Origin of the sequence: Desulfoluna butyratoxydans (assembly GCF_900699765.1) — a bacterium.
GTDB lineage: Bacteria > Desulfobacterota > Desulfobacteria > Desulfobacterales > Desulfolunaceae > Desulfoluna > Desulfoluna butyratoxydans.
On record NZ_CAADHO010000003.1, the window covers coordinates 230687 to 286585 of the forward strand.

Annotated in this window: 57 protein-coding genes and 2 tRNA genes (2 of these 59 only partly in view); 16 read left to right on the plus strand and 43 right to left on the minus strand. The window is 56.3% G+C overall.

The window, feature by feature from the left end; translation table 11 throughout:
* The 3 genes from MSL71_RS09920 to MSL71_RS09930 form a co-directional block, all read left to right on the plus strand.
* On the plus strand, window positions 1-941 hold the 3' portion of the coding sequence (locus tag MSL71_RS09920; RefSeq protein ID WP_180139665.1) for a lipopolysaccharide biosynthesis protein. 493 nt of this gene lie to the left of the window's left edge; only the last 941 of its 1434 coding nucleotides appear in the window; the start codon falls outside the window, past its left edge; its stop codon occupies window positions 939-941.
* 254 nt (window positions 942-1195) lie between these two features.
* Entirely contained in the window at window positions 1196-2779 is a 1584-nt protein-coding gene (locus MSL71_RS09925; RefSeq protein WP_180139668.1) for an asparagine synthase-related protein, read from the plus strand.
* Between the two features lie 31 nt (window positions 2780-2810).
* A complete protein-coding gene (locus MSL71_RS09930) occupies window positions 2811-3266 on the plus strand; it encodes a hypothetical protein (RefSeq protein WP_180139671.1) in 456 nt (151 codons plus the stop codon).
* 205 nt (window positions 3267-3471) lie between these two features.
* On the opposite strand, the gene MSL71_RS09935 is transcribed toward MSL71_RS09930, so the two are convergent.
* The gene (locus MSL71_RS09935; RefSeq protein ID WP_180139674.1) at window positions 3472-3627 is read right to left on the minus strand and encodes a hypothetical protein; all 156 of its coding nucleotides are present in this window, start codon (window positions 3625-3627) and stop codon (window positions 3472-3474) included.
* Window positions 3628-3714: 87 nt separating this feature from the next.
* Here MSL71_RS09935 and MSL71_RS09940 point away from each other — a divergent pair, with 87 nt between their 5' ends.
* Window positions 3715-6261: an exo-rhamnogalacturonan lyase family protein gene (locus MSL71_RS09940; protein WP_343052647.1), complete on the plus strand. Its 2547-nt coding sequence runs from the start codon at window positions 3715-3717 to the stop codon at window positions 6259-6261.
* Between the two features lie 51 nt (window positions 6262-6312).
* Here the strand turns inward: MSL71_RS09940 and MSL71_RS09945 are convergent, their stop codons facing one another.
* Together MSL71_RS09945 and MSL71_RS09950 are read right to left on the minus strand one after the other, a co-directional pair.
* On the minus strand, window positions 6313-7026 hold the full coding sequence (locus MSL71_RS09945) for a CPBP family glutamic-type intramembrane protease (RefSeq protein WP_180139679.1): 714 nt from the start codon (window positions 7024-7026) through the stop codon (window positions 6313-6315).
* A 193-nt stretch (window positions 7027-7219) separates the two neighbouring features.
* Complete coding sequence (locus MSL71_RS09950; RefSeq protein WP_180139682.1) at window positions 7220-7939, minus strand: PEP-CTERM sorting domain-containing protein; 720 nt, start codon at window positions 7937-7939, stop codon at window positions 7220-7222.
* 688 nt (window positions 7940-8627) lie between these two features.
* Between MSL71_RS09950 and MSL71_RS09955 the strand changes: the two genes are divergently transcribed.
* On the plus strand, window positions 8628-10907 hold the full coding sequence (locus MSL71_RS09955; protein WP_180139685.1) for a tetratricopeptide repeat protein: 2280 nt from the start codon (window positions 8628-8630) through the stop codon (window positions 10905-10907).
* A 143-nt stretch (window positions 10908-11050) separates the two neighbouring features.
* Window positions 11051-12205 carry a hypothetical protein gene (locus MSL71_RS09960; RefSeq protein WP_180139688.1) on the plus strand — a complete coding sequence of 385 codons (1155 nt, stop codon included), beginning with the start codon at window positions 11051-11053 and terminating at the stop codon, window positions 12203-12205.
* Between the two features lie 289 nt (window positions 12206-12494).
* Here MSL71_RS09960 and MSL71_RS09965 read toward each other — a convergent pair whose 3' ends face one another.
* Window positions 12495-14900: a PKD domain-containing protein gene (locus MSL71_RS09965; protein WP_180139692.1), complete on the minus strand. Its 2406-nt coding sequence runs from the start codon at window positions 14898-14900 to the stop codon at window positions 12495-12497.
* 151 nt (window positions 14901-15051) lie between these two features.
* Window positions 15052-15828 (minus strand): hypothetical protein, encoded by a 777-nt coding sequence (locus MSL71_RS09970; RefSeq protein WP_180139695.1) that lies wholly within the window; start codon window positions 15826-15828, stop codon window positions 15052-15054.
* Between the two features lie 930 nt (window positions 15829-16758).
* On the opposite strand from MSL71_RS09970, the gene hemW reads away from it, so the two are divergent.
* The gene (hemW, locus tag MSL71_RS09975) at window positions 16759-17922 is read left to right on the plus strand and encodes a radical SAM family heme chaperone HemW (RefSeq protein ID WP_180139698.1); all 1164 of its coding nucleotides are present in this window, start codon (window positions 16759-16761) and stop codon (window positions 17920-17922) included.
* A 143-nt stretch (window positions 17923-18065) separates the two neighbouring features.
* Here the strand turns inward: hemW and MSL71_RS09980 are convergent, their stop codons facing one another.
* The 3 genes from MSL71_RS09980 to MSL71_RS09990 form a co-directional block, all read right to left on the minus strand.
* Window positions 18066-19268 (minus strand): DUF2333 family protein, encoded by a 1203-nt coding sequence (locus MSL71_RS09980; protein ID WP_180139701.1) that lies wholly within the window; start codon window positions 19266-19268, stop codon window positions 18066-18068.
* Between the two features lie 247 nt (window positions 19269-19515).
* Window positions 19516-21432, minus strand: a complete 1917-nt coding sequence (selB, locus tag MSL71_RS09985; protein WP_180139704.1) for a selenocysteine-specific translation elongation factor — start codon at window positions 21430-21432, stop codon at window positions 19516-19518.
* A gap of 29 nt (window positions 21433-21461) precedes the next feature.
* Entirely contained in the window at window positions 21462-21635 is a 174-nt protein-coding gene (locus MSL71_RS09990) for a hypothetical protein (RefSeq protein WP_180139707.1), read from the minus strand.
* Between the two features lie 400 nt (window positions 21636-22035).
* On the opposite strand from MSL71_RS09990, the gene MSL71_RS09995 reads away from it, so the two are divergent.
* The 3 genes from MSL71_RS09995 (at window position 22036) to MSL71_RS10005 (ending at window position 23630) form a co-directional block, all read left to right on the plus strand.
* A tRNA-His gene (locus MSL71_RS09995) sits at window positions 22036-22111 on the plus strand.
* An 8-nt stretch (window positions 22112-22119) separates the two neighbouring features.
* A tRNA-Arg gene (locus MSL71_RS10000) sits at window positions 22120-22196 on the plus strand.
* Between the two features lie 240 nt (window positions 22197-22436).
* Window positions 22437-23630 carry a tyrosine-type recombinase/integrase gene (locus MSL71_RS10005; protein ID WP_180139710.1) on the plus strand — a complete coding sequence of 398 codons (1194 nt, stop codon included), beginning with the start codon at window positions 22437-22439 and terminating at the stop codon, window positions 23628-23630.
* A gap of 14 nt (window positions 23631-23644) precedes the next feature.
* Here MSL71_RS10005 and MSL71_RS10010 read toward each other — a convergent pair whose 3' ends face one another.
* A complete protein-coding gene (locus MSL71_RS10010) occupies window positions 23645-23926 on the minus strand; it encodes a hypothetical protein (RefSeq protein WP_180139712.1) in 282 nt (93 codons plus the stop codon).
* Between the two features lie 3 nt (window positions 23927-23929).
* On the minus strand, window positions 23930-24403 hold the full coding sequence (locus MSL71_RS10015) for a phage regulatory CII family protein (RefSeq protein ID WP_180139715.1): 474 nt from the start codon (window positions 24401-24403) through the stop codon (window positions 23930-23932).
* A 245-nt stretch (window positions 24404-24648) separates the two neighbouring features.
* Here MSL71_RS10015 and MSL71_RS10020 point away from each other — a divergent pair, with 245 nt between their 5' ends.
* The 4 genes from MSL71_RS10020 to MSL71_RS10035 all read left to right on the plus strand — a co-directional run bounded on the left by MSL71_RS10020 (window position 24649) and on the right by MSL71_RS10035 (window position 28451).
* Window positions 24649-25509, plus strand: coding sequence for a LexA family protein (locus MSL71_RS10020; protein ID WP_180139717.1), 861 nt, complete (start codon window positions 24649-24651; stop codon window positions 25507-25509).
* Window positions 25510-25652: 143 nt separating this feature from the next.
* Window positions 25653-26102 (plus strand): DUF4875 domain-containing protein, encoded by a 450-nt coding sequence (locus tag MSL71_RS10025; RefSeq protein WP_180139720.1) that lies wholly within the window; start codon window positions 25653-25655, stop codon window positions 26100-26102.
* A gap of 79 nt (window positions 26103-26181) precedes the next feature.
* Window positions 26182-27438 carry an AAA family ATPase gene (locus MSL71_RS10030; RefSeq protein WP_180139723.1) on the plus strand — a complete coding sequence of 419 codons (1257 nt, stop codon included), beginning with the start codon at window positions 26182-26184 and terminating at the stop codon, window positions 27436-27438.
* A 158-nt stretch (window positions 27439-27596) separates the two neighbouring features.
* Window positions 27597-28451: a hypothetical protein gene (locus tag MSL71_RS10035; protein ID WP_180139726.1), complete on the plus strand. Its 855-nt coding sequence runs from the start codon at window positions 27597-27599 to the stop codon at window positions 28449-28451.
* Window positions 28452-28510: 59 nt separating this feature from the next.
* Here MSL71_RS10035 and MSL71_RS10040 read toward each other — a convergent pair whose 3' ends face one another.
* The 27 genes from MSL71_RS10040 to MSL71_RS10170 are packed head-to-tail and all read right to left on the minus strand — an operon-like array spanning window position 28511 to window position 48293.
* Window positions 28511-29491 carry a contractile injection system protein, VgrG/Pvc8 family gene (locus tag MSL71_RS10040; RefSeq protein WP_180139729.1) on the minus strand — a complete coding sequence of 327 codons (981 nt, stop codon included), beginning with the start codon at window positions 29489-29491 and terminating at the stop codon, window positions 28511-28513.
* Between the two features lie 2 nt (window positions 29492-29493).
* Window positions 29494-29703, minus strand: coding sequence for a tail protein X (locus MSL71_RS10045; RefSeq protein ID WP_180139733.1), 210 nt, complete (start codon window positions 29701-29703; stop codon window positions 29494-29496).
* Window positions 29704-30102, minus strand: coding sequence for a phage tail protein (locus MSL71_RS10050; protein ID WP_218950995.1), 399 nt, complete (start codon window positions 30100-30102; stop codon window positions 29704-29706).
* Window positions 30089-32605, minus strand: coding sequence for a phage tail tape measure protein (locus tag MSL71_RS10055; RefSeq protein WP_180139736.1), 2517 nt, complete (start codon window positions 32603-32605; stop codon window positions 30089-30091). The genes MSL71_RS10050 and MSL71_RS10055 overlap by 14 nt, the downstream gene beginning before the upstream one ends.
* Before the next feature lie 9 nt (window positions 32606-32614).
* Window positions 32615-32746, minus strand: a complete 132-nt coding sequence (locus tag MSL71_RS10060; RefSeq protein ID WP_180139740.1) for a GpE family phage tail protein — start codon at window positions 32744-32746, stop codon at window positions 32615-32617.
* Entirely contained in the window at window positions 32743-33024 is a 282-nt protein-coding gene (locus tag MSL71_RS10065) for a phage tail assembly protein (RefSeq protein ID WP_180139743.1), read from the minus strand. Before MSL71_RS10065 ends, MSL71_RS10060 begins: the two co-directional genes overlap by 4 nt.
* The gene (locus MSL71_RS10070; RefSeq protein WP_180139746.1) at window positions 33008-33202 is read right to left on the minus strand and encodes a hypothetical protein; all 195 of its coding nucleotides are present in this window, start codon (window positions 33200-33202) and stop codon (window positions 33008-33010) included. The genes MSL71_RS10065 and MSL71_RS10070 overlap by 17 nt, the downstream gene beginning before the upstream one ends.
* 3 nt (window positions 33203-33205) lie before the next feature.
* Window positions 33206-33706, minus strand: a complete 501-nt coding sequence (locus tag MSL71_RS10075; RefSeq protein ID WP_218950996.1) for a phage major tail tube protein — start codon at window positions 33704-33706, stop codon at window positions 33206-33208.
* 60 nt (window positions 33707-33766) lie between these two features.
* A complete protein-coding gene (locus MSL71_RS10080; protein WP_180139752.1) occupies window positions 33767-34939 on the minus strand; it encodes a phage tail sheath subtilisin-like domain-containing protein in 1173 nt (390 codons plus the stop codon).
* A 57-nt stretch (window positions 34940-34996) separates the two neighbouring features.
* On the minus strand, window positions 34997-35551 hold the full coding sequence (locus MSL71_RS26670) for a transglutaminase-like cysteine peptidase (RefSeq protein ID WP_281374469.1): 555 nt from the start codon (window positions 35549-35551) through the stop codon (window positions 34997-34999).
* A 3-nt stretch (window positions 35552-35554) separates the two neighbouring features.
* The gene (locus tag MSL71_RS10090; RefSeq protein WP_180139758.1) at window positions 35555-38068 is read right to left on the minus strand and encodes a phage tail protein; all 2514 of its coding nucleotides are present in this window, start codon (window positions 38066-38068) and stop codon (window positions 35555-35557) included.
* Window positions 38061-38693, minus strand: a complete 633-nt coding sequence (locus tag MSL71_RS10095) for a phage tail protein I (protein WP_180139761.1) — start codon at window positions 38691-38693, stop codon at window positions 38061-38063. Before MSL71_RS10095 ends, MSL71_RS10090 begins: the two co-directional genes overlap by 8 nt.
* Window positions 38686-39687, minus strand: coding sequence for a baseplate assembly protein (locus MSL71_RS10100; protein ID WP_180139764.1), 1002 nt, complete (start codon window positions 39685-39687; stop codon window positions 38686-38688). The genes MSL71_RS10095 and MSL71_RS10100 overlap by 8 nt, the downstream gene beginning before the upstream one ends.
* Window positions 39684-40019 carry a GPW/gp25 family protein gene (locus MSL71_RS10105; RefSeq protein WP_180139767.1) on the minus strand — a complete coding sequence of 112 codons (336 nt, stop codon included), beginning with the start codon at window positions 40017-40019 and terminating at the stop codon, window positions 39684-39686. The genes MSL71_RS10100 and MSL71_RS10105 overlap by 4 nt, the downstream gene beginning before the upstream one ends.
* Entirely contained in the window at window positions 40016-40231 is a 216-nt protein-coding gene (locus MSL71_RS10110) for a hypothetical protein (RefSeq protein WP_180139770.1), read from the minus strand. The genes MSL71_RS10105 and MSL71_RS10110 overlap by 4 nt, the downstream gene beginning before the upstream one ends.
* A gap of 14 nt (window positions 40232-40245) precedes the next feature.
* Window positions 40246-40818: a phage baseplate assembly protein V gene (locus MSL71_RS10115; protein WP_180139773.1), complete on the minus strand. Its 573-nt coding sequence runs from the start codon at window positions 40816-40818 to the stop codon at window positions 40246-40248.
* Window positions 40815-41330: a hypothetical protein gene (locus MSL71_RS10120; protein ID WP_180139776.1), complete on the minus strand. Its 516-nt coding sequence runs from the start codon at window positions 41328-41330 to the stop codon at window positions 40815-40817. The genes MSL71_RS10115 and MSL71_RS10120 overlap by 4 nt, the downstream gene beginning before the upstream one ends.
* The gene (locus MSL71_RS10125) at window positions 41323-41952 is read right to left on the minus strand and encodes a phage tail protein (RefSeq protein WP_180139779.1); all 630 of its coding nucleotides are present in this window, start codon (window positions 41950-41952) and stop codon (window positions 41323-41325) included. Before MSL71_RS10125 ends, MSL71_RS10120 begins: the two co-directional genes overlap by 8 nt.
* Window positions 41952-42275 carry a hypothetical protein gene (locus tag MSL71_RS10130; protein ID WP_180139782.1) on the minus strand — a complete coding sequence of 108 codons (324 nt, stop codon included), beginning with the start codon at window positions 42273-42275 and terminating at the stop codon, window positions 41952-41954. Before MSL71_RS10130 ends, MSL71_RS10125 begins: the two co-directional genes overlap by 1 nt.
* Window positions 42272-42847 carry a hypothetical protein gene (locus MSL71_RS10135; RefSeq protein ID WP_180139785.1) on the minus strand — a complete coding sequence of 192 codons (576 nt, stop codon included), beginning with the start codon at window positions 42845-42847 and terminating at the stop codon, window positions 42272-42274. Before MSL71_RS10135 ends, MSL71_RS10130 begins: the two co-directional genes overlap by 4 nt.
* Window positions 42848-42849: 2 nt before the next feature.
* Window positions 42850-43260 (minus strand): structural protein, encoded by a 411-nt coding sequence (locus MSL71_RS10140; protein WP_180139788.1) that lies wholly within the window; start codon window positions 43258-43260, stop codon window positions 42850-42852.
* Window positions 43257-43466 carry a TraR/DksA C4-type zinc finger protein gene (locus MSL71_RS10145; RefSeq protein WP_180139791.1) on the minus strand — a complete coding sequence of 70 codons (210 nt, stop codon included), beginning with the start codon at window positions 43464-43466 and terminating at the stop codon, window positions 43257-43259. Before MSL71_RS10145 ends, MSL71_RS10140 begins: the two co-directional genes overlap by 4 nt.
* Window positions 43466-43816 carry a hypothetical protein gene (locus MSL71_RS10150; RefSeq protein ID WP_180139794.1) on the minus strand — a complete coding sequence of 117 codons (351 nt, stop codon included), beginning with the start codon at window positions 43814-43816 and terminating at the stop codon, window positions 43466-43468. Before MSL71_RS10150 ends, MSL71_RS10145 begins: the two co-directional genes overlap by 1 nt.
* 59 nt (window positions 43817-43875) lie before the next feature.
* Window positions 43876-44232, minus strand: coding sequence for a DUF2190 family protein (locus MSL71_RS10155; protein WP_180139797.1), 357 nt, complete (start codon window positions 44230-44232; stop codon window positions 43876-43878).
* 56 nt (window positions 44233-44288) lie between these two features.
* Window positions 44289-46577: a phage major capsid protein gene (locus MSL71_RS10160; RefSeq protein WP_180139800.1), complete on the minus strand. Its 2289-nt coding sequence runs from the start codon at window positions 46575-46577 to the stop codon at window positions 44289-44291.
* Complete coding sequence (locus tag MSL71_RS10165) at window positions 46555-48030, minus strand: phage portal protein (RefSeq protein WP_180139803.1); 1476 nt, start codon at window positions 48028-48030, stop codon at window positions 46555-46557. Before MSL71_RS10165 ends, MSL71_RS10160 begins: the two co-directional genes overlap by 23 nt.
* 50 nt (window positions 48031-48080) lie before the next feature.
* Window positions 48081-48293 carry a hypothetical protein gene (locus tag MSL71_RS10170; protein WP_180139806.1) on the minus strand — a complete coding sequence of 71 codons (213 nt, stop codon included), beginning with the start codon at window positions 48291-48293 and terminating at the stop codon, window positions 48081-48083.
* A 514-nt stretch (window positions 48294-48807) separates the two neighbouring features.
* Here MSL71_RS10170 and MSL71_RS10175 point away from each other — a divergent pair.
* Together MSL71_RS10175 and MSL71_RS10180 are read left to right on the plus strand one after the other, a co-directional pair.
* The gene (locus MSL71_RS10175) at window positions 48808-49014 is read left to right on the plus strand and encodes a CopG family transcriptional regulator (protein WP_180139809.1); all 207 of its coding nucleotides are present in this window, start codon (window positions 48808-48810) and stop codon (window positions 49012-49014) included.
* A 31-nt stretch (window positions 49015-49045) separates the two neighbouring features.
* Entirely contained in the window at window positions 49046-49411 is a 366-nt protein-coding gene (locus tag MSL71_RS10180) for a hypothetical protein (protein ID WP_218950997.1), read from the plus strand.
* A 470-nt stretch (window positions 49412-49881) separates the two neighbouring features.
* Here MSL71_RS10180 and MSL71_RS10185 read toward each other — a convergent pair whose 3' ends face one another.
* From MSL71_RS10185 to MSL71_RS10210, 6 genes are all read right to left on the minus strand, one after another.
* Window positions 49882-51858 (minus strand): DNA cytosine methyltransferase, encoded by a 1977-nt coding sequence (locus MSL71_RS10185; RefSeq protein WP_180139812.1) that lies wholly within the window; start codon window positions 51856-51858, stop codon window positions 49882-49884.
* Window positions 51859-52037: 179 nt separating this feature from the next.
* Entirely contained in the window at window positions 52038-52427 is a 390-nt protein-coding gene (locus MSL71_RS10190; protein ID WP_180139815.1) for a hypothetical protein, read from the minus strand.
* Window positions 52424-52666 (minus strand): ogr/Delta-like zinc finger family protein, encoded by a 243-nt coding sequence (locus MSL71_RS10195; protein WP_180139818.1) that lies wholly within the window; start codon window positions 52664-52666, stop codon window positions 52424-52426. The genes MSL71_RS10190 and MSL71_RS10195 overlap by 4 nt, the downstream gene beginning before the upstream one ends.
* Window positions 52663-54483, minus strand: coding sequence for a terminase gpA endonuclease subunit (locus tag MSL71_RS10200; protein ID WP_180139822.1), 1821 nt, complete (start codon window positions 54481-54483; stop codon window positions 52663-52665). Before MSL71_RS10200 ends, MSL71_RS10195 begins: the two co-directional genes overlap by 4 nt.
* Window positions 54476-55153, minus strand: a complete 678-nt coding sequence (locus MSL71_RS10205; protein WP_180139825.1) for a hypothetical protein — start codon at window positions 55151-55153, stop codon at window positions 54476-54478. Before MSL71_RS10205 ends, MSL71_RS10200 begins: the two co-directional genes overlap by 8 nt.
* Window positions 55150-55899, minus strand: the 3' portion of a protein-coding gene (locus MSL71_RS10210; protein ID WP_180139828.1) for a CHC2 zinc finger domain-containing protein. It continues 429 nt past the right edge of the window; 750 of the gene's 1179 nt are visible here — the last part of the coding sequence; the start codon falls outside the window, past its right edge; its stop codon occupies window positions 55150-55152. The genes MSL71_RS10205 and MSL71_RS10210 overlap by 4 nt, the downstream gene beginning before the upstream one ends.

Consider the following 55899-nt stretch of genomic DNA (forward strand, 5'->3'; position numbering starts at 1 on the left):
TTGGCCATGGGGTCTGGGCTTTGGTTTCGGGAAGTTACGTACTTATCTGTGTTCAGATGGTAGGCTATCTTTTTGTGTCCCCCATCCGGAAACGGCCGGTGTTCAGGTTTCGTGCCATCGGGGCCTATGCCTCGTTCAGCGGGTATGTCACCTTTGAAAAAATCGTGTGGTATACCTACACCCAGTTCGACGTGATCTTGATCGGAAAGCTCCTGGGGCAGGAGGTCCTCGGGTATTACTCCGTTGCCATGCACCTCTCTTCCATTCTCCTCAACAAGATATCCCCGATCCTCTCCCAAGTCGCCTTTCCCGCCTATGCAAAGATCCAGAACGAATTCGAGAAGGTGTCCTTCTATTTTTTAAGAACGGTCAAGTTTTCAAGCCTGGTTGTGTTTCCTGTTTTCTGGGGCTTGTCGAGCATCGCCCCGGAGGTAATCTCCATTTGTGTGGGGCCCAGGTGGGACTCGGTTGTGGAGCCCTTTAAGCTGCTGTGTCTTGTCATGCCCTTCAGGATGCTCTCGGTGCTTCTTCCACCCCTGCTGAAGGGCATCGGTAATCCCGGGTACTCCCTGAGAAATATCATGATCACCTTTGCGGTGATGATGGTGTCCCTTTATGTGGGGGCCACCCGGGGAGGCGTCCTGGGCGTCTGTTACGCCTGGGTCGTGATGTATCCCATGTGCTGGATGGTGGTCCTCATGCTGTCCCTTCCCTTGATCCAGATCCGGGTGGCGGCGTATCTTCGCGCAATCAGCGTGCCGTTGAGCGGCAGTGTCCTGATGTACGGGGCCGTTGCCTTTTCCGGTTTTGCCCGGGGCGTGCATCCGTATCTGTCGGTTGCGCTACTCATCGGGATTGGTGCTTTAGTTTACGGGGTGTGGCTGTACCTGTTTGAGCGGACCTGGTTTTCAGACGTTTTTGCCATGCTAAAGGCCACGTGATTATATCCCTTCCATAGACGCTCATTTTATTGAGCCCTCGCATGCTTTTTCATTAATCATTCTTTCCATCGAGACAACCGACGGCAGACACGACCGCACCGGTTGCTCATCACAGGATCCCTATGTCTTTATTGTTCGGTATGTATCGTTTTGGCCACGGTGACGTTTCTTTTGAGCCGTTCAAAAAAACCGTGTTGTCGGTGCTGTCTGCGAAAAATCGGAACACCACCACGTACGAAATTAAGCGGTTTTGTTTGCTGAAAGTCGATTACGGGCTGTTTTCAGACAGCGGGTACCATGCAGATGTCTCCGGTGACGTGTGTGCAGTGGCAGGCGAGCCCTTTTTCAACCACGGGACATCTTCGGACCGATACGCCCAATTGCGCGCACTGCACCATCGGTTGCAACAGGGGAGCATCGATGTCCTCAACGGGTGCACGGGGACCTATTCATTGTGCGCTTATAACCGGGAGAACCACTCACTGACCCTGGCCACGGACAAAGTTGGTGTGAGGCCTATCTATTATGCCGCTCACAATGGCACGCTCTACTTTTCAAGCTCCCTTAAGGTGATGGAGGCATTGGAAGAGATCCCCAAGGTCCTGAAATTCAGGCAGTGCATTGAAAAGTGTTCGCTGGGGTACACCCTTGGGGCCAACACCATTTATGAAGACATTCGCGTGTTGAGAGACGGTGAGCACCTCAAAGCCGAGGGCAATACATGGTCCACAAATTACTACTTTAAGTGGGGGGACCTTTCCATCACCCAAAAGGACGCCGGCCTGCTTCGAAAGGAGGTGTACGATGCTTTTTTTGAGGCAGTGAAAAAGAGGGCGGTCCACAGGGACGAGGCCCTTGCCTTCTTGAGCGGTGGCCTGGACTCCAGGTGCATTGTCGCTGTGCTGAGTGAGCTGAATAAAAAGGTCTATGCCATCAACAGCTATGCCGCATGTGATCAGGACAACGTGTTTGCCGAGATGTACGGAACCGCTGCCCGGGTGCATCGGTATGTCTCCACAAAACGGGAAGGACGGGTCGACAGCACGGAAAAGCTCCTGGCCTCCACCATTGGCGAGGCAGAAGCAAGGGAACGCTGGGTTCAGAGAATGCCGGCCATTTTTTCCGGTGACGGCGGAAGCGTGGGGCTGGGGCATGTGTATATCGACTCCGCTTTAAATACGCTGATGGCACGGGATGAGTCCGCAGGGATCGAGGCATATCTCCAAGGCAAGCAATTCCCCCTGGGCATATTGCGTAAAAAGCATAAAAAAACCTTTGAGAACTCCTTGTATGAAAGTGTCTCCAGGGAGTTTGGCGACCTCAAACAGGTGGATCCGTCCAGACGCCTCTATGTTTTTCTCATGAGAAATGACCAGCGGTGTCATCTGCACGGCTACTTCGATAATATCGACGTGTACCAGAAAGAGATGTTGCTTCCCTTTTTTGACAGCGACTTTTTGGCCCTCATTGCCCGGGCACCAGTGGATGGTTTTCTCTACCACACGTTCTACCATGAATGGCTCCAGCTGTTTCCGGCCCACGTTACCGCCGTCCCGTGGCAGACATACCCAGGGCATGTGCCCTGCGATATCCGGTTCGAAAAAGAGCTTTCGGACCAGTGGGAGCAGAAAGCACGGGGCCGTGCCCTGGGGCACTCCCTGTCACTGCTCTCCCCCCGCAAGGCTTCCTCCAGGCTGGATGCCTTTGTACCGAAATACAAGCGATTCAGTGTGCCTCTCCTGCAGATTATTGGATCCCGTCGGTACAGGTACTTATCAGATATATTTCGGGATCTGTCGCTCATGTGTGCCAGGGCCACGGAAATCGATTTGTCGTAATATTTATCTTAATAAACTAAGAAAGGAACCCATGATGAGTTACGATTTTGTTGTTCGGAATTGTGTTGGAACCGACAAGTATGAAAGCTGTATCGAAATTTCTGGGCCTCAAGGTGTGGAGAGGTTTTGTTTCGGGTATATTGTAGATAAGTTCTCATGGCCAATGTTTTTCAATAACGACGGCGTGCTTTTTGGTGCAGCGGAGGCAACGTCGGATCCGTTTTTCTTCGCTCTCGTTTATGGCCTGGGAGGGTGGCAGGGGCCGTTTACTGGTGGCAATGGTACGCACTGGGTCAGCAGCAACAAGGCCATGATGAGTTTGGGGTGGACAGAGTATCCGTTTCCTGAGGAGTCAAACGGGTTCGGGCAGTGTAAGCTGACTGCATTGGACCTCGACTCGTCGGGTGTTGCAAGTGCCCTCATTGAATACGAATGGGAGGGGGGCACCAGTCATTCCGTCCATAAGAAGTGGGCCACCAGGGTGTAACGAGATCATGATGATACATGAATTTTGATTTTTGAGTGGGACGGCCGGGTGGCCAAGTTTTTCCGACCGTCCCATAAGTGGGAACTTTTTCCCCTTGTACTTGAGTCTTTTTGGGAGCATCGTTTTGATGTCAATTCAGCGACTATTTTGGATTGTACCTCTTTTTTTGGCTGTATGCTTCATGCCCCTTACGGGGTATGGCTTATTAGAAAAGCCGATTCCCGTCATGGTCCATGAACTGCTTCCGGAAGGCGTGACTGGACTTGACCGGGCAAACGACGTTGTCTCCTTTGGCATACCGCTCATGGATTCGGACGCGATCAAAGACATCGGGGCCCTTGGCCTGACCGGGGCCTCCCATTATCAGTTTCGCCCCCTGCACAGATACGGAAGCGGGAACATCCAGTGGGTGCTAGTGGATACCCTTGCCAGCGTATCGGGGGGAGAGATGACCCAACTGCACCTCACAAACGGGACGGGCAACAGCAAGGGGCCGAACCTGGCTCGGGATACAGGGGCAACGATCACGGTGGATACGGGAGCCGCTGTCTTTACGGTAAAAAAGGCCCATTTCAATGTCTTTGACTCGGTGCGAAACGGGGACTTTGATTATGTAAAGGGGACTGGGGCCATCACAGCCCGGAGCGGAACCAGGACCTATGCCTCCAATCGCGACCCCATGTCCACGGCCGTAATCGAAGAGAACGGTCCCGTGAAAGCCGTTGTAAGGTGTGACGGTCACCTGAAACATGAAAGCGGCGACTGGCTGTTTGGGTATACGATGCGGATCTTTTTTTTTAAGGGCACCGGCCGGACGCGACTTGATCTGATCCTCAAAAATGCCTCCTATGCATCGTACTCCATGAAAGTTTTTGAGTCGGTTCAGGTAGAGATTCCCACGACGCTCACCTCACCGGATTTTATTTTTTCAACAGGCGCCGATGAAGAGACGGGTGGTTCCGTAGACGGTTCCGCCACCTTGTATCAGGGGTTCAGTAATTACAAGTACGTTGAGTATATGGGCGGTGTGGATAAGCTCAAAGAGCGGCTGGTTCCTGATAACGGCTTGTCGGTCGTCAATGGGGCTCAGGTCATCAAGACCCTTGGTAATGAAGCGGACCATACCGAAGGTTGGGGAGCGGTATCCAAGGGCAACAGACGCATCAATTTCGGTATCCGCAACCTCTACGGGATGTGGCCTGCCGGGTTTACCCTATCTGCTGATGGGATCCTTTCTCTCGATGTCTACAGCCCTTATAACTCTAAAAAAGATATTAAATTCGCTTTTTTTGCACACGACAAACGACAAATGGTTCTGGATTTTACCACTCCGGGAACCGCTCCAAGGCATTCGTTTTATTCTCTGCAATACCCCCTGTTCGGCAGAGCTGATTTTTCTCAATACGTGAGGACAAAAGCGATTTACGGTGAGGATCGCATGGCCACCGACAAGGAAGTCCGTGATTTTTTTACCCTGGTCGGTCATGGGGACTTTGAAATCTCAAATGTCGATACCCTTCGGCGTTATTACACCTGGGGGATGGGGGGCGGACCGAACCAGTATGACCACCAGCTCTGCAAGTACATCCACTATTTGAGGTCAGGGAAGGGGGGGGCGTTTCTGGCTGCCTTAAACGATGACCATCACAAAATGTTCGGCTCCACCCTCCACTCCGATGATTTTAATTTTTACATTGACGGCCCCACTTACTGGACCAACAACAACGCAACTTATCCTGAAAATCAGGGGAAAGAGGCCTTCAACTCCAAGTTCTTCGACGATGAGCATAGCCACGACATCTCTGTACCCATCGGGTATTTCCTGACGGGTGACGAATCCATGATGACGGCCTGGGCAGACCATGCCGAATACACAGCCTACAGACAGGGCACCAGTATTCCAAACTGGAGCTATTATGAAGGGGTGTTTACGCGGCCCACGACCAGGGTTATGTGCCGTGCCCTCAGGCGGCTCGGTGCCTTGTCTCAATACCTGAAAGATCCGTCCTATTACAGGCCCAGGGCCAGGTTGATGGTCCGGCAGATTCACAGGCTACGATCCGACAGGCAGGATGATATGAAAGATGGGTGGGATTTGGACAGGGGATTTTTCTATCTGTCCAAGGATGGAAGTCGGCCAAAGCTTGAAAGATGGAACAAGCTGTTTATGACCAACGACATTTTTCCTAACAGCCTGTGGTGTTATCAGCCGGAGGTCTTTGATGACCCTTTGTACTACGAGGATTACGAAGATTTTATGCTGGGCATGGCATGGCATTCCCTGGATGAGGTGTTGGACCTGGTACACCAGCCGTATCTCTTTGCCCTTGATAAGGCCAATTTCTATGATGAAGAGGTTACGGCCGAATACCCCCTTACCTTTCTGATGTCCCTGGGGTATGAAAAGACAGGGGATGAGACCTTTTTGACTGCGTATCAGCCCCATATCGGGCGTCTTATTACCTATCAGTCCAGGGAGAGGGGATACACCCCGTATATGTCTCGCTTTATCGATTTCTATTACCATCGGGACGTGGTGGTCGGCTATGTTGAACCGGCAGGAAATGGGCGTGTGGACATGGGGAATTCAAACTCGCCCCACATTACGCGACAGGGCTCCAGCTATACCTTGAACTGGATCACCCCAAAAGACGGTATCGCTTCGTACCAGGTGAAATGTGCCCCGGTTCCCATGGTGGAACGTCTCCACTTTGATCAGATGGCCAGAACATTTGAGTATGACCCGGCAGAGTACGACAATTTCTGGGCCTCACTCAATGTGGCGGGGGAACCGTCGCCGTCGTCCAGGGCCGGTTCGCACGAGACCTTTACAGTGGATGTGGCGGAGGTCATGGCGCAATACAATCAGCGCTACGAACTGGCAGAAGGGGACGCGTGTTATCAATCCTATGATCCGGGCACGGATTACTATTTTGCCGTCAAGTACGTGCTCAATCGGAATTACCTGCAGGAATTGCCGTGCCCGGCTCCGTAGGAATTGTCCACGGCATCACCCGGTGGGAACTCAACGAGGCCGGGAATTTGATCACCAGAGGGTCCAGTGGCCCCAATGGCGGACATACAGGGCCAGGGATACGTTGGTGACGGCGTGGGCCGATACCAGGGAGATCATGTCTTTTCTCCTGATCCACACAACAGACAGGAGAACCCCGTAAACCAGTGCTGCCGACCACTCAAAGGGGCGGTGGCCCAGGGCAAAGAGAAGGGACGATAAAAAAATCGCCGAAAGGCTCCAGTCTCCCGGGGCAATCTCGGCCACGTTACAATCATCAAGGGCTTCACTCAAGGGCGAGTGAGAGCCCTTTTTTTTTGCTCGTTGCCACTGCAGGGCCAGGCGAAAGAAGTAGCCCCGTAAAAGGTACTCTTCAAAGACGGGAACCAGAAGGGTGGCGGCTGCAAGTCGGAGAAAAAAAGCCCGGGGCGTCCAGGGTGCATGGATATCCTGGGGGGCAAAGGGGATGGAGAGGCCCACCCAGAGGGCACATCCAAAAAGGCCTGCCATGGCTCCCCAGAGCATCGAGATACCGATGGACTTGGGGCCTGTTAAGGGAATGTATCGTCTCCAGCATACCGCCAGGGCCACAGGGACAAGGGACAGCCTCAAGGCATAGATGGCCTCTTGGGATTCTGTCGTAAAGGGGATGAGGACATACAGGGCGTAAGGTGCAAGGTAGTACAGGAGGAGGGTTCGGTTGCTTGTGTGTGGTGCGCAGGGATGGACCGTTGTCTCTTTTTCCATGGGTTCCTCTGTGTGCTGAATCGATAACGCGTGGACCTGTCCTTGTTTGAGGCAATGGGGTTGCGTCGATAACGGATGGCGCTGTGGGTGAATTCTACCATGGCAGTCCGATAAAAGAACAGCAAAGAGAAAAGGAGAATGGGGGACCCATTCTCCTTATTCTCTTGCTATTTCTCAGGCCGAACGCCCCAGCCTATTTTTTTGTGTACTTGCGCCGTCCAAGCCCGGCAAGGCCGATGAGACCCAGGCCGAGGAGAGCCAGGGATGCAGGCTCAGGTACGGGGTGAATGTCGATGGCCATGATGGCCATGTCGTCCCAGCCTCCGCCGGGACCTGCCCCGATCTGGTCGTCCAGATAGATGCGGGCCAGGTTGGGGTCTTTGAACTCAATGGCGATGTGATCTACGCCTTTTTCACTGTCGGGGGAGTTGAGTTCCGACTTGGTGTAAAAATCGTAGTCCGCATCGGGGCTGGATTCATCGGTGTAGACGCTGAAATAGAACCCGAAGGTCTTGTCGAATTTAACGGCACCACCGGGCTCGCCGAGGGCGTCGAAATCGTTTTCCGTGTTGATGTACCAGTCCATGCCCACTTTTTTGAAGAAGGCCTGGGCTTCAGAACCCACGGCGTCGGATTTGCTGAAGAGCTGGAATTTTTCCGTGATGGTCGGTGTATCGGTTGAGATGTTATCCACGGCAAAGAGCCCGAAGTCTGCGTGGTATCCAGAGTTCTTGACCGTCATGATAAAGGTGCTCTCGCCGTCTTGGCCTGTGGTGTAATCGGTCAAGGACCAGTAGGGTGCGTCGGTCCAAGAGTACCCAGGCGTGTTTTCCATGGGGACGGCGTAAACGCTTCCAGCCACTAAAAACGTGGCCAGGAAGGTGTAGACCCAGGTCTTGAGCTGGTTTTTCATGCTGCTTCTCCTTTTTTTCGTAAGGTGTTTAAGGTGAGTCGTCCATCGTGCGTTGCGTTATCCAAATTCTAAGGCTCAGGGTCGTCCATCAGGTCATTCGGTAAGGGCGCAGGGCATTAGCGCCATCATTATCGAGGTGAACGTGGCTGTCATAAAATTCGGATGAACGTTGATCGTTCGCGAAATGCGGCGATCTTTTCGTCGCATAGGTAAGCAGTATTGGTGCCAGTGTGCTGGATGACCTTGAGAATTGTCTTCAACGGACGGCAAAAGCAGGTTTTTTTGACTGGGGTGGAGTGAGTCATAAAGATGTTTCTTTTTGTCTTCTTGTGAAGTGGGCCACATAGATTTTTGTGTAGTTATGTAATGGCTTTCATATTTTGCTTTTTTGAATAAAAAGATTGACACAAAGGGCACGGAGATCATATCAATTTGGTTTGATATTACTTGTCGTCACCCAGTGAACAATCCCTGATAGTCAATGTGGCCCGGAGCCTGTATGAAGCCGGAGATGTGAGCAATTATGAAACCCCGGAAATACGGAAGGGCAAGCGGATTTCATGGCCGGTGAGCAATGATTGCCAAAGGCATTTCCATCCAGCGGATTGAACCTCTACCTAAATGACCTTCAACCGACAAAATCAACCGATGCCGATGAAGCATTTTCCATACTTACTATGGGGGAAGAATGATGGTATTTAAGCGTTTTGTGATGATGTTGTGTGTGGTCGGCCTGTTCGCGACCGCCTGTGCCTCCGACAGCGAAAAGCGGGATGCGTATTATGAAAAGGGGCTTTCCTATGTTGAAGAAGGAAGGGCGAGGGAGGCCCTGCTGGCCTTTAAGAACTGCGTAAAAATCGATCCCGGTTACTCCAAGGGCTGGTACGAAATCGCGACCATCGCCATTGAGCAGGGGGACCCGAAGAGGGCATTCCGGGCCTACCTGAAGGTGGTGGAGAAAGAGCCGGGTCATGCCGGTGCGCATTTTAACCTGGCCAAGCTCTACCTGCTGGCTCGAAAGACGGAAGAGGCCCGCAGGCATATTGACCGGGCCCTTGCCGCCGAACCCGAACATACCGAATACCTCATGGTTTCCGCCGCAATTTTTTCGGTTGACGGTCTTGTTGACGAAGCCCTGGCGTTATACGAGCAGGTCCTGGCGCTGAACAAAAAGGATCCCCGTCCCCTTCTTGGCATGGCGCGCTTAAAGGCCGGGGCCGGGGACATCTCCGCTGCTGAAGCCTTCCTTCGGCAGGCCATGGCTACCGAACCGGAGGCCATTCGACCGCGCCTCGATCTGGTCAGCCTGCTGACACGCAGCGAGCAGTATGACAAGGCCGAAGTCGAGATGAAGGCCATTGTGGCCGATCACAGCGACGATGCTGAGTTGTTGATTGCCTTGGGTGATTTTTACGTGGCTCGGAAAAAATATCCGGAAGCGGAGCTTGCCTATCGCGATGCCGTTGCCAGGGATCCTCAGGCCTTTCGACCGGTGATGAAACTGGCCAGGTATTATCAGGTGAGGGACGATGCGGAGAAAGCCGAGGCCATGTACCTCAAGGCCCTTACACTCAAGCCCCAGGATGCCGGGGTCAAGGTGACGGTGGCCAGGTTTTACGCAAGTCGCGGGGACCTGGTTAAGGCAGGCGATATGGCTGCAAAGGTTCTGGAAGCCTCGCCGGGGTTTGTTCCCGCCTTGAGCCTGAAAGGCGAGCTTGCGTTGCGCGAAAGGCGCTTTCAGGATGCTCTGGAGGCCTTTTCTGCGGTCATCAAAGAGGACGCGACCAACGCCGAGCCTTACTATCTGCGTGGGGTGGCCGGTATGGGGCTGGGGAAAGACGACCTGGCCAGAACAGATGTGCTCAAAGCCCTGGAGCTGAAGCCAAACCACCTCAGGGCCCAGGTGGCCTTGGGCGAACTCTATTTTAACGGGCGTGAGTTCAAGCTTGCAAAGGAGAGCCTGGAAAAGGTCCTTGTCAGGGCCCCGGGGCTGTTCAAAGCACATTTTCTCATGGGGCAGGTCCTGGCCTCCATGGGCGAGCATGACAAGGCGCAGCAGGTGTATGCCCGTCTCAAGGAGCAGGCGCCGGACAATTCCGCATTGTTTTACCGGTCCGGGATGCTTTTCATGGCCCGGGGCGAGATGGATCGCGCTCTGGAGGACCTGGCAACGGCACGTGCCGTCAATCCGGCTCTCATGGATGTGTTCGCATCCATGGTGCGCTGCATGATGGCCATGGATCAGGAAGCAGAGGCCCTTGCCCTCTGCCGCGAGCAATTGACGGTTGTGGAAGGGACCCCGGCTGCCACGGGCATGGTGCACTGCATGATGGGTGATATCTACGCCGAGAAAGGGGACCTGGCTGGGGCCGAGGAGGCCTACCTGGCCGCTGTCCGAGCCAGCTCAAAGATCATTCGTCCCTATTACGGGCTGGCTGCGGTCTACCACAGGCAGGGAGATACGTCCAAGGTGATGGCGCAGCTCAAGGGGCTGAGCGAGAAAAAGCCGAAGGACCCCATGCCCCATGTGCTCATGGGCATTGTCAGCGAGGGGGGAGGGGATGTGGAGACCGCCAAGGCGAGCTATCGTAAGGCTCTGTCCCTGCGCGACGATATTGTGGTGGCCACAAACAACCTGGCTTACATTCTTGCCGACTCCGGTGAAGAGATCGATGAGGCCCTGGAGCTTGCCAGGACAGCCAGGAGCAAAGCCACCGACGACCCCAGTGTCATGGATACCCTGGGCCTGGTCTACTACCGCAAAGGGCTTTACGACAGCGCGATTTCCGAGTTCAGGGACAGCCTTTCCAAATTACCTGAAAATGCCCTGGTGGCCTATCACCTCGGGCTGGCCCTTCATGCCAGCGGAAGAACAGAGAAAGCACGGGTCTCCCTTGAGCGGGCCCTGGCCCTTAACGCCGACTTCAAGGGGGCGGATAAGGCCCGGGAGATTTTGGCCATGGATTGATGATCCGTGTGGTCGAGTCGTGGTCCCCGCCTCTGGCGGGGGCCATTTTTCTTTAAGGCCTGCTTGCCGAATCGTTTGTCGGTTTGGCGTGGACTCGTTAACTCTTCCCCGTGGCCTGACGAGGCCTTGAGCTGAGTGAACCCATGAAATACCTTCCGTTTAAGCAAATTGTGTTTTCACTGATGTTGCCCGCCCTGATGTATGTGTGGTTTGTTCCCCTGTGTGAGAAAGGTGTTGCAGCGTATCACCGGCCCCGCATGGTGCAGGTGCTCCTTCACAGCGACCGGTCGCTTTTGGAAGGGGAGGTTGGGGTCAAGGCCGTGGTGCGGGACAACCTCGGGCGGTATGTGGAGACGCACCTGTCCCTGGCGCTTTTTTCAAGCCGCACCATTACGGTGAGGACCGGCGGTGGTGAGCTGGTTTTTCCTGTGTCTGAGATTCAATCCTCACCCCTGGATGATCGGCAGGTTGTTGCCGCTGAGAACTACCGCCTTCTTGAAAGGGGGCTGAACCTGGAGATCGCCCTGTTTACCGGGCCGGATGCCCCGCTGTCTGTCATGGCCCTTGCGCTGTTCAGCGCCGTGGCTCTTTTGGCATTGTATCGGGTGTATCGCAAGCAGGTTCGTTACAGCTCCCTGGAACGGATTGATCGGGAGCAGGCCATAGCCTCTTTGGAACATGGGCAGAGGGCGGCCCAGGAGGAACTCGACACGTTGAGTGCTCGTCAGGAGTCCCTTCAGGGTGCCCTGGAGCAGGCGCGGACGGCTCTGGTGGAGTCTGCCGAGAGCCAGACGGGCATGGAGGAAGAGATCGAGATTCTGGAGACCCTCATTGAGGAGAATGAGGAGCAGCTCATTGCTCAAAAAGGCGAAATCGATCGTCTGACAAGGCACATGGCCGATCAGCAGCGGCCCGTGAAAGAGAAAAAAAGCGGGAAACGTGCCCACCGGGAGAAGGAGCGCATCGCCAGGCGCCTTTCAACGTTATACAAGCACCTGAACGTTCACGATCGGGCGATCCAGGGGTTCCTGGCGCTGGACGAGTCCATGCGCCTGAAGTGTGAGGAGTTGATCCATCAGCTCAACGAAGATCCCGCCGGGGTGCCTGTAAAGCGTAAGGTCTTCGGAGGCAAAGGGCTGGATACCTTTCTGGAGGCGGAGTTCGCGTACAAAGGCAGGCTCTACTTCATGCGCCTTCCCGGGGGAAAGGCGGAGGTGGTGGCCATCGGGACCAAGAACACCCAGGCAACGGAGCTCGGCTACCTGCACCGCATCAGTTCCGGGATGAAATCTGCGTGAGGTGACCCGCAACCAAGGGCCTCACGGTTACCCAAAAAACAAAATAGCCGTCATTATCCAGCTTGCCTCCTGCGGATCGTTTTTTGGAAAAAGCTACCGCCTTCGCCAGGGGCTACGACGCGACAAGCCGCAAAAAAAACAATCAGAGCATGTCGAAATGATTTCGGCGGACCCTGGAAAGACTCACTTAAGACCTGTTTGTCACACCCAACGCACATAATCGGGCAAAAGGTTCGCCTCCGGCAGGGCGCCGGAGGCATAAACGGAATCGCTGGTTATGGGGATGCCTTTACCTGCAGCTTTCAACGAAACATCCCCCGCCGGATGACCCGGCTGCCCGGTCTCCCGCAGGGTCATCATCATCGTCTTCTCCGGGCTCCTCGAAATCGGCTGTGTAGTCGCCCATGCCCACGGCGATGAGGGGTTCTCCTTCGGAGGCAAAGGCAGCAGGTCGGCTTTCGCCGTTGGCCTTGTTGTAGGGTTCGGAACCCATCTTTCCCCATTGGAGAAGCTCACCGTCTGCCCTTAGTGCCGGGAGCCGTCCCGCCGGAAGGGTGGCGTCCCCTTCCACGGGCCCCAGGCCGACAATCAGCTCATGGGTGCCGTCATTGTTCATGTCCAGGCATGTGGGGCGGGTTTCACCCGTTATGGTGTTGTACCCTTCCCAGTCAACCTTCAGCCATTTGAGGTGGGTGAGGGTGTCGTCTTCCCATTGGACAACCGCCATGTTCCCATCGCCTCCTTTTCCGAGTCCGATAATGATCTCGTCTTTTTCGGGCTCACCTACCTCTTCTTCCTCCATCTCACCGCATGTGGGCCACGTCTCGCCGTTTTGCGCGTTGTATTCCTTCCAGTCGACCTGGCCCCAGGTGATGGTGTCAAAGGGGGCTGTCAGATCGGCACTGCAGGGTCTGTCCAACACGGCATAGCGGCCGTTGGGCGAGACGGCGCCTTCCTCGTCCCCTCCCAGTCCCACGATGATCTCCATGCAGTTGTCGCCGTCCATGTCACCGCATGCCGGGCGGGTTTCTCCCACGGCCAGGTTGTACTCCTCCCAGGGGAGTGTCGTTGTGGTTTCAAAGGTGACATGCTCCCCGTCAAAGGAGAAGATGGCGATACGCCCCCCTCCTCCTTTGCCAAGGCCCACCACGATCTCATCTCTGCCGTCGTTGTTGAGGTCGCCACAAGCTGGCCAGGTCTCCCCGTTGAACTCGTTGTACAGGGTGTATTCCCCTTCGGGGAGGCGTCCCCAGGCCAGGTGCTGGTACGTGGGGGAGACAACCTGGAAGAAGCCCCCGGGAATGGCTGCGTCGTCTTCCACAGGACCCAGGCCGATGATGAGCTCGGTGTTGCCGTCTCCGTCCAGGTCTCCTGACGCCACGCGGGCTTCTTTGGTCGCCTTACGATAATTCTCCCAGCCCACGGTGAGCCACAGCCGGTGCTCCATATCGCAATCAATGATCTCGACGGACGCATGTGCCGGTGTGGTCTGGGGCTCGATGGGGGTGAGGGTGTCCCGGACAGTGCAAGTGGCTACACTGGTGTTTTCGTCTGTGTCTGAAACGGTCAGGGTAAAGGTCAGCTCGATATCCTGTGGCAGGGACCGGGGTGCGATAAAATGGGCCGTGGCCTGATCCGGGGTGTCCAGGATGACATCGGGGCCTCCGGTCTGGCTCCAGTGCCAGCTCGGGGGACAGCCCTCGGGAAACCGGGAGGCACTTCCGTCCAGAGTCACCTCTTCCCCTTCACGGACAACCTGATCGCCCCCTGCGTCGGCATGCAGGGGTTTGGTGATGGTGATCACAACGGTATCGCTGTCTGCGAGGCCTTCCGTATCGGTGACCAGGACCTGGAAGACCAGCTGGACGCTGTCGTCTTCACCAAGGGCAGGGGCTGTAAAGGTGGGCTTGATGCTTGACGTATCTGACAAGGTCACCGATGGCCCCTGGGTCTGGGTCCACTGGTAAGAGGCAATACCGTCATCCGGGTCGCTGGAGGCCTGGGCCGTGAGGGTGACCGCTTGCTCTTCCAGGGCAAACTGGTCGGGCCCTGCATGGGCGTTGGGGGGGCGGTTGTCCAGAGCAAACTGCACCTCAGCGATGGCTGAATCCGTGGCCCCGTCATCGTCAGTGACCGTCAGCTGGAATGTGAGGATGACGGGTGTTTCCGGTTTATCCGGGTTTTCAGGGTCTTCCGGCTCTACCGGTTTTTCCGGCATGATAAAGGTTGCTGTCTTTGTATCTTCCCCTTGGAGGGTGACCCCCGGGTCTTCATAGCCGAATACCTGGCGCCAGTGCCAGGCGACGATGCTGCCGTCCGGATCGCTGGAGCCTTCTCCGGACAGGGTGATGGTTTGTCCCTCTACGGCAATTTGGGGCGGACTCGTGATGACATCCGGGGCCGTGTTTAGCGACCCGAAAGTTGCGGAGATCTCCTGGGAGTAGGCGGCCGGTACGTTTGCTTCGTTATAGGCCCTTACCGCAAAATAATAGGTGGTTTCCTCTGCAAGGTTTTCCACCGTATGGCTCATGACAGGCGGGGAACCGGCTGGCTGGGTAATGATGGCGTGGCCGGAATACTCTCCTTCGGCGCTCGTGCGCCATGAGAGGCGATAGTGCCCGGCAGAATCGCATGGTGTCCAGTGGACGGTGACTTCCCCTGCAAGGGCTGCCCTTGGGGGGCAGAGAGTGAGCATGCACCACAGCAAAAGGGTTCCGAAAGCAACCCATGGCCTGGAATGAACCCGGAGCGGGTGGGGAGGGCAGGAGGGCGGCGATGCCGAAGCATGGCCCCGGGGATATTTGGTTATAAACAAGGGGGGGGGGATGTGGGGGGGGCGGTGGGTGCTATCGGGTCGGTTCATCATGGTCTCGCATGCCTGGTCGGAGTGTTTTGGTTGTGGTGAGTTTATCGGGCATGGTTCCCAGGACAGGAACGCCCAAGTGCTCGGCGATTTGTTTTTCTGATTTGTATGAGGGGTCAAGGGCTTCGATGACTACCTGGGCCAGGACAAATACAAGGAGGCCCCCGGCAAAGCAGATGAGGGCCGGGATGAGTCGTGAGGGTTCCCAGATACGTCGGATGGTTCGAGATGTGTAGGTCATCTCCGGGGTACTTTCCATGGGGGGCGGTGCGGGAAGGTCCAGGCGCTTGTAACCCTCCTGTATGCGCCGGAACAAGGTGTTCCCGTAGTAGGTTACCAGGCGTTCCCCGGTTTTTCGGTTTTTTCCGATGTAGGTGACGGTGACCAGGCCTTCTTCATTGAGGCCTATGGTCAGATTGTCCCTGGCTTCTGTGTAGAGCTCGGTTCGGTGGGCCTGGGTCACGATGGCCTTGTATCCCAGGGGGTAGTCGAGGATCAGATGGGGGAAGAAGTTCCCCTTGATGAACCGGGCGGCCTGTTCGGGAGAGGCGGTGATCTCGGAAAGGGTCATGGCCTCCGTGGGGGATTCTGGGGCTGTGACCGGTGCATCGGCGGGAGATGGAAACGAAAGGGCGATGGCAAAGGTATGGGGCTTATAAGCCATAGCCATAAGGTAGAGGAGGGGCAAGGCGATGGCCAGGCTCAGGTACCTGCGGTTTTTATTGATCCGATACAGCATCCGTTTGATGTAAAACAGCATGGTATTCCTTTCTGTTGTGTATCGCGGTCTGGTCAACGGGTGATGATACATGATGTGGCTTTAGCCCGGATGTTGCACGGGTCGAGTGCACTCATTTACTGATGCTTTTGCTTGTTTTAAAACTCGGATAACGCAGAATATGGATGCGCTACACTCTCCCTAAAGATGAGAAAAGCGATCAGTGAACAGTGTGGTGTATTTTGTCTTTGTGACAGTACTGAATTTAGTTGCGTCGTTAACCATTATGGCTGGCTTGTTGTTTTTGATATGGGAAATACCCGGGTTAACGTTGCCTGATAGTAAAAATGCATGGATTGCGTATGCAGGTGAATCCTGCAAAATCGACTCAAGGGGTCCGGGGGGATATGCTAGTTTGATATACTTTTATTGTTTTTGTTCGGACTCTTTTCCTATGATGCGTTCAGACGGCGCATGTCGCGTGTCTATATCGCTGAAACGGCAAAGGGAAACGCGTTCACGTGCATGATAAATACACGGGATGGCGCGTGTGCCGTGCTGTCTGGGTGTACTAGCGAAAGAATATGGGAATGCCCATACATTTTCAATGCTTTTTTGTGGCGAGTGAGTATTTTTTTACTTTGGTGCCTCTTACGGGTGGCGTGAGGAATCAACGGTTCTCGTGGCCGTGGCTGGGGAAGACATAAAGGGCGGGCGCGGCGACGCGTGATATTCCGTGCGATGCGGCGAATCAGGTGGTGCTCCGTAACATGTCGCCGTTGAGGAAAAGAGCCGGAAAACGGTATTTCTTTTTCGGTATTCTCGAACGGGGTTTTGTTTTTGAGGGGGTGTGCGGCGGTTTCCTGAACAGTTTTATGTGGTCCCTTACGGCACTTTTCTGTGGCGGTCCCCAATGAGGGGCTGATATAGGAAGCGTATGAATCCATCACCCCAAAGGGAGACGTTTGCCCCATGAACCCCGGCCTCTATATCCATGTTCCGTTTTGCCTTCGCAAATGCCCGTATTGTGATTTTTATTCCGAGTCCTCCCTGGCGCAAAAGAAGGCGTACCTTGAAGGGGTTGTCCGTGAGATGGACCTTGTGGCCAAAGACCTTTGCGTGGAGGCTCCCTTTGATACGGTCTACTTCGGCGGGGGGACTCCCTCCCTTCTCAAGCCGTCAGAAGTGGCCCGGCTCCTTGAGGCAGCCCGCACACGGTTCTCCTTTGGGGAGGACGTTGAGGTGACCCTGGAGGTAAACCCCGGGACAGTGACCCCGACAACACTGGCCGGTTTCAAGGTGGCCGGGGTGACCAGGCTTAACATCGGGGTGCAGTCCCTTGATGACGGCACGCTTTCGTTTTTGGGGCGTCTCCACAGCGCCGGGGACGCAACCGCTGCTTTGGAAGCGGCGCGTGAATGCGGATTTTCCAATATCGGGGCTGATCTCATTTACGGGGTGCCGGGTCAGGATCTGGCTGCGGTGCGTGCGGATGTGGCGGCCCTGCTCTCCCACGCCCCGGAGCACCTCTCCTGTTACATGCTGACCCTGGAATCCGGAACCCCCCTTTATGCGCGCCACGGCAACCGGGATTTTTCCATGCCCGGGGACACCGAGCAGGGGGCTTTTTTTGGTGCGGTCTCGGATACCCTGACGGAAAACGGGTACCTCCACTACGAGGTCTCCAATTTTGCAAGGGGCGCCGGTTTTGTCTCCCGTCACAACACCAAGTACTGGGAGATGGCCACCACCGTAGGGATCGGCCCGTCGGCCCACGGATTTTATACCGGGGGGGGCGCCCGTGAGCACCCCGTGAGGCGGTGGAACGTTGCCCATCTCGGCACCTGGCTGGAACACCTGGCCAGGGGAGAGCGGCCCGTGGAAGGGGAGGAAGCCCTGGATCGGGAGGCCATGATGACCGAGGCGCTTTATCTGGGCCTGCGGCGCATGGAAGGGGTGGATTTGGGGGCGCTTTCCCGGCGCTTTTCACAGGATCTGGGCTGGGTGCTTTCTCCGGTGGTGAAGGGGTTTGTGGACGAGGGCCTCATGGTGGCCGATCGAGAGGCGGTCCGTTTGACCAGGAGAGGCTTTGCCGTGGCCGACGGCATTGTGCTGCGTCTCCTGCAGGCCTTGTAAGGGGACGTTCTATACTGTTTTCCGGAATCAAAAAAGCCCGTTGCCTCAATAATGAGACAGCGGGCTTTTTGTTTGACAGCAGTATCGAGTCAGCGCGGGCTACCTATCACCTATCACCTATCACCTATCACCTATCACCTGTATCAGGTGCTCATGGTCTTGATGACAAACTGGATATAGGCCCGGGCGTGGCTGATGAAGGCGGCCATGTTGGCCCTGTGGTTGGCGAAGAATCCGCTGTAGTCGCTTTCCTGAACGACGAGGGGATCAAGCTCGGTGGCGTGCTGGAGCATCAGCACGGCGTGGTGCAGGTCATTGGCTGCGCCGCGGGAGTCCAGGACCGGTGCGAAGTCCACCATGACGGCTTCCAGGATGGTAGCCATGGCCCTGGAGACGCCCTGGGCATAGTAGAAGTAGTCGTCGGCCTTGAAGGTGCTTACCGGGGCACCACTCTCTTCATGGGTCTTTACCAGGTCGTCGTCGCAGTCACCCAAAAGGTTCTCGAAGCTGCTGAGCAGGGGAATGAGGTTGTCGGCCCGGGAGTGAAAGGTGGCCTTGTTGCTGTTCAGGCGCTCCCTGTATGTCTTCAGTTCCTCAATGGCCTGGGCGTAGGATTTTTCCGGGGCGGGGAGCCAGTATTTTTTCGGATCGTTGTTGAACTTGGCACGGGCCAGGTTGAGGTTTTTATCAAACTTGATGGTGCTGCCGGTTCGGGCGATGCGTTCCACGAGTTTTTCCGTGGTGCGCCGGGTGACCTCCAGGACGCCGAGCTGGTAGTTTTCCACGTTGTCGGTGAAGAGGGTGAAAACATCGTTGGGCCGCCAGCCCAAAGAACGCTGGGACAGTTCGTAGTCCAGGGGCTCGATGAGGGCCGTGACAAAGGCGGTGCCCCTTACGGCATTGGGAAAAAGGTCTGCCACATCCTGTTCCAGGGAGCTGTGGCCGTCTTCGGATGCAGTCTCGTGGGTCTGAGTGTCCACATGGAGGGTGGCTTCGTGGTCCTTGGCTGCAGCTCCGCCGTGGGCGGCTGCCGGTGCGCCGTGGGTGTCGGCAACGTCATGTGCCGCAGGTTCAGCCGCGTCATGGGATTGCTCTCCCGTGACGGTTGCCTCAGGGTGGCTCGTGTCCAGCATCTTTTTAAGGGCGTGGTCGGCGGATTTCAGGGTCGGGTTGTTGTCCACCACCTGGTGGTAGGGGGACGGGTGCTCGTCGCTGCCGGTGAAGAAGTAAAACAGTTTGGCACCGCCCCAAAGCACCACGAGGGTTGCGATGACGGCAAGGCCGACCCGTGAAAAGATGTATATCTTGAACTCTTTGCTTAGCTTGTTTTTTCCGGGATCACTCATGGTTTCTCCTTCTCTGCGGGAACATTCGATGACTGCTTGTTGATGACTCGGTTAGCGACAGGCAACAGTATGCACATTTTTGGGGTAGAAGTCAAAAATCTAAGGGGTGGTGAGAACGGGTTGCCAGGTAAGTAAAACCCCGGTGATCACCGGGGTTTTGTCGGGATGGGCTTAACGGGCTGCAGCGGCAAAAAAAGACGTCGCCCCGGTCCCTTCCGGCCGGGGCGCAAGGGTTTGCAATGGGCTTTTAACTGCGTCCCCTGAGCTGCCTGGCATCTCCCACCCGGATGGTGAGGTTCATGCCGTCGTAGTGCTCCAGGAGGGGAATGAGGTACTTGCGGGAGACCCCGCCGGTCATCTCTTTAAAGTCCGCGGTGGACATTTCGGTGTTGGACTCAAAAAAGGCCAGGACCCGGGACTTGAGTCCTTCAAGGGCCGGCTGGTGAAAGTAGAGGTCCTCTTTGACTTTCATCAGGACCCCTTCTTTAATAAGGAGGAGGAGGACGTCTTTGGCCTTGTTCACGGGAACCCCCAGCGATTCGCACAGGGCCTTGAAGTAGGGAGGCGTCAGGGCTGTTTCCGTGTAAGCGCTCACAATGTCTTTTTTCAACTGTTCCTGATCCACCTGGAGTTCCACGGTGTGGGATGCAAGTTTGACGGTGTCGGCGGTGAGGACCACGGCGTTTTCACCCACCAGGTGGTTGAGGGTGAGGGTGAAGACCCGGCTTCCCAGCACATCGGGGAATTTGGACTTGAGCTCCTCTTTGGGCATCCCCTCCTTCAGGGGGTTTGCCTTGTGGTATTCGGCCAGGTACTCCTGAGCGATGTCGGTGAGGCGGGTGAAGGTCTCTCCGTGGATCAGGGTCCGGGTCTCTTTGTCCGTCTGGATGACCACGCGCTTGGAGAGGAGCCCGGACAGGGCTCCGGTGAGCTGCTTTTCGCTGCAGTTGGTCATCAGCTTCAGGTCGGAAAAGGGCAGGCCCGCGTAACCCGCCTGGACCACATGGAAGGAGATGATCTCCGGGAGTTCGTTTTCCATGAGGCCGGAAAGGCCCGTGATCACATCCTCTCGGAAGCGTTTGTGCTTCGGGGGGATGGGGTTCAGGATGCGTCCGCCGCCGATGGTGCGCACTGGAGAGTAGCTTCGGATGACGTAGCGGTCGTCCTTGATGCAGGCCACGGGCTCTTCCAGGCGAAGCTGGACCGCGGCGGTGTCTCCGGGGTCCAGGGTCTCCCGGTCAAGGAGGATCAAGTAACCCAGGACCTCGCTGGTGCCGGTGTGCAGGCGGATGCGGGTGCGGTTTTTCAGGGGCTTTTTGGAGCTGGGCAGGTAGAGGAACTCCACGTCCATGAGGTAGCTGGGCTTGATGTCTCCGGGGGTGGAGACCACCTCGCCGCGCTGGATGGCGCTCTTCTCCAGGCCCTGGAAGTTGATGGCGGTGCGCATGCCCGAGGAGGCGGACTCCACGCTGTCGCTGTGGACCTGGATGCCACGAACTTTGGATTCGGTGCCGGAGGGGTAGATGGTGACGGCGTCACCCACGGAGATCTTTCCTGAAATCACCGTGCCGGTGATGACGGTGCCGAATCCCTTCATGGTGAAGACGCGGTCCACGGGCAGGCGGAACAGGGAGCTGGTACGGCGCTGAGGCACTCCGCCCGCAAGTTCGGAGAGGCTCTCTTTCAGGGCATCCATGCCTTCGCCGGTGATGGAGGATACGGGGATCATGGGGGCCCCTTCTAAAAAGGTGCCTTCGAGGAACCCGGCGATGTCTTCCTGAACAAGCTCCAGCCACTCTTCGTCCACAAGGTCGGTCTTGGTGAGGACCACCACGCCGTGGGAGATGCCCAGGAGGGAGCAGATTTCCATGTGCTCGCGGGTCTGGGGCATGACCCCTTCGTCTGCGGCGATGACCATGGCCACGATATCGATTCCCGTGGCTCCGGCCACCATGTTTTTTACAAACTTTTCATGGCCGGGGACGTCCACGATGCCCACATGCTGGCCGTTGGGCAGGTCCATGGCGGCAAACCCCAGTTCAATGGTGATGCCTCGGGTCTTCTCCTCTTTCAGCCGGTCCGTTTCAATGCCGGTGAGGCTGCGGATGAGGCTGGTCTTTCCGTGGTCTATGTGTCCGGCCGTGCCGAGTATGATCTGTTTCAACGACCCTTTGCTCCTCTTTATATGCGCATCTATTTGGTTTTTCGGTGACGCCAGTATGCGGACAAATAGCTCAGGCCCAGCAGAAGCAGGCCCAGAGCTGCGGAATAGACGATCCCCTTGCCCGGGTAAAACAGACGCATCAGCAGCGTCCCGAAAACAAAGGAGAGAACCGCACGTATAATAAAAATGGTCACTCGTTCCATATAAGTGCACCTCAAGGCGATGATTCGCCGTCCGGGTTTCATGTGTCGGGGTGGATAAACGCATGCCGGGCAAGCATGAAATCTCTGCCCCTTGGCACGGTTTCATACCTATTATAGTTGGCTGGTGGGGGTCAATAGGCAATGTCCGGAACAGAGCAGGCCCAAAGCTGCGGGCCGATGAACCACCGGTCTCTTTGGGGTGTCCCATGGCCCGGAAACGCCCTTCCTCGGGCCTGCTCCGGATTTTCTTTCCAATGCTTGAAATGTGAGCTCAGGCGTATCGGCGCACAAATTCAGGGGCTTGTTGACGGGGCGGGAAAAGGCGGGGAATTTTTTTGCATCCATGCTTGAAAAACCCTTGTCATGCCCAGATTCATCGGGTATAAGTCTCTTGTTTTTGGTGAGCGTAGCTCAGTTGGTAGAGCCCCGGATTGTGGTTCCGGTTGTCGCGGGTTCAAATCCCGTCGTTCACCCCATACACTTTGCGCCTGTAGCTCAGCTGGATAGAGCGCCGGACTTCGAATCCGTAGGTCGCAGGTTCGAATCCTGCCAGGCGCGCCACTTGGAAGACCTAAGGCCCCTCTGCGGAGGGGCCTTTTTTGTTTTGGGCAACCCCTTTAAGTTCCAAGTGATTTCCGTTCCATCCAGGCATGATTCAGTTCGTGTTCTGCGCCTCATCTCTCCGCATTTAAGTTTCCCCACCTTCCCTTCAAACCCATACAAAACGCCCTCGTGTTTCAAGAAAACTGGGGCCATGTTGGGGCCAAATTGCATGGCCCGAAAAAACGAAGGGGAAAGTGTATGGACGACAGAAGGAAGTTTAGAACGCAGTATCCCGGCGTGCGATACCGTGAGCACAAGGTGCGGAAGCATATCGGCCTTCCTGATCGGTATTTTTTTATCCGTTGGCGGAACACAGAAGAGCGTGTGGGGTGGGCCAGTGACGGCTGGAATGCCCGAAAAGCCGCCGACCTTCTTTCCATTGTGCGGCGCAACCAGGCCATAGGCGAGGGGCCGCAAAGTCTTGGCGAGATGCGCAGGGTCCAGGAGGAGGCCAGGGCAAAGCGGGAGGCTGAAAAGAAGCGCCTTATCTCTTTGGGGGGACTTCTGATTGATCATTACCTTCCACACGTCAAGCGCCGGAAGAGATCGTGGCGTGACGACTTCTACCGCATCAATCGCATCAACTCTTTTCTGGGGCACCTGCCCCTTCCCGATGTTTCCCCGGAGAATTTGGAAGGCTTCAAGGCCCGGCTTGAAGACAGCGGCCTTGCGCCGGCCACCGTGCTTCAATACCTTGGGCTGATCCGCAGCGCCTTCAACTTTGCCATCCGGACAAAGATTGACGGCGTTTTTCTTTTTGAGGGGGCGAATCCTGTAAAATCGGTTGAGTTGCCCCGGCCCAAAGGCAGGCGGGAGCGTTTTCTTTCTCCTGCAGAGCTGGACGCGCTGGTGGAGGCTGCGGCAGAGTTCGGCTGGCTTGATTTGCGGGATGCCATCGTTTTGTCGGTCAATACCGGCATGCGTTACGGGGAGATCGTGCGGCTGGAGTGGTCGGATGTGGATCTGGTCCACGGCGTCATCACTGTGCGTCATGAAGAGCATCGGAAACCCGGTGGTCCCTGCTATATCAATGCGGACACAAGGGCCGTTTTTGATGGTCGGGAGCGGGTCAGGGGTGAGCCCCGGGTGTTCCCTCCGCCCAATGGGGGCTTTATGAAAAACGGAAGCATCACCCGGGAAGACATCTCCAAGCAGTTCGCCAAGGTGGCCAAGCGCATTGGACTTAACCGGGGGGTGACTGATAGCTCTCAACAGGTGGTTTTTCACACGCTGCGGCACACCTTTGCTTCCTGGTTGGCGCTCAACGGCACAGATATTTTCCGCATCAAAACCCTTATGCGGCATGAAACCATCTCCATGACAATGCGCTATGCGCACCTCATTCCCGATGCCACCAGGGGAGCAGTGGAGAATATCAGACCGAAACAGTGACATGTGGCCGGCTCCTATATCAGGCAGTTGATGTTGGCCAGTTGCTTGGGGGCGTACCGCACCACGTACCAGTTTAACAGTGCGGTGCGCTCGTAGGCGATGCCCGCCGCCGTGCGGTACCGGATCTCCGGGCCGTTGCCGGCTCGATCCGCTTTTTCAAGGGCCCTGGCGGAGATGATGCCCCCGGTAACCTTACTTACGGCTTTCCGTGCGATCAATTTGGGGAGTTCCGGGGTCATCATATCCACAAACTCCTGCTGTTCCGGGGTCAGCTTGACCGGTTCCCACTTCTGCATGACTTAAATTCCTTGAATTCGGGCTAAGGTTGAAAACATCTCGGTCCATCGTCGGATCACGTCGTATCCTTCCCGTGCAATTCGGCGGGCCTCCACGTCGTCCACCTCTCCATCATTAGACAGTGCTTTCTGGATGGCTTCGTGAACGTCCCCCATCTCTTTTCCGATGGAGTTCATCAGCCGCAGGACTTCTTTGGTGTCATCTTTGGACGCCGCGTCAAGGGAGGCTTTTGCGCTTTCATCGCAGGACGCGGCCAGCCAATCAATCAAAATTGTGTTGCCCAGGGCATTGCAGAAAAAGGGAACATCGGGTAATGATGGCCAGTAATGGGCATTGGGGTTGCATATGCGCGTTACACGGCTGCGTGTCCATTTCAAATCATTCTGCAGGTCTGCCCGTGTCTTGCCGGAGACAGACACTGCCAATTCCATGACTGACCCAATATTCATCTTCGCCAGCGCGGTATCAGGTATCATTGAGATCACCCCTTTGTGGAAAAGTACATACTGGATATTGATTTTTTGTGTCTGTAAGGTACTAAAGAAAGCAGGTCAGTATGTATCCTTGCTAAAATACAGTGCATGGTAACATACTAAATTACATGTATTATGTGTATAACGTAGGGGGGATAACGGCGAAACTGTTTCCCAATATGTATGGTTAAATTTAATCTGATTGCAACTAAAAAATAAAAAACACGATTTTTAAATGCGGGGGCTGTATGTATCCGTCTGATTTTTTTGAGATACTGGCAAAGGTTGTTGAGAAAAAAATGTTGCAGGAGTCCATACCCATCGCGGCGTCGCGGATCGAATCGTATTTAGGGGTCACTCCGAATAAATGGCGAAAATGGCGCGACGGGCAACAGCCCACGGCCATTGATATGGCCCGTGTTTGCTGGCGCCTGGGGCTCTCTCCCCGGTGGGCTCTCCTGGGGGACGGGGGGCACCGGGCCATTGGGGTGGCCTGGCCGGATGAGTTCAAGATGGCAGACTGGCCGGTTCAGTACCACACCATCTATAATGAGTGGCGGGAGAAGCAGATCAAACGGCACAAGCGGTTCTCGGAAACTGCCTTCGGCAAGGATCTCGGCCTCTCTCCAGGGAAGGCGCAGCACTGGAGGAACGGTCACTGGCCGCATCCCCAGGACCTGGCCATGCTCTGCCAGCGTTTCAAGCTCGAACCGCTCTGGCTCCTTTTTAACATCGGGCCGATGAAAGTTGGGGCCAGGGCGGCCAAGTCGTGGGAAGGGATCCCCGTGTATGTCCAGATTGATCCCTGCGGGGATGGATGGTTTCAGACGGCCCTGTTGGAGCAGGCGCGCCTGCCGTTTATTGACGGGGTTTCCGATGACGCCTTTGCCCTGAAGGTCGGGGCCTGTATCGAATCGGAAGGGATACGCAGCGGCATGCTGGTGGTCATCGATCCCCAGGTATCACCCCGGGAAGGGGATGTGGTGTGGGTCAAAGAAACAAAGGGGAAAAGTCGCTTGAAATCGTGGGAAGGTGAATGTCTTGCGCAATTTTTGGAGCCAGTGGAGCTGGCACCGGTGGTTTGGGTGAACAGAAGGCCCGCACGATAAAAAACACCATAAAATATGTAGGAAAGGCTGCTCTCGGTTCGGTCAGGGAACGGCCTTTTTGTTTTTCTTGCCTTGGTAAAAAACTGGTTGTATGGTGTTCTTTTTTAGGGGGCTGGCTATTCATATCTATATGGAGGATAGTAATGCGGCGTGTCCTTTTTGCAGTGATTTCGGCGGTGGCTTTGGCCTTGGCCATGGCGGGGTGTTCGGGAAACGATGTGCCGGATATGTCACAGGCCCAGGTGTATGAAATTCTTGACTCTGAAAGTTACCCCGCTCCCGATGACAAAGGGCGATACAAGATCATTATTTATTCACGCGATGCCAAAACATTCGAGCAGAGAGCACAAACGGCCATTAAGGCTGCCGTGGATTTCCAGAAAAAGAAAAATGCCTATGAGGTTATAGTTTGGTTGGAAGCTCTGCCCAAGGTTTCCGAACGAGTAGCTATTGCGGAGTATTACCCTTTTAAAAAGAGCTCATGGGGAAATGATAAAGAATATATCTGGTTGGTAGAAGGCTCAGGTTATGAAGTGCGGGGTTCTGAGTTAAACCCGATGGATATTCTTCTGAATGTGTACTTACATCAATGATTGGAATTTTTGATACATTCTAAGCGCCTTTGATATTGAATGTCTGTAGAAAAATATAGCTTGTTAGGAGGTAGATCAGTTGCGCAATACGCTCAAACCGAACGATGTTTTCGTTCCAGAAAAATTTCCGATTGAAGAAACAAACGCATATGCATACCGCGGTACGCCACAGCGAGACACTTCAACAGCTTTAGAAAGGGGGTACGTGCCTCTTGTATTTGGGGGTTACGGCGTTGGGAAATCCAGCATGGTAGCCCGTATTGCTCAAGATTTTCAACCGTCCGATGCAGTGGTGTACGTGGAAACTGTTTATGCCAAGTCACTTGATTCAATCTTTCAACAAGTTCTTGAAAAACTGGGTTATGAAGTGACCGTTCAAAACACAATGAGTTCTAAAGAGGGAACTACGGCAACCATAGGTGCAGAGGTTGAGGGCGGCATTTTTCAGGCCCTTAAGGCAAAGTTCAAAAGTACGTTGTCTGGCAACCATGAAGATACGAGAACTGAAGTTTCAGAATTAGTGGTCACAACACCCACTGAGTCGAAAATTATAGATATTTGTGAACAAAACGGACTCCTTTTAATTGTTGATGAATTACACCGTGCCAGTGAACCACTTACACACGACCTGAGCGCATTTCTCAAGGCATACGCGAATAAAAACTGTAAAAATTTTAGAATTGCATTACTGGGTACTGAAAACGAAGCGTCCCGTTTGGTTATAAGTGATCCCGGTACTGATCGGATTTTGGAAGAGGTACCTCTTCCACCATTAAGCACCACTGAGGCTCAAGAAGTAATTGAAACAGGGTTTCCAAGACTCGGGATTGAGATTAGCGATGATGTCCGTGACGAATTAGTCCAATATTCTGTCGGGTCCCCTTTCGTGCTACAGTTTCTCTGTCTTGAAATCGCTGAGGCCAGTTACCGAGAAGAATCGCGAGCAGTTACGAGCGAAGACGTCAAGGAATCGCTTAAGACTTACGGACGTCGAAAGGCTCAACGTTTGATTCGTGAATACAGAGCTGCCATTGAAACTACAGGTGAGAAACGGTATAGAAAACAGATTCTTTTAGCTATGGCTAATGGCGAAGATGAGTATGTCACGATGGAGTATCTCGTTGAGAAGATATCATCGGCACTCAATATTGATGTTCCAGCTACAGCACTCTCTGGGCCACTTCGTGCTTTAAAAAATCAGAAGTATGGCTCAATACTACGAGATGTAGCGAACCCAGCAGGTGGCGGTCGGCTTGCAAACTATTCGGGCTTCAGTGACCCCGCAATGAAAGCAATCATTCGAATGGTCGAAACTGCACCTATTCCGATGGTCTAATACAGGGATTGATGCGACCGAAGGTCACATCAATCCTCTGTTGTAAGATATCAAACCGTGAGCGGCATTTCATAGATATCAATATGCAGTCATATATGCGTGAGTAGTTTTTGTTCCTTTTGTTTTATCATCGAATCTTATATATTTAGGAATCTACGATGCCGGATCAGTTTTATGCATTTGCGCGTACAGCAAAAGATCTTTCGCGAAACCCTTTGGGTATCATTGCACTGTTCATTCTCTTGATTTATGGTTTCGCCTGTTTGGTATTAGGGACTATTGGAGAGCACCTTAGAACGGTAGAACGGCTGCCATTGATTTTTTTTCTTGTTATCTTTCCTGTCGTAGTTTTAGGTGTTTTTTATTGGCTTGTCGCCAAACACCATTACAAACTGTATGGGCCTGGAGACTACCAAAACGAAGAAAATTTTTTTAAAGGAAGTAGTGCTTCAGCCTCGGTACGACAGACTTCTAAAAATAAGAATCCGGAAGGCTTATCCATTAAAAATGATCAAGATAGGAAGCCCAAAAATGATGAGCCTGGTAAGCAAGGTAATAATCCTCAGAACATAGAAGATCTTCTGTCATTCGGCAAAGGATCTGTAGTTGCAGAATTCTTTGAAATGATTATCAATAGAGATCTGAAAGAGTTCGATTTATCAACGGGGTCAACGACTGAGAAAATTTTAGTGAAGCAGCTGGCTGTTACACGTGCCGAAGTGTGGTTTGATCAAACGTACAATTCAATTTTTGGAAGTCAGATTGCTTTGCTTAAACTTCTTAATGAGAGAAAATACCCTGTGGATTCAGTCGTAATGGATAGCTATTTCGAAAAGCAACAGCAAAAATTTCCAAAACTATTCTCAACTTGGACAAAAGAAGGATACTTGAATTTTCTCTTCGTCAATTCATTAATAGTCATTGAAGATGGTAACTATAGAATTACCCCTCATGGCATAGAATTCCTTATGGTTATAACTAAAAAAGGATTGTCAGAAGATAGGGATTTTTGATTCCTAAAGAATGTATAGGCAGTTTCCACGTACTAAAAGATTACATGAAACTGCTTGTATCATGATACATAGTACTTGGTCTTGACTACTACCTGTATCGTATACCCCCCACCCAACGTATGCACCACATTCCCCACCACCCACTCCACCCCCGCCACCTCCTGCCTCATATCCGGCAGCGTGACGGGGCACTCCGTCATTAAATTCGGATTTCCCACAGCAAGGGATAAAGACCCCGTGGCCTTCTCCTGGCCCATTTTGTCGAATCGCCCCTGGGCTGCTTCCTTGGCCTCTTGTTCGTTGGGGTAGTGCTTGGGCAGTTTTAGGACTGGCTCGCCGTCTCCCACCTTTACGTCCACGTCTTTGGCTGCGTCGGCATCGCGGTAGGTGGCCACCACGCTTTTGTATTGGGCGCGGTCCGGGAATGTGAAGCGCCAGGAGGAGAGATCCGCCCGGCGGATCTCCACGGGGGTGAGTTCTTTGCCGGTCACGCTTTTGGCCTTGCCCTTGGGCACGAAGATCAGGCAGCCGCCGGCTGCCTTGGCCACGGCATCGATCTCCCGGGCAAGGCGGGTGAGAAGGTGGAGGTCTGATTCGTTGTTCTGAATGATGTGGTTTCGCTGCACTTCCGAAAGAAACGGGTCCACCTTGGGGGTGAGCCGGTGGCGGGCGGCGATGGTGGCCACCAGGTCGCCCATGCGGATCTGTTCGAAGCTGGCCGTGCGTTTTTCCTTGAGGCTGCCCCGCATTTCGGCGGCTTTGGCGGAAAGGGTCAGGGTTTCGGGTGGGCCGGAGACGCAGGTGGTGTCCACGGTGAACAGGCCCATGTAGGTGAGCCCGGTTTTGTCTGTCCCCATGTGGATGTCCAGTTCTGCGCCTTTGCGGGGAAGCTCCAGGCGGTTGTTCCGGTCATCGAGGAGGATGGAGGCGGTATCGGATTCAAACCCCGCCTTGTCCGTGACAGTAAGGCGAATCAGCCGGTCGGCGATGAGATCGGTGATGTCCTTGCCTTCGGCCACAATGCGAAAGAGTGGTTTCATGGTCAGTCCCACAGCTTGATGGGTTGGTTTTTCGTCTCGGCCTTGGGGAGCATGGGCAGGGTGATGAGAAGCCCGGCAGGGAGCACCGGCCCCTGATCGGCAAGGCCGGGGTTGGCAGCCAGCACCGCTTCCACGGTGCCGTTGGTGTGGCCGTAGTGTTTGTGGCAGATGGCATCCAGAACGTCATGTTCGCGCGTGTGATATACGGGCATTTATGTGTCCTCTCCGTAGCGTACCAGTCTAACCCGGAACACAATCTTCCGGGGTACACCGCCCTGGAGGAAAGAGTTCTGGGACTCTGAAATGGATTTGATGCACCACTTGCCCCACACCTTGCCCAGGCCGTCCACCAGGGTGAGGGGGTTGCCGGTGTCGGCCATGGAGCGCATCTTGTCCATTTGGCCAAGGCCGCCGGCATAGTGCGGGTAGATGGTGCCGGCCAGGGTGATGTCATCCCGTCCCGGTCCCAGGTACTGCAGGGCAGGGCGCCTGCCCACACGGCGCTGTGCGGACCACTTCCAGGAGGAGGAGCGTTCAAAGCTGTCATAGGCTGCCGTGGAGATGGAAAAACGGTACTCCCCCAAGCCCATCAGCACATCATTCGATGTCATACAAGGCCCCCTGTTTTTCTTCGGTTTCAATGCGTTTGATTTCGGCCATCAAGCGCCTGGCTACGGCTTCGGGATCTTCGCCGGGCGCCTGTTGAAACTGGATATTGAATTCCTTTTTGCTTTTATCAATCTTTGTGACGGCGGGCTGGGGCTTCAACGTGGGGATGGTTCCAAGATCGGGCACCGCAGCCATGGCAGGGGCCGCCATTATCATGCCCGCACCGGCCACAGCTCCTGCTTTTTTCTTGGCGTTGGCCGCGATGGTGTCCGTGTGCTGTTTTTTGTCCCTTGAAAAGAGCCCGCCCACGATCCCGCCGATCCAGTCTCCGCCGGCACCTCCGGCGATGCCGCCCACCAGGGCACCGATGGCCGTGCCCACCCCGGGGAAGATCATGGAGCCAAGGGCCGCCCCGGCCATGGCTCCACCGGCACCGCCTGCGATGCCCCCCACATCCCGCGTAACAGAGGCGGCTTTCTGGCCTTTGGTTTTGTCCTTATCCAAAAGGGTGGCCCCGATGGAGATGGCCCCGGTGGCAACGGCGGCAGCTCCTCCCAGCCTTCGTCCCATCCCTTTGCCTACGGTGAGGGCCGTGCGAAAGCCCTTGGGAAAACGCCGGGCAGCCGCAAAGCCCCGTTTGCCCAAACCACTCGCCCGTCGTAGGAGGCCGCGCCGTCCGACACCCCGGCGCCCTCTGCGGCCCCTTCGCCCCTTTTTTCGTTTCTTTTTGCCGTCGCCACCACCTCCGCCATCATCGCCCGCCATGCCTTCCATGGCCATTTCGGCACGGGTTTTTCTGGCCTGGTAGCCCATGGCGGCCATGGCGGTGGTAAGGGCTGCCACGGCAGTGACCACCGGGGCGGCCACCGTGGCAATAAGGCCCACGCCCCCCACGATGCCGATGATGGCCGTGGAGATGCCGCCGTGGTTGATAACAAATCGTTCCACCCAGTCCGTTACCTTTTCGAGCAAGGGAAGCATGCGTTCCAGGGCAGGGGCCAGGGCGTTTCCCATGCGCGCCTTGATCAGGTTCCAGCGTTGCGCCTGAATCATCATGCGGGCATCCAGGTTGTTGTCCATGGCTTTGGCCATGGCGCGCGTAAACTGTTCCCTTTGAAGCTGCGCGCGTTCAAGCTCGGTCCGTTGTGCCACAAATGCTTTTTCCTGCCCCCACATCGCCTTGAAGAACTTCACGGCCTCATCGCTGCCGAACGCTTGCTGGAGCTTGGCCCCGATTTCGGATGTGTAGTTATCCCCGAACGCCGCCCGGGCCTGTGCCAGAAGGTCGGGCAGGTCCCGCATGTTGCCCTTGTCGTCCAGGGTTTCGATTTGGACGCCCATCTCTTCAAACTTGGCGTGGGCCTGGGCTGCGGAGCGCTCCAGGGCAGACAGGGTGGTGCCAGCCACGCCCGATTCCATTTTTTGTTGAAGCATACCCAGGGCGGTCATTTGGCTGGAGAGGGACACACCGGCAGCGGCAAGGCCTGAGCCCATGGACTGGATGGCCTGCTGCATTTTCGCGCCGTCGGTTTTGAATTGCTGCACGCTCTTGGACAGGGTGGCGGAGAAGATCTCCCCAAACTCTTTGTCTGTTGCGTTTTTATAAAGGGGCTCTTTGAATGAGCCATAGGCCGTGGCAAAAAGGCTGGTCATCTGGCCCACGTCTGCCCTGGTGGCCTTGGCTGTCCACGCGGCGTTGCTGGTCATGGCCGCCACGCCCCGGTCGGTGAGGTTTGATATGCCGGATTTGATGTCATAGGCGGCAGAGACGAAGGCCGCCGTGCTCATGCCGGCCAGGTTGCGGGTGGCGTCCATGCCTGCCTTGGTGATGGTGTCGAGGTCCTTCACGCCCAGGGAGGCCAGCTCCCCACGCGATCGCTCAATGCCGCGCATGCGGTTGATGGGGTCGGCGACCATGCCCCGCGCGGTCTGTCCCACGCGCCCGGCTCCTTCGGCCACCAGGGCGATCTGGGCGGACCGCCGCAGGCTGCGGTCCATGCGCTCCCGTGCCTTTGTGACCTCTTCAGACACCTGCGCCATCTTCTTCATTTTGCGGGTGCCTTCTTCCAGCTTGCGGGCCACGTCGGCCTGGGCCGCAGCCAGATTCCGGGTGTCCACCCCGGCGCCGCGCATCTCCGTGCGCATCTCCTTCAATGCGTTTTTCTGCTGGCGGTGTTTCTCCTTCAGGGCCGCAGACGCCTTGCGGGCACGGTCAAACTCCCGTTCCAGCTTGCGGGTGGGCTTTTCGGCTTTGGCTATCTCGCGGCCCAGTTCTGCCACCCGCTTGCTGGATACGGCAAACTCGGCAGATGTTTTGCTGAGGCGGGTTTCAAGGGTACGCATCCGATCAATGGCTTTGCTTTCCCGCCCCAGGGCATGCATGGCCTTTTGGCTCTCTGTGATTCGGGTGGCCATGCGATTAGAGGACTTTTCCACCTCCGCCGCAGGCTTGCTGTAACGGTTCACCGCATCGATCACAATGGAGAGTTCAAAGTCTTTATTCATGCGTGCCCCTTATGGTGTTGCTGTGTGGTTGGCCCGGTACCGGGCCACGGCTTCCTCGTGGTAGTCCAGGAATTCATCCAGTGACAGCCCCTTGATCTCCGAAGGCTGCCACTGAAACACCGTGGCGATGTTGGCAATCATTTTGCGGCGGGTTTGCCGTCCGAGGGCTCCGGGCCAGACTGGAAAAAAGTTTCCACCTTGTCGTTGATCCTTTCCCAGTCGATCACGTCCATGGCGTCCAGGTCCTTGGGGGAGAGTTCGGCCACCAGCTGGATCAGCTTTCGGGACCGGTGGTGGGTGCCGTTCTCATTTTCCATGAGGGTGAGGTCCCCCACGGTGGGGCGTCGCAACGTCAGGGTGTCCACCACCACCCCGTCTTCATTTTTAAAGGGGTATGCCAGGTCAAATGTTTCCGTCATGGTCCGTGTCCTTTTCTTCTGCCGCCGGGGCGGCCTTGGGTGAGGGTTTCAGCTTTACGAATCCGCCGAGCACCAGGAATTCAGCCTGGCGCGGGGTGAGCTCCACGTCTGTTTCCGGTGGCACCGTGCCGCCGGAAAGGAGCACGGTGCGCCGGGTGATGTAGGTTTGCGCTTTCATCCGTTAGATCCCGATGGCTTCGCGGACTTCGGCCAGCATGTCTATTCCGCCCACCACGCGTTTCATGTTGGGAATATCGATGAGCACCACGGGGATTTTGTTAATGGCCAGGCCGTAGTAACGGCAGGACACCTGCACTTTCAGGCCGGACTTGTCCCCGGCCTTCCAGGAGCCCATATCAATCTCTTTCCAGGAGCCGGTCAGGTTGATGATGACGGGCTTGATGGACCCCCCGCCATCGTCAAAGGCCCCACGCATGGTGAGGTTCACCAGGTTTCCGGGTGCCAGCCCCCACATGGCAAACAGGGCCGGGTCATATTCGTTGACGGTAAAGCTGCCGGTGAGCTTTTCCATGCCCAGGTCCACGTCCACCGGGGCATCCATGGCGCCGCCCCGGTACTCTTCGGTTTTGATGGAGAGCTTGGGCAACTCGATGTTTTCAACCTTCCCCGCGTATCCCTTGCCGTCCACAAAGAGATTCATCGCGCGAAGGTATTCAGGCATGTTTGACATTTTTCCTCCTTGGCCAGGGGCCGGGAAAGGTTTTTGCTTAACGCTTAACGGCTATTTGAAAACTTCCTCCACGTAGCCGTTGTTGATGCGGCTGCGGAAGACGGGTCGCTCGCAGGGGAAGGGCGGGCAGAAATCAAAATCAAAGGTGCACTCGCCCTTGCTCACGGTGGCCGGGGTGTTGAGGGCGGTATCTACCCAGACGTCGCCGCCGAGGATGGCCCCCTTGGCCTGCAGCTCCCGCAGGTAGGCCCCCACCCCTTCGGTGACGTCCTCCACATAGGTTTTGGTGATGTTGCGGTCCACGGCCCAGAGGTGGGCTTTCTGGAGGCTTTCGTTGATCATGTCCGCCGTGCGCCGGACAGAGAGAAAGGCCCACTTGGGATCGCTTGAACAGGAGCGGTTGCCCCAGAGCCTGAAACCGTCTTCCTGAATGATGGTGGCCACCTCGTTTTCGTTGAGGTGGTTGGCCCGGCAATTGGCATCACCCATGGTGAAGTCAACGGGCCGTGCCGTGCCGATGATGCCGGCCACGGTACGGTTGGACGGGCTGTGCCAGAAACCCCGCTCCGTGTCGGATTTGGCGAGAACACCCGCCACGCGCGCAGAGGCGGGCTCAATGACTTCGGCGCTTGTGGCCGTGTCCCACACCTTCACCCAGGGGTCCACCACATAGGACCGTGCCGATCCCATGGTTTCCCGGAACGTGATGGCATCGGCGTCCGTGGTGTTGGGGCCGTCCAGGATGACGCATCCCCGAAGCTGATCCGCCACGGCCACCAGCTCGGTGGCCGCCGCTGCCTCATGGGAAAACCCCGGCGCGCACAGGATTTTCGGCGTCACCTTGGCGATGCCCTGGGCACCCAAAAGGGCCTTGATGCCGGTATACTGGCCGGAGCCAGCATCCACCCCGCCGATGACGGCGGAAAGGGTGGCGGCTTCGTCAGCCCCTTCGGGTACGCGGATCACCACCACCATGGCGCCGCATTGGTCAAAGATGCCGTTCATGGCCGCAGGCAGGGTACCCTTGCCATCGCCCACGGTGTCCAGTTTGGCCGTCATGGTTTCATCGCCGGGGACAAGGACGGGTTTGTTTTCCGGGAAAACGGTGGCATCCGCATCCGGGGCCGTGCCCACCACCCCGATGACGGAGGATTTCACCGTCTGGATGGGGCGGGGGCCGGAGTCGATTTCAACAATTTCTACGCCGTGGAGAAAGCCGCTCATGGGTAGCTCCTTTTGGTTTGAGTTATTGGTGGGTATCGGTCCTCATGGCCCTGTCTGCTAAGGAGGCTTTACATGCCGCCAGCGGCCCCCGCTTTTCTCTTGAATGATATTCCAGGTGTAGGGCAGTGTTTTCCATGGCATCGGCCAGCGTTGACGGTTATCCAGCACATAATCCCCGCCAGCGATTCGGGCCACCAGCACCGCATGGATTCCACCAGTTTCCGTCTTTACCACTGCCAGGCGTCGGTCGGCTGGCGGCCAACCCTTACGGGCCAGAATGGCGTCGCAGGTGAGAGCGAAGTCTTCGCAATCTCCGCGATATGGAAAGCTGCTGTGCATGATTGTCCAGTAATCGCCTCCATATTGAACCTTGTCGTCCACCCACTGGAACCGTCCCCGGACGTCCAGATGTGTCGCCACCAGATCTGCCCACCGTTGTTCGGGCGAAAGTTTCGGCCAGGGGTGCCGCAGGAAGGTTATCCATGCTTTAGGAGCATGTGCCTTGCCACCGGTGACTATAGGGGCTGAGGCCGGAGGCAGGGACGTGCAAGCCGAGAACAGGCAAACTATCCCGAGCCATACCCTTCCGCGCTTGGTAAAAGGGATATTCATCTATCAATAAGGCTTCGGGTAGTCGCTGTTATAGGTTGTGTAAGAGCGTTGTGTGTGGCCATGTTCTATGTATTTTGTAATACGGGGGTTGTCCGTTTGATCACCATCAAACAGCATAACATCAGCAATTGTTATACTCCCCGTTTCACCGGGGGCTAACCTGATATCAATACGTTCCGATGTTATTGATGGGGACGTTACGAAGCTGTATTTAAAATACTCGCCATCCTCAGGGAGGTCTTGAAATACTTCCAGTGAAGTACCAGAAATTGACGATTGCCCTATCCGTAGGGATTCCTTTGCTAAAGCATTCGTTTCGACTTTAAAGACTATCGTCATGTGCCTGGCCTCAGGAATTCCGGTAAGAGGGAGGTCGGCACTCCCATCAGCTCCAGTGATATAAATCCCTGTAGTATTGCTTCCACCACCGCCCGTGAAATGCCAATTTGAGTAATCATTGCCATTGTCGCAATGCTGGACAAGGCCCATAACGCCACTGGCCCTTAGGTCACTCATCAGCTGGTTAAGATGTCTTCGCAACGCTGGTACATCATCAGCATCGCTCCCCATTGTGCTGGCCTTTTCTGTCAAGGTGATATTCCCGCCTATGGACTCCGGTTCCCAACCGATTAATCGCAACCCTCCGACTCTGGCGAAATTTGAGATAACAGTTTGCTCTACAATATTGATTGATGTGCCCGGTGACGGTAGAGCGTATAAATCTTTGGTTCCGGCAGCTCTCCCCCCCACAAATCGTGTCCATATATTTTCAAGCGTACAGTTGAATGGATGGGAGCTTCCAGGGTGAAGGAATGTAACCATATTGTCTCTGGGGTAATCTTCAGGAGAGATGTTATGGTAGTGAACGTTTTTGAATGTGACGTAGGGAGCCCCAATATATGCAAGGGCATTTACAGTCTCTAAGTGTATGCCGTTAAATTCTGTGGAATGTCCCCTGACGAGACCGTCACTCTCAGTTCCAATGACAATAGCAAATATTGCTCGCCCATTATCCAGGCCCCCACTGACCCCCCTCGCAATAACATTCGTAATGAGTTGAGCTGAGCCTTGATAAAGGTAAAAAACATAATCAACGAAGGGTTCTGCGATAATTCGGTTTATTGTGCTGCCTTCGGTATGCTTTGTTTTGATACATCGATTCACGGTTTCGAATTTTAAATTTTCAAAGGTCATTCCATCGGCATAATTAAAGTTTCCGTCTCCCGACATATCAATGCCATAAAACAAGTTTTTAAAGGCTATATGGCAAAAATCAGCCCTCGCCACATATCCATCCCCACCATTGATGGCTTTGATTCCAACTGTAATATTCGTTTCTCTGGAGAGGTTGTTTTTAAGACTGAAATCACGCAACCTGGCATAGTAGCTGGGCGATTCAATTTGAATCATTTCTAAAACGGTTGATGTCGTAATAGCTGTTCCCAGGTCCATATGATTTCTGTCAGCCCCCACACCTGAAAGCGTTACCGGTTGCTGATTCCCAGAAGAAATATAGATTGAGTTGTCGATATTGATAGAACCGGAGGTTAATTTAACATCACCACCACCATGACGAACGCACATGGCAATAGCTGCGTTTATAGCCAAAGAGCTATCAACAGATGACCCGATTGGACCAAACCATTGGGGGTATATTTCTGTGAGAAAATTTGGCGCGAGATTGATAACCGTAGATGTATCAATCCAGTGGTATAATCCCGCGTGCAACGCTCCATTAATATTTAATGTTCCATTTTTAATAATTACCCCAGGCCTGATCGTAACCGCTACTCCTGGCGGCGTATCAACTGTTTCTCCACCAAGATCGTACATACCCGTAGGAAGAACCATACGCCCACTTTTACCAACCAAACCATCGCAGGTTTTTCGAAGGTTTCCCGCCTCATAGTTCATTCCAGACGTGATGCCGTGATTTAAAATGTTGGGGCCATTTGAGACATACCAGCTCCCCTTCAAAACGCTTGCGTTTTCTGCGTCAATTACAAGGCCAAGGTCCTTTGCGATTTGAACTGCAGCCCACTCCCGGCTAGCAAAAATCAAATCATCATTTAGCGTTGCATTCCACGCCATATCCGATGTGATGGCGAAGTTCATTCGTATCGGGAGACGTTTGGGGGCGTTCTGTGAGGGCATGGGTTTGTAGTTGGGGGGGCAGTTAGCCACGGCCACGAGAACACCTTTTGAAGAGATGCCACCAATTTCCCGTACGGTGATACCGCCGATCTCAGCAGGAATAACAGTCTCCACATGAAGTACCGGTGAAGTATCTGCATCACCCCTAACCTCGACTACGTTCACGGGGTAGGGGGCTCCCAGCTGATTGACCAACTCGGTCTGGGCCTCGTTGGGGATGACGTACTGGCCGCCACCGTCACCTATGACTATAGCAACGATATCCACGGGCTCTTTGGTTACTTTTGCATTGGCTTCAGCATGTTGCCCGGCCAGGGTAAGCAAACCACCATATTGTTGTTCCGTCAGGGGTACGTCAGGCATCTGCATTCCTCCACGGTTGGATTTCGATGTATTCGCCGAGTTCAACGGTTACAGTTCTTCGGACCGGTGGGGTGACCAGTACTTCAATCGGCGCCCAGGGAAGCACCTCCACGGTATCGCCGGTCTGGGCCGTTACAAGGTGGCGGTTCGCTTCGCTTACAAAAGTAGAAACGTCAATGGCGGCCAGCTGGCTCCGTGCGTTTTTCGTGGCGGCAATGGCCTGGCCCAGCTGGGCGTCCAGGGCCTCGTTCCACCCGGTGGTGGCACCGTTAACGTCCACGCGAAAGGACATGGGGGCAAGGCTGGGGTCTTCGAACCATTCCACCACCTTCAGGTCATCGCCACGGATGGCATGAACGGCCCGCTTCAGGGCATCGGCGGTGCCTTTTCTCTGCAGGATGTCCCGGTTTGCCTTGATGACATTTCGCTTGATCTGCTCCGGCCAGGAGGCGTCCCAGTGTTCCACGGACAGCGCCCAGGCAAGCCAGGGCAGGAGAGGGGCGGGGCAGCGGTCCGGGTCCCAGAGATCCCGAATGGGGATATCAAGGGCCGTGCGATCCATGGCCTGTTCCAGGATGCGGGGCAGGGGGCCTGCGGAGGAGGGCAGCAAGGTGGGGTTAGCCACAACTCACCTCCACGCCGTCGCACCAGGCAGCACCCCCCACGCCGGGGGCCAGGTCCTGGGTGGGGCTGGTAAGGGTTACGGCGATTACGCCGGGTTGATGGAGGGCCGCATAAACGGCGGAAAGGGGGAGCACCTCCTCCAGTTCGCTGTACTGTTCGGCCATGGCCCAGGCCGCTGCGATGGCGGCCTGTCTTACAGGCTCCGGGTCCGGTCCGGGCTTGAGGGTCAAGGTGGCCTCGATGGTGTAGTGAAGGATGGATGCCGCGCGCACCCTGGGCCGATCGGTCAGGGGGCGGATATCATCGGCTGACAGGGCGTCGCTTACATGGTCGATAAGGTCCTGGCTTGCCACGCCGCCCTCTTCGATGGACAGGACCGTGACGGCAACGTCACCGGGCATGGGGTTGGAAAGCCCGGCATCCCTTACCACGTCCAGTACGATGGAGTCGGCGGGAAGACCCGCTGCGGTCCGTTGCTCCGGGGTGAGCTCACGCCGGGCAAAGGCGGGGGCATCCACGGAGACGTCCCGCACCCGGGCATCGGCAGAGCGGGCGTGATAGACGTAAGAGCCCGTGGGGCCTGCCGTGGTGATGGCCTGGCGGGCAAGCTGGATGCGGTAGCGGTAGGGGTCGTCTTGTTCCATGACGGCGGGCACGGGCGGGATGGCCGTCTCATCAGCCGGGGATAAGGTTAATCGTTCCACCCCTTCACCGGCCCCGATGTGGTCCAGGTCCGCACCGGTGGCATAGGCGAGCATGCGGGCGCGGGCGGCGTCGTTGATGCGTGCGCGCAGGACCATTTCACGGTAGGCGGCCACCTCGCAAAGGATGGCGGCGGGTTCTGCCGGATAATCGATGGCGGCCACCAGATCGCCCCGCCCGGCGTTGGTACAGGCGGTGATGTAGTTGGATCGGATCTGCGTCAGCACGTCGTCAAAAGAAAGGGGCTCGATGACGTCGGGCGGGGCCAGGCTGGAGAGGTCGATTACCTTCATAACGCAATGCCCTCAAGGGTGATGGTTTCTCCATCGATCAGTCGGGTGAACTCCATATCCAGGCAGAGGCGGCCACCCACGCGGGAGGGGATAACCCGCTCCACGCGGATGCGGGGCTCCCATTTTTCCAGGGCAATGGCCGCATCGGCCACAATGTCCACGATGGTGGAGCGGTTCAAGGGGCGGTCCACATGCCGGGGCACGTCGGAACCGTAATCCCGGCGCATGGTGCGGGTGCCCTTCCGGGTGGACAAGATATCGGCGATGCTTTGGCGCAGGTGCGCATCCCCTGTGATGCTCCTGCCGGTTGTGGCGTCCATGCCTGTGATCATGAGATGTTCCCCTGGTGCTCGCCGTCGGGTGCGCCGCTGGTGGTGGTCACCAGCGCGTCGGCTGTGATGGCGTCAATGATCCCCTGGGAGTCCGCCACCAGGTATTCCTGGATTTTTGCCGCCACGGCTGCCGGGTCGTCGGTTTGCAGGGGGGCCACGGCATCCCGGCGGGCTTTACGTTTGGCGGCCATGCTTTCGGCTGTAAGTGGCATCGGGACTGGTTCCTTTATTTGCTGGACCGCACCGTGGCGGAGATGTGCATGTGGGGTTGTCCGGTAAGGGGGCAGAGGCAATGGCCGTTGATGGCACCCTTCAGGCCCTCGCTGCCGTCTCCGCTGAGATCGATGCCGCCGCTTGCCTTTACGGTGGCCTTGCCCTGGGAGGTGACGTCCACATTGCCTTGTGCGGTGACATTTACCGGCCCTTTGATATCCAGGGTGAGGGTGTGGCTTGCCCTGTCGTATACAGAAAAGCTGCCGTCTCCGAATTGTCGCGTCACCTTGTCCAGGCTGGTTTCCGGCGCGGGGTGGGCCGCCTGGTTCAGGCCCCGCAGCACCACGCCCTGGTTCATGTCCCCAAAGGGAGAGAGGAGCACAACCTGTTCCCCTTCGGACGGCGGGTCCCAGGTGGTGTCCACGCCTGCGGCCTGTTCCATCCAGGGGCGCCAGCCTGTGGTGAGGTCCCCCACGGCCACCTTTACGCGGGGCGGGCTCGTCTGCACGGCTGCCACGGTGCCCAGGCGGATGAAGCTTGCGAGCTGGCGCTTGATTTCGGCTATTTCGTAATGGAGGTCCGTCATCGTGTGGCCTCTTCGGCCCCGGTGCCGAAATCGGAAAAGATTCGCTCCGGTGGCTCCAGGTCGGGAAGGTCGGTCCAAAGCTCTTGACCCGTAGAGATTCGGGCGGTGAATTCCAGGCCCCACTCGGCACGTGATTTGTGCTTGTCGTCGCCCAGGTCGCCGTACCCGCCCACAAACACCAGGGGAGACTCTAAGCCGGCAAACCGTTCCCCGAAGAGGGCAGGAATGGCAGCCACTGCCAGGGCCTCCACCTGCTTGCGCGCCACGGCCCGGGAACCGCCTTCCGGTTTCTTGGTGATGATGTGAATGACCGTGCGAAGCAACAGCCCCACGCGACCGTCTCCGGGATCGATGCCGGGGTGGATATCGACAATATTCACAAAGGCGGCGGGGAAGGCACCGTCCCCCTTCAGGTCGTGGGATTCGTCATAGTCCAGGACGTTGGCAAGCTCCGGCAGGGCCTCTTGAATTCTGGATTTGCATTCATCGCGATAGGCGTTGATATCAAACATGGCCACGCTCCCATTGGGTCATAAGGAAGTTGAGTTCCCGGTCCATGTTCTGGTTCATGCGCTCGTCGGCCCGCCGCTTGACCCACAGCTCCACGTCTGGCCGTTTGAGCATGGTCCGGTAGCCGGGGCCGTAGAGCACCTTCAGCGGATACCGCTGATCCTCTTCCACACGGGCCATCACCTGGGGGGTGCCGAAGGTGGGGGACTGGCGGATAAAACCGCCCTTTACCAGGGTGCGGCCCGAATCCCGGCGGACCGTTACGGTGACGCCTTCACGGGTCACGGGTTTGCCGAAGTGCTCCGAGTTAGCCTTGATCCACTTGCCCCGTGCTGCGTAGCGGACAAGGGGGATGGAGATCTGCCCCTTTTCAAAGAGGGTGGCGGCAAGGCTTGTGGCCGTGGCTTTTTTGATCCAGAGCTTGTCCCGCAGGTCCTTGGCCGGGACCGCATACTCTTTGCGCACCATGTGCACGATATCGGTGCGCACGCCTTGAAGGGTGCGGTTTGCCGCCCGCGCGCCGATTTGTTTTGCCTTGCCGCCGAACAGTTCAATCTCGCCCAGCATGCGGTCTGTGACGCGCTGGATCTCGTACTTGTAAAAGTTGACGATTCCTTCCGGCATTAGAGTTCCCTCCACATCTTCACTTCAAGGCGGGTGCGCAGCACCTTATCCTTTGTGCTGGAGACCACCCACTGGGAGCCGTGATGCTCCACCGTGGCGTTGGTGGTAATTCCCGACGCCGCTCCGGCCAGGTCCTCCACCAGAACGGTGACCGTCCGGGATTCGCCCGTTACCTGGTAGGTCTTTTCGGCGTAGCGTTCGAAGATCCCGGTGCCTTCCCGCTTGATGATGGCGTCAAGGGAGACTCCGGCCAGGGTGGTGGCTTCGCCCCGGAGGGCCAGCACCTTTCGAAAGGCGGCGATATGCTGGGGGCTGGTGGTCATGTCTTTGCCTTGTCCTCGTGCAACCGGTCGTTGCTTGCGGACCCGCCGAAGGCATATTCCAGAATCGTTTTCCGCTCATCACCGAAGCGCCCGAGACAGACACCGATAAGGGTGCCGATGGCCGCGCAGATGGTTGCATCAATCCCCCAGATTTTTGCCGCCACCACCAGAAGGACATCGGCAAGCAACAGGGCCGGAATGATAAATGAGGTGAATTTAAACACCCAATCAATCAAGCGGTCCTGCATCTCCTTTCCGCCTTTGGTGTACATCTCGCGGGCGTCTGCCCGGTCGTCGGCCTCAAGGGCAAAGGTTGACTCGGCATGGCGGTTCCCTTCTTTGTACTTCTCAAGGGCCAGGCGTTTCAGCTCCACCCGTTCGTCGCTCTCAAGCTGATGAAGGGCCATCAGCTGTTCGCTGGTGAACTCCGGCGGGCCGTCGTGGCCGCCCAGGTTGATGCCCGTCTTCTCCTCGATCCAGGAGATGGCCTTGTCCCCCGCGCCATCCACGGCACCGGCCAGAAGAGAAAGCCCTTTCTTTGCCAACATGGCGGTGATGATCTCGATGGCCATGGCTAACCTCGTGCCATCCGGATGGCTTCCAGGATGGTTTCGTTTGAATAAGGGTTATTGCCGTTTTCGTGCAGGATGATGGCCGATACCAGCGGGAAAAGGTGGTCTTCCACCCGGATCGTTTCATCCGCATCTACGCCCACAAAATGGGCCACGTGGTGGATATAGCTATGGGTGTCGTTTTCCGATGGCGGTGCCCACCGGCTAATGATGCCGCGCACGGTGTGGATGCCACGGCGGCGCTGGTAGGTGAGCAGGGTTTTTGCCAGGGCCCGGATGCCCCAGCGGGGTTCGGTAAACGTACAAAAGGAGGCATCCGGCTGTTTTTCCGCCAGGCCGTTCCAGTCGTCTCCGTGGCGGATGTTTCCGGGGTTGTTGTTGCGGATGCCTCGTGTTTCCTGGATAGCAGTCATGGGTGTTCCTCCTGGTCTTGCTGGCAGTCCACACAGAGCTGGACGCCGGGGATGCATTGGCGCCGCTTCTCCGGGATCTCTTCCTCACAGATCACGCAGAAGCGGGCAGAGGGGCGGCCCGTGTCGGTGGCCGCCTGGCGAATGGATGCAATGGCGTGTTGCCGGGCGTGGATTTCAAGAGATTGTGCGCGGTCCAGATCGTCCATCACATCCCTCCACCCGTGTTGATGCTCGCAATCTTGGCCGCAAACCCCCGCCAGAGAGCCCAAACAGTAAAGAACGCCAGACCGATACCCGCCCACCGAACCAATGCTTTCACCGTGTCTTTTTTGTTTTGCCGGAACTGGGTGATCATCTCGTTGTTGGCCCGGAACCGCTCCACGCCCCGCTCCAGTTTGCCTTCTCCGATGGCACGGAAACTTTGCTCCACATGGGGCATCTCCCGTTTCATCTCTTCACTGATCAGGCATCCGCAGGCGTTGGTCTGGGCAGCTTTCAGGCTTTCGTCCAGCAGCTCTTTCAGTTCCTCTTTTTGTGTAGGGTTAAATCCTTCCACCGGCGCCAAATCCTTTCGGGGTTTGGCCCCATGGAATTACCGGGGCCGGGTCAGATTCATCAGATATTCAGCTTCACCATGGCCGTGGCGTCCCCATCCCCTGCCAGGGCAAAGGTACGCCCTGCGGGGGTGGCTCCGGTGGCGCTGGTGGTAACGGCACCCGTGCCGGCCACACCGTCCACCGGATCGCCGGTGGGCAGCCAGTACACGTCCACGCCCTGGCCGATGGGGCCGGTAATCTTGGGGAGGGAATACACCTCATCAATGGCCAGATCCCCGCGCTGTCCGTCGGGAATGTCCACCAGGGCCACACATACCAGGGCACCGACAACCACCACCTGGCCGGAGAGCACGCCGGAACCGGTGTCGTTAACCCAGGGCATCTTTTTGCCGTCGTATTCACGATTTAAAGCCATGTGCTTATCTCCTGACCGGGCCGGATCTCCGGCCCGAAAAAGGGTTCAGGGAAGGATTACTTGCCGGGGTTTCTCCAGAAGGCGGTGGCGGCCATAATGCCTACACCCACGACGTGGCGGATTTTGTAGAGAATTCGATCACTTTTGAACTCCTCCGCTTCGAAGAGTTCCGGCTCTTCCTTGCCGTCAAGGAAGGACATCTCGATGCCGTCGTACATGTTGGGATCGCCCATGAGGTACCAGGCGTCTTTGGAACCCCGGGCCAGGCGGGAGTTGTGAACGGGCACCAGGTCGCCCCAGATGTTGGCGGTGCCCGCGTTGTTTTCTGCTCCGGCAAGTGAGATGGAGCGCAGCATCACTTCCGTGTTGGAGCGGTGAAGCGGCGGCACCAGGATGAGCCCGGGCTCGATATCCAGATCCACGTCCCCGATGGTCTGGCCGTTGAGGAAGGTACGCCCGGCATCTAGGGTGTCATGGCTGGGCGGGCCAACGGCATCGCCTGTGGCGATGTTTCCGCGATCGGCGTGGAAGAGTTCTTTGCCGTCTTTCATCACGGGGTTGGCGTTGATGAGGCCAAACACGAGGTCAGCCTCTTTCTTGCGGCAGAGCTGTCCCAGAAGGAGCGGGCTTTTGTTGAAGGCGCGGGTGTCGTCGTTCACAATCATTTCGTACGAGAGGCCCACATAAGCGCCGAGCTTGCCCATCTTGTAGCTTTCCTGGCGCTCTTTGAACTTGATCTCCCGGTATTCGCCGTTTTCACCCACAAGTTCAACGTCCTGTGCTGCATCGAGGGCCACGCCGTGGATTTCTCTAAAGTCGTTGGCGGGCACCACATTCACCAGCCGGCGGTGGACATCGGTTACCATGTTGTATCCGCGCAGGGTGTGCTGGTTGGCCACCTCCGCGAAGATGGCGCGGAAGTCGCTGGTGGACGCGGCCAGCTCCATTTTTCCGCTGAACATCATCTGGGCAACCTCTGCAGGGGTGTAGCCCCTGGTGGAATGCCCGTGGTTCTCCAGGCACATGGCGGCCATGTCCGAAAGGCGCATGCCACGGAACTGCCGGGCCGCGTCCAGATCTTTCTGGATGGAATCGTCTGACGGTTTGTAAGCCCCCATGCGGAGCCCCTGGCCGACGGCAGCAAGGCGGCGGAACTTGTCGCTGCCGTCTTCGCCGAACTCGATGCGGGTGCCCGCTCCGAAAGCGGGGGCGGTCTTGGAGGCGGCATCCACGGCCAGGCGGTAGATGTCTTTTTCCTCGGTGCCGCCGGTCACGTGGGTGTCCACAAACTCGTTGCCCAGGTTGAACTGGCGGGCAAGGTTCTGGATGGTCCCCACCCGCTCGCGCTCCAGCTTCAGGGCGCCCTGAATGCCTGCGGAAAGATCCACACCGCCCCCGGCAGGGGGGGGCGCCGGGGCGGAGGGATCACCGGCAGCTCCACCGGCGGGGGGAGGGGAGCTGTCGGAATCGGGGGGCGCCGGCTCATTGTCCGCGCCTTCCGGCGTCATCAGCTTGGCCAGCTGGACGCGCTGGGTGTCGTCTTCAAGGGCCGTCGAAAGGAATGCCTGGGCGTCCGCATCGGAGGCGTCCTTTGCGAGGCCGAGTTTTTCGAGGTACTTCCTGAGTCCAGGGTTCATGTCATCCTCCGTGGGATTATTGGTTTCATAATCGCTCGTCAAAGCGATGCCTGCGGTGTCGTCATCCGCCCCCAGGGGCACCCACGACACCTCTTCGACAAAACTTTTCGTCCATATCTCGCACGGCCCTTCCACCTCATGACCGTTAACACGGGTTTTCTTTCCACGCTCCAGCCACCGCACTTCCCGGGGCTCGATGCCCACGCTTGCCTGCCAGGGAAAATCTTCATCCGCCAGAGCCAGAACTTCGGCGGCGGTGTCGGTCACCTTGGAGAAGGGGCCGTAAAGCAAGATGCCGGTGTCTGCCTTGCATTCCACCTTGTCCACATGCCCCACGATGAGGTTGGGGTTGTGCTGGCGAAGGGCGGGGAAACGCTCTTTGTACTCCACGCCCTTGAGCTCCACGATAAAGCGGATGTAACGCAGGTTGATCACCTTGCCGGTGTGGGCCACCAGGGCAAAGCGGCGGGGGCCGTCGCCTTCGGCTTTCTCTAATTTCACCGTTCCCCGGACGTTGTGGCGGATGCCTTCGGCGGCCAGCCGCTCGATGCCCCACCCCTTGACGCATTCGCTCATGGCCTTGGTTTCTTTGGTGCCCCCGTCCATCTTCTCTTTGACGCAGCGTTTTAAAAACGTGGGCTTGGCTTCGCCTTTTTTGGGGGTGGCCGCGAGGGTGACGCGGTGGCTATCCGTTTGCATTGTTGCCATGGGCGGGCTCCTTTGGGGCCGGGGCGTGTTCAGCGATCATTTTTTCTTCCTGGCCGATTTCCACGATGGTGTCCTCCCAGTCTCCACCGCGCTGTGAGGCAAAGGTGGTGCGGGATTCGACGCGCTTGCCGATGAGGATTTCAGCTGCCTTGGCATCCTTGTAGGGGTCGATCCAGTCCCAGCCGCCCAGGGCCCAGGTGGCTTCCACGTCCCGGTCATCTCCCAGGCCGAAGAGAGCGCGATAGCGCAGCCAGATAGGCCAAACCACATCACAGAGCTCATCTACCAAAAGGTCCTGTTGCACGCGGTAGCCCCGGCGCTCTTCCTGGATGGCGTGGCGCAGGGCGCTCATGGTGGCGTCTGTGTAGTCATTGGAAAAACTGGCGGACGACATGCCGAAACCGGTGGAGGCCCGGCGCAGGGAGGTGCGCGCGTAGGCTTCGTGGTTGTTTCCAGGGCGGGGGTTGCTGGCGATTTGAACCTCCCGGCCATGGGGCAGCTCATGGATGGACGCGGCCCCGATGTGGTCCGGGATTTCTCCATTCCCACCACCGGCAAAGGGGTTGCCTTCGAGGTCGTTACCAGTTCCCCCTGCGCCGCCGGGCCAGGCCGTTGCCTTGTTGATGATGAAGATGCCGAACTTGGCGGCCAGGCGGGAGGCCAGGCGTTCGTCGTTGTCGTACTCGTCAAAATTGTGCAGCCCGCGTGTGACAGAGATCATCCAGGGGATGGGAAGGGACTGGGAGGGCCGCTCCGGGTCGGTGAAGAAAAGGCAGGTTTCGGCATCCACGCGCAGGGACGATTGAAGGGTGCGGCCCAGAAGCCCACCGCTGTTTCCGGGATGCTCCGGGAAAAGCCAGTAGGCCGCTTCAAAGCCGTCCGGGGTGTACTCAATGCCCTTGCGGATTATGTTGCCGCTGGCCAGAATCTCGTTTTTGTTCTGGTCCAGGTGGTCCACTTCCAAAAGCTCAATGCCCAGGGGCACCAGGCCACGGCGCTGCAGGGTGGGGGCCGGGAAAAACCGGACAAACACCCCGCCGTCCATCCAGCCCCGGCGGATGGTTTGCTTTTGCTTGTTCTTCCACTTCACCGCCTTGGACCATGCGCGAAAATCTTTTTCGATGATGCGGGCGCGGATGCGGTCCGGCGTGCCGTCGAACAGCTTGCACTGTGCCTGCGGAAAGATCCCGCGAAAGACCACATTGTTCGAAATCTTGCGCAGGGCGCCGGACACGTTGTCGTTGTTGCGCTCCATGTCCCGCGCACGGGCACGGGCCAGGGCGGCGTCTTTGAAGATGAGGGCATCCCCGGTCTGGTTGGTGGGTCGCCAGCGCATGAGGCCAGGGTCTTTTCGGTCAGAGGCATGGTAGGAGAGTTTCAGGCCGGGGACGCCCAGGGCGTTCTGGAATGCGAGGAACCGGGCGGCTCTGTCCGGGTTGCGCAGAGCAATCACGGACGCAGCCGTCCGGCTCAGGGAGGAGGATATGCGGGAGAAAGCCCCCATCACAACACCACCCGATGACGGCGGATGCCGCCTGTGCCGCTTTGGGCCGCTGAAAGCTGGTGGAGCAGGATGTTGATCTGGCGGGTGATTACCTTGAGATCTGCATACGTAAATATCTCGCCGTCGATCTCGTAGCCCTGCGCACCGGCCAGAATAGCGGCTTCGGCAGCGTAATACAGGTTCAGGCGTTCTTGGATTTTTTCACGGGTCATGGGGGCTTGTCTCCGCTTTGCAAGGACGATGATGAATCGTTGCAAAAACGGTAACAAAGGAGGGGCGGGGCTGGAAAGGGAAATGCGTTATTTTTAGTACGGTACTAAATACTTTTAGTTTGGCATATTCTTTGAAATATCTGGATCATAATAGGTCCTAAAACATTGTCTATAGGTCTTTTGAGAAGGTTCTATCGTGCAGGAGATTATGTCAAGGGATCGATTTGTTTGTACTTATTTAGTTTGCATTACTTTGTCGGTGCCTTTTTTTATTTAGAAACTTGGTACACAACTGCTACAACCGCAACTTTTTGGGTTAGCATGGTTCGTGCTGTGTTTCTTTGGCTTTGATTTTGATCTGGACGTTTATCTGTGTAATGCCAATGGAGGATAGACTTATCGTTGGTGTTTTAGTTGCCACAACCATCTGTGGTATGGTTGACGTATGGCTTTTTGCTGTATATAATATGACTGTAAGTAGGCCACCGTCATCATTGATAAGGAGGAGTCCACCATGACCATGAAAAAAGTAACCGTAAATTTACCGGAAGAGCAAGTTCAGTTTCTTCAGAATATTGCGAAAAAAGAAGACATAACATTTACCGAGGTGCTTCGTAGATCAATAAATTCGGAGAGGTTCTTTGTTGAGCAAGAAGAACACGGACGTAAAGTACTAGTGGAGTCCGAAAATCATCGTATCCGAGAGATCATGCGTAAGTAATGACATAATCTATTTGCCGCGGAGGGCGCAGATGGACGAAGAAAAAACTGGGGAAAGTGGGGTTTCGAAGCTTGATGATGATCAGATTGCAGTGGGTTATGATATCTGTATGGATAATGATGACCTTGATTACAGCTCTGAAGAATCAGGGTGCGAGGTGGTTAAATCCCCACGGGAGGGTGATGAATACGATCCAAGACCTCATGAAGATAACTCTAGGCGTATGATTGCACTTCTGCTTATTGGTCTGCTCTATTTAATCGTAATTTCGATATTTCTCATGATAACCTTTTGCGATTTGATGTTTTGTGAAATCAAAGAATTTGGAGTTATATTAAATCCCATAATTGCCTTGGTTGCAGCTGCCACAGGTTTTTATTACGGAACAAAGTCGTGAGGTCTGAATCACAATAATGTTGCCTTGACCCAGTTTTAGTCTATCTGATAATGATATCAGGATGTTTGATTTTAATTATATCTGTCATAGCGCTTCTTGCTCAGGCCCTATGATTGTAGATCGATCGCCAAAAACCGCCGTACTTAGAAATACTTTGCCAAGGCAAAACACGCATTCTTCTCACCTGTTCGGCGGGCTTCTTGTAAGCCCCAAAGTTTGCCCTCGCCTATAGTGTGTCCCTAATGTGTCGCCAAAGCTGTTTACCGATGGTCTCTCAAAATCCTGAAAAAATCTGTCAGGTCCCTTGGATATGACGTTGTAGGTTTCCAGATTTGCCGACTCTTTTTGTAAAAGAACCGGTGCCGCCCCACCACAAGGCTCGACGTACTTTATGCGTGGAGGGAAGTACGAAATTACCCACGGGGCAATATTCCTTTTTCCGCCGTAGTCGCGCAGTGTGGGGCGGGTTATCATGCGGAAACCCTCCATGGCATCGCCTCTGTATAGTTTGCTCGTACCAGGGCCTCAGCTACAGGTGGACAGACGCTGTTTCCGATCAATGCTATTTTTTTTGTTTTGGAGATATCCCCTAACTTGTAATCAGGTGGAAACCCTTGGGCGAGCATAAGTTCTTCGGGTGTGAGCATGCGCATACCGATGTCCACGATTACCCAAGGCTCTCCCTTGATGAAAACCGTAACAAGTGAAAGGCGTTCTTTCGTGGTGAGGGTGTGAGCCGGCTCGCCAAGGCTCTGGCCGACTCCTTGGCCGTAGTACTTCATGAGAAATGCCGCGACTTTGAGCCCCCCCCGTTCTACCTCTTCGTTGGAGAGTTGAACATTCACCAGGGAGTGGTGGTCCGCTTGTGTGATGGTACCGATAGGGTGACGAAGATTTGAACCGACGACGCCGGTGTAATGTTTGGCCAGGAATGAGCTGCACAGGGCATGCTTCGCACCACCGGCTACGATGGTGCCGATGGGTTTATTTATATCAAGTGCCCTGGGTGTCTGACCCTTGCGCTCACCGTAACCGGTTTGAATTAGGGAGGCTGCGACGAGTTGGGTTTTTCCGCCCCCTCCGCCGGCAGTGATGGTGTTGAGAGGGGTATTCACGGAATGGCAAATCCCTGTTCCGAATTGCCTTGCAATGAGTGGCGCCATGAGGGCCGATTTGCCTCCACCGCCAGAAGTGATGGCCCCCAGGGGAGACTCCACACCACTCCCCACGCTTTTTCCAAATTGTCGAGAAATAAACGGGGTGCATAAAGAGAATCCATTGCGCCCAGTTATTGTGTGAAGCGCTTCATTTATACCTTGGCCCCGGAACGATTTATCGCCATTTCCGGTATGGTTTATTTTGCTGATAAACGGCGTAATCAGAGCGTGTCTGTTCTCTGTAGTCTGGGTTGCAAGAGGTTCAGCAAGCGATTGCCCCCTGACGTCACGGCCACCTTTTGGTCCATAATAAGGTGATACAAAAGGGGTACAGAGCGAAAAGGCACCACCTTTAGGGTTGGCCGTGATTGTTCGAAGGGGTTCGTCCACTGGATGAGCCAGAAGTCCGCCTGTGCCATAATTGGCAATAGGGACGATAAACGGTTTCTTGCATTCGATGACGTATTTCATGACTCCCTTGGCAATACGCTTTAAAGTGTTATCGGCCAAGGGCCTTCGGATGGAGGTGCCAGTGCTTTTCCGGTAGGATGAAGCTTCATCCGGGGTCATGAAAATACTGGGGCAAGGGATGCTCCAGTCAATACATTCGGCTGTGACTTTTTCCTTCTTCTGGCCCCGGCGCCTCAACCCTTTCGGCGCATGGGTCTCTCGTGGCCAGATGATAGGCTGTCCATCACAACGTGCAATCATGAAAAACCGATTCCTTATGGTTCCAGCTCCATAACTCCGGCCCCTGACCATACGATATTCGACCACATATCCGTCCCTTTCAAACGATTTGATGAACGTACGGAAAGTGAGTCCCTTGCGGCGTGGGTCAGGGCGTGTTTCCACTTGGCCTGTTTGTGGATTTTTCTTTTCAATGCACGGCCCCCAGGTTTGAAACTCTTCCACATTTTCCAGCATAATAATTCGTGGCCTGACTTTGCGACGCCATTTGACAGCAACCCAGGCAAGTCCACGGATTTTCTTAGATACAGGCGCCTTCCCTTTGGCTTTTGAAAAATGACGGCAGTCCGGTGAAAACCAGGCCAATCCCACCGGGTGCCCTTGGCAAACTTCAACCGGGTCTACCTCAAAGACGTCGGATCTTATATGCCGCGTGTGCGGGTGGTTAAGGGCGTGGACGTCCAGTGCCACTCTGTCGTGATTGATCGCTATATCCACATACCGGTTGGTCCCCGCTTCGATTCCAATCGAAGCCCCCCCACCACCAGCGAAATTATCCACAATGATTTCGTTTTTGAAGTTCAGGGCGTATTGCATCATTCCCTCCTATACAGGATTCAGTGCTTCAGCTCTTGATATGGGCCCGCAGCCCACGTGGTTGCCGGAAGGAAAAAGTGGGGCTTCATCGCCGCACCGCCCCAGGACCGTCACCCGGTCTTTTCTGGCGAGGCGCCCCGCATTGAGGCGCCGGATGCATGAAAGGCAGTTTTCCGGTGCTTTCATGGGGTCACCTCATTGAGTTTGATGCATGGGTTACTCACTTCCACGTTTCCGGCCTTCGTTACTTCCAAGGCACCATGGCGCGTCACCAGCTCCTTACCCATGGCGTAGAGCTTGAAGGAAATCCGGTCGCACAGGTCCCGGAGCACCAAGGCAATGTCGGGCCGGGCGTGGTCCTGCATGATGGCCGCACAGGCCGCCATGAACTCCGATTCGGGAGTGGGCTCACCACCGCCGGTCATGAGGGTGCTGTAACCTTCCAGGGCGGCCCCGGCAGAGGCCATGGTGTCCCCGTCCGTTGCCGCCATGCTGGCGATGGCCTGGATGGGTGAGAGTAAATTTCCCAGGTATTGGGGCAGGGGGGTGTTTGTGGATACGGTTCGTGTCATGGGGTTGTCTCCTCTTCTCGGGTTTCAATGGATTTTATGTTGTGAGAGATGGCGGCCAGGCCGCACGGTTCTGCCTTGCATACGTGGTACCGGATGCGGGTGGTGCCCTCCCAGGGCCGGGTGGTCTTGACCTTCAGGCGTGCGCCGCAGGCCGGGCAGAGGGCGCGGCCATTCTTGAAATCCACGCCGGCATCGGCTTTTTTGATCCAGATCAGAAGCAGGTGGCGAAAGTCCGTCATGCTGGTTCCTCCTCGGTTTCTGTGGTTTGCGTCGGTGCGCCGACTCCCAAACCGGAGAGGGCCGCAAGGCTGGGCTGCCATTGCCACCAGGCCATGGCCACATGCTGCACCAAGCAATCCAGATAGTGGTTGGCGCGGGTCCGCTCCCATTCCTCTTTGCCGCCCTTTTTTTTCACCAGCTTTTCGGAGGCGATCTCTTTGAGGTAAGGCTCATCGGTTGATGCATGAAACATGAGGGGGGCCTCTTCGGCTCCTCCCTCGGAGAGGCGCCAGAAAATGTCCCGCTTAAAGGCATCCGTATCGATGAGGTAAAGGGCCAGGCCGCCCCCAAGCTTTCGCCCGTCGGGAAGGGTTTCAATCACCGATCGCTTGACCAGCACACCCGGGGTTTTACGGCTCATGCCTTTGGTGCCGAAGACCACGCCGGGGCGTTGGCTGGCCAGCCAGAGGTATGCCTGGACGGGCCGGGTATCTGCCTCGTTTTTGTTTTTGCCGCCCCCGGTGTCCAGGCTGGCGCGCCAGATGCCCAGGTTCCGACCATCGGCGGTGTCATAGCGGGTGCCAAAGATGAGGCGGGTCAGGTCGGAAAACTGCCCCACTTCCCCATAGTCGATGATCACCTCACGGCGGGGGGCAAGGCCATGGGCGCAGACAGAGAACCGGAAATGGTCTTTCTGCATATCCCCTGACAGGGTAAGGCCCAGGGTCCATTCCGGGGGCTGGCGGTGGGGGATGCGCTTGGAGATGAAGGCGGCAATGGCTTCGTGGTCGGTATCTATGGCGGCAAACTTGTAGGGCTTGGCACAGATGTTGTTGTCAAATTTCTGCAATAGCCTCGGGTTGCCCTGCGCTTCGAACCACGTTGCCAGGATATCCGAAAGGGATTGTCCCGGGATTTCCCAGCTGCGCAGGTGAAATGCGAAAATAACCCCGTTATCAACGGCCCCGCGCCTGGCCACCCAGCGACCAAGGCCCATGGCTTTGTCCCTGGCGCGGTCGTCCCATCGGTACCCGCATTTTTTGCAGGCATAGCGGGCCAGCTTTCCGCTGCGGATGAGTTTGGGGTCTTTGATGCGGCCCAGGGCAAACAGGTCGGCGTGCTCCATGATCTGTGGGTGTGAACAGGCCGGGCATACAGCCTCACGCACCAGCCAGCAATCGGCCTGGGCCTGGGCATCTGCCCAGATGGTGCTCTTTTCTTCGTTGCCCTTGGGGCGGCACGTGCGGATGATTTTGGACAGGCCCAAGTCGTGGTAGGCATCGGGCCGCTCCTCAATGGCAAGGACAACCCCGGGGTCATCGTAGGTATCCTCTTCATCGATCAGAACAATGGGGGCGGAGAAGGAGCGGGTGCGGGAGTCAGAGCCCGCCCACACACCGATCCAGGCTGAGCCGTCGTCAAACCGGATTTCGTCTTTGGTAAAGCCGCCGGGCTTCACGCGCTTTCGAAGGGGCGGGCATTTTTTGATGGCCTCCGTCACGGTTCCGGTCAACATGCGGTTCACCGCCTTTTCGTCAGCCATGGCGTGGGCCACATTGTCCATGCGCCTTTGAAGGGCCGTAAAGATCCAGCCGATGGCGGTGGTGGTCTTGAATCCCTGGGAGGGCCAGATCATAAAGACCTTGCGGGTTTCTTCCCTGTCCAGAACGTCAAGGACCAGCTCGGCATGGGGGGCACGGGTGGCCTTCCACAACTGGCCGCGAAAGGGGCCGGCCACTACCCGGAAAAATTTCTGTACCCATTCATACGCCCGGGACGTGAGGGGCTTTTTAAACACAGCCGTTTCGGCTTCGCGCAGCTCCAGCGGGTTATCCACAAGACACCTCCTTGTCCCGGCTTTCGTCGAAGAGTTCCCAGGCCGCTTGCATCTCCTCGGTCCACCAGGTGCCGGTGGCGTATGCGTCAAGGAAATCCTCGATGCTCTTGCGCCAGAGGCGCACCCAGCGAGGTTGCCGGGAAAGGGAGAAATCGATGATGGCCTGGATGGCTTCAGGGGTGTCCGGTGTGCCCAGTGCCGCCAGGAGGTCGCGGGCGCTTGTCTCTTCTCCGCCGAAGAGGGAGGCCACCATTTCCCCGTTGTCCAGGCCCCATTTTTCCAGGCCCAGCTTGAACGCCTTGGCCCGCTCGCCCAGCTCTGTTTCCACGGTGGCCGTTTCCACATGGCGGCCCAGCTCCTTTTCGAGGTTGAAGCGGGCACGGGCTGCCTGAATGTTTTTCAGGTCGGCATCGGCTTGGGCTTTTGCCGTTGCTGCCCCCCCTTGGGGTTCTTCCGTGGGGCGGTCGGCCTCGGGGGCTTCATCGATGGTTTTTTCAAGGAACGCCGCAGCGTATTGGGTCACGGACTGCACAGACCAGCCACCGCCCCGGCGCCTGGGAACGGCTCTTTTGTCGATGAGATCGGTTTTCACTTTGCCGTAGCTCACTCGGCAGCCTTGCTCCGTGAGATACCGATGCACCTGGTTGATGTTTTTCAGGACTTCGCTCATGCGGCCACCTCCTTTCTGGCTTGTTCAGTCTGTATCCGTTCCACCTTCTCAGCTCGAAATTGCGCGCGGACCCATTCGGGCAGCACCGCCCAGAACCATGCCTTCAGCTCCACCCCTGCCTTAGGCAGGTCGCCCAGGTCCTTGCCGATACGTGAGGGCACCAGCCCGCGAACGGCATGGGCATACTGATTCATCCAGGCGAATTTTCCGGGGTTCCAGGGCTCGAAATGCCAGCTGTTGAAGCGGCCCGCCTGGTCGTTGTCCAGGGCGTTGATGATAAGATCCGCGCCCATGAGGAGGCGGTGGGCGATGGGGTCGGGTCGGTGGGTGGCGCCGCCCAGGGCCATGGCGCCCACGCGCAGGTGGTGGAGGTCCTGCCAGGCATACATGGCGTCCCGGATGGTCTCCACCACAATCCAGATCCGGGTCGTTGCATCTCCGAAGACGCAGAGACGGGGATTGCCGCCCACCACTTCGCGGTATCTCATGGGGGAGAATTTGCTCAACTCTTCCACCCGGATCTGCATGCGGTAGAGGGAAAAGTCTTCGTGATCAAAAACGGGAAAAACAAACCCTTTGGGCAGGAAGATTTTCTTTTCCTTGCCCTTGTCGTTCATGAGCTTGGGGAGGCCCCAGCCGGAATAGTTGCGCCACTGGTCCTTTGCGTTCCACCCGATGCCCAGCTCCGCCACGGTTTTGGCGGTGACGCCCCAGGCGGCCAGGCGGTCCAGCTGCTCCTGGTCGTA

Bases quoted from the DNA above. Each gene is read 5' to 3' on its own strand.
- MSL71_RS10045 (WP_180139733.1), bottom strand. From the start codon at position 29,703: ATGCCCGTATATCACACGCGCGAACATGACGTTCTGGATGCCATCTGC.
- MSL71_RS10075 (WP_218950996.1), bottom strand. From the start codon at position 33,706: ATGCCTGAATACCTTCGCGCGATGAATCTCTTTGTGGACGGCAAGGGA.
- MSL71_RS10145 (WP_180139791.1), bottom strand. From the start codon at position 43,466: ATGGACGATCTGGACCGCGCACAATCTCTTGAAATCCACGCCCGGCAA.
- MSL71_RS10180 (WP_218950997.1), top strand. From the start codon at position 49,046: ATGGACGAAGAAAAAACTGGGGAAAGTGGGGTTTCGAAGCTTGATGAT.
- MSL71_RS10050 (WP_218950995.1), bottom strand. From the start codon at position 30,102: ATGACATCGAATGATGTGCTGATGGGCTTGGGGGAGTACCGTTTTTCC.
- MSL71_RS09980 (WP_180139701.1), bottom strand. From the start codon at position 19,268: ATGAGTGATCCCGGAAAAAACAAGCTAAGCAAAGAGTTCAAGATATAC.
- MSL71_RS10060 (WP_180139740.1), bottom strand. From the start codon at position 32,746: ATGATTGCCAACATCGCCACGGTGTTTCAGTGGCAGCCTTCGGAGATC.
- MSL71_RS10135 (WP_180139785.1), bottom strand. From the start codon at position 42,847: ATGGCCATCGAGATCATCACCGCCATGTTGGCAAAGAAAGGGCTTTCT.
- MSL71_RS09950 (WP_180139682.1), bottom strand. From the start codon at position 7,939: ATGAAAAACCAGCTCAAGACCTGGGTCTACACCTTCCTGGCCACGTTT.
- MSL71_RS10110 (WP_180139770.1), bottom strand. From the start codon at position 40,231: ATGCCACTTACAGCCGAAAGCATGGCCGCCAAACGTAAAGCCCGCCGG.
- MSL71_RS09990 (WP_180139707.1), bottom strand. From the start codon at position 21,635: ATGGAACGAGTGACCATTTTTATTATACGTGCGGTTCTCTCCTTTGTT.
- MSL71_RS09955 (WP_180139685.1), top strand. From the start codon at position 8,628: ATGATGGTATTTAAGCGTTTTGTGATGATGTTGTGTGTGGTCGGCCTG.
- MSL71_RS10175 (WP_180139809.1), top strand. From the start codon at position 48,808: ATGACCATGAAAAAAGTAACCGTAAATTTACCGGAAGAGCAAGTTCAG.
- MSL71_RS10065 (WP_180139743.1), bottom strand. From the start codon at position 33,024: ATGACGGAAACATTTGACCTGGCATACCCCTTTAAAAATGAAGACGGG.
- MSL71_RS10125 (WP_180139779.1), bottom strand. From the start codon at position 41,952: ATGCCGGAAGGAATCGTCAACTTTTACAAGTACGAGATCCAGCGCGTC.
- MSL71_RS10080 (WP_180139752.1), bottom strand. From the start codon at position 34,939: ATGAGCGGCTTTCTCCACGGCGTAGAAATTGTTGAAATCGACTCCGGC.
- MSL71_RS09930 (WP_180139671.1), top strand. From the start codon at position 2,811: ATGATGAGTTACGATTTTGTTGTTCGGAATTGTGTTGGAACCGACAAG.
- MSL71_RS10105 (WP_180139767.1), bottom strand. From the start codon at position 40,019: ATGATCACAGGCATGGACGCCACAACCGGCAGGAGCATCACAGGGGAT.
- hemW (WP_180139698.1), top strand. From the start codon at position 16,759: ATGAACCCCGGCCTCTATATCCATGTTCCGTTTTGCCTTCGCAAATGC.
- MSL71_RS10115 (WP_180139773.1), bottom strand. From the start codon at position 40,818: ATGACGGACCTCCATTACGAAATAGCCGAAATCAAGCGCCAGCTCGCA.
- MSL71_RS10170 (WP_180139806.1), bottom strand. From the start codon at position 48,293: ATGACCCGTGAAAAAATCCAAGAACGCCTGAACCTGTATTACGCTGCC.
- MSL71_RS10015 (WP_180139715.1), bottom strand. From the start codon at position 24,403: ATGATACCTGATACCGCGCTGGCGAAGATGAATATTGGGTCAGTCATG.
- MSL71_RS09970 (WP_180139695.1), bottom strand. From the start codon at position 15,828: ATGCTGTTTTACATCAAACGGATGCTGTATCGGATCAATAAAAACCGC.
- MSL71_RS10155 (WP_180139797.1), bottom strand. From the start codon at position 44,232: ATGGCTTTAAATCGTGAATACGACGGCAAAAAGATGCCCTGGGTTAAC.
- MSL71_RS10160 (WP_180139800.1), bottom strand. From the start codon at position 46,577: ATGGCAACAATGCAAACGGATAGCCACCGCGTCACCCTCGCGGCCACC.
- MSL71_RS09935 (WP_180139674.1), bottom strand. From the start codon at position 3,627: ATGGGAGGCCCCGGTCAGGCCAAGGGCCCCGATGTCTTTGATCGCGTC.
- MSL71_RS09940 (WP_343052647.1), top strand. From the start codon at position 3,715: ATGACCCAACTGCACCTCACAAACGGGACGGGCAACAGCAAGGGGCCG.
- MSL71_RS10140 (WP_180139788.1), bottom strand. From the start codon at position 43,260: ATGACTGCTATCCAGGAAACACGAGGCATCCGCAACAACAACCCCGGA.
- MSL71_RS10195 (WP_180139818.1), bottom strand. From the start codon at position 52,666: ATGACGGACTTTCGCCACCTGCTTCTGATCTGGATCAAAAAAGCCGAT.
- MSL71_RS09960 (WP_180139688.1), top strand. From the start codon at position 11,051: ATGAAATACCTTCCGTTTAAGCAAATTGTGTTTTCACTGATGTTGCCC.
- MSL71_RS10100 (WP_180139764.1), bottom strand. From the start codon at position 39,687: ATGAAGGTAATCGACCTCTCCAGCCTGGCCCCGCCCGACGTCATCGAG.
- MSL71_RS10205 (WP_180139825.1), bottom strand. From the start codon at position 55,153: ATGAGCGAAGTCCTGAAAAACATCAACCAGGTGCATCGGTATCTCACG.
- MSL71_RS10130 (WP_180139782.1), bottom strand. From the start codon at position 42,275: ATGACCACCAGCCCCCAGCATATCGCCGCCTTTCGAAAGGTGCTGGCC.
- MSL71_RS10005 (WP_180139710.1), top strand. From the start codon at position 22,437: ATGGACGACAGAAGGAAGTTTAGAACGCAGTATCCCGGCGTGCGATAC.
- MSL71_RS10070 (WP_180139746.1), bottom strand. From the start codon at position 33,202: ATGAAAGCGCAAACCTACATCACCCGGCGCACCGTGCTCCTTTCCGGC.
- MSL71_RS10090 (WP_180139758.1), bottom strand. From the start codon at position 38,068: ATGCCTGACGTACCCCTGACGGAACAACAATATGGTGGTTTGCTTACC.
- MSL71_RS10185 (WP_180139812.1), bottom strand. From the start codon at position 51,858: ATGATGCAATACGCCCTGAACTTCAAAAACGAAATCATTGTGGATAAT.
- MSL71_RS10020 (WP_180139717.1), top strand. From the start codon at position 24,649: ATGTATCCGTCTGATTTTTTTGAGATACTGGCAAAGGTTGTTGAGAAA.
- MSL71_RS10035 (WP_180139726.1), top strand. From the start codon at position 27,597: ATGCCGGATCAGTTTTATGCATTTGCGCGTACAGCAAAAGATCTTTCG.
- MSL71_RS10190 (WP_180139815.1), bottom strand. From the start codon at position 52,427: ATGACACGAACCGTATCCACAAACACCCCCCTGCCCCAATACCTGGGA.
- MSL71_RS10040 (WP_180139729.1), bottom strand. From the start codon at position 29,491: ATGAAACCACTCTTTCGCATTGTGGCCGAAGGCAAGGACATCACCGAT.
- MSL71_RS10055 (WP_180139736.1), bottom strand. From the start codon at position 32,605: ATGAATAAAGACTTTGAACTCTCCATTGTGATCGATGCGGTGAACCGT.
- MSL71_RS09945 (WP_180139679.1), bottom strand. From the start codon at position 7,026: ATGGAAAAAGAGACAACGGTCCATCCCTGCGCACCACACACAAGCAAC.
- MSL71_RS10010 (WP_180139712.1), bottom strand. From the start codon at position 23,926: ATGCAGAAGTGGGAACCGGTCAAGCTGACCCCGGAACAGCAGGAGTTT.
- MSL71_RS09965 (WP_180139692.1), bottom strand. From the start codon at position 14,900: ATGCTCACTCTCTGCCCCCCAAGGGCAGCCCTTGCAGGGGAAGTCACC.
- MSL71_RS10120 (WP_180139776.1), bottom strand. From the start codon at position 41,330: ATGTTTGATATCAACGCCTATCGCGATGAATGCAAATCCAGAATTCAA.
- MSL71_RS26670 (WP_281374469.1), bottom strand. From the start codon at position 35,551: ATGAATATCCCTTTTACCAAGCGCGGAAGGGTATGGCTCGGGATAGTT.
- MSL71_RS10025 (WP_180139720.1), top strand. From the start codon at position 25,653: ATGCGGCGTGTCCTTTTTGCAGTGATTTCGGCGGTGGCTTTGGCCTTG.